56 protein-coding genes and 1 tRNA gene (2 of these 57 cut by a window edge) are annotated in these 55,184 nt (G+C 58.9%); 28 read left to right on the top strand and 29 right to left on the bottom strand.

From position 1 onward, the window contains the following. The 3 genes from ACXAIC_RS08990 to ACXAIC_RS08980 all read left to right on the top strand — a co-directional run. Positions 1-511, top strand: partial view of a DsbE family thiol:disulfide interchange protein gene (locus tag ACXAIC_RS08990; protein ID WP_475176412.1) — the 3' portion only. The gene continues 161 nt to the left of window position 1, outside the view; 511 of the gene's 672 nt are visible here — the last part of the coding sequence; the start codon falls outside the window, past its left edge; the stop codon is at positions 509-511. A 174-nt stretch (positions 512-685) separates the two neighbouring features. After that, positions 686-1,414, top strand: a complete 729-nt coding sequence (locus tag ACXAIC_RS08985; protein WP_475176155.1) for a DUF1223 domain-containing protein — start codon at positions 686-688, stop codon at positions 1,412-1,414. 158 nt (positions 1,415-1,572) lie between these two features. Continuing rightward, positions 1,573-2,466, top strand: coding sequence for a cation diffusion facilitator family transporter (locus ACXAIC_RS08980; protein WP_475176152.1), 894 nt, complete (start codon positions 1,573-1,575; stop codon positions 2,464-2,466). 39 nt (positions 2,467-2,505) lie between these two features. Here ACXAIC_RS08980 and ACXAIC_RS08975 read toward each other — a convergent pair whose 3' ends face one another. Further along, positions 2,506-3,426, bottom strand: coding sequence for a helix-turn-helix transcriptional regulator (locus tag ACXAIC_RS08975; protein ID WP_475176148.1), 921 nt, complete (start codon positions 3,424-3,426; stop codon positions 2,506-2,508). 174 nt (positions 3,427-3,600) lie between these two features. On the opposite strand from ACXAIC_RS08975, the gene ACXAIC_RS08970 reads away from it, so the two are divergent. The 4 genes from ACXAIC_RS08970 to ACXAIC_RS08955 all read left to right on the top strand — a co-directional run bounded on the left by ACXAIC_RS08970 (position 3,601) and on the right by ACXAIC_RS08955 (position 9,158). Further along, complete coding sequence (locus tag ACXAIC_RS08970) at positions 3,601-5,628, top strand: TonB-dependent receptor (RefSeq protein ID WP_475176144.1); 2,028 nt, start codon at positions 3,601-3,603, stop codon at positions 5,626-5,628. 16 nt (positions 5,629-5,644) lie between these two features. Beyond that, a complete protein-coding gene (locus ACXAIC_RS08965) occupies positions 5,645-6,886 on the top strand; it encodes an MFS transporter (protein WP_475176141.1) in 1,242 nt (413 codons plus the stop codon). Between the two features lie 99 nt (positions 6,887-6,985). After that, positions 6,986-8,140 carry an FAD-dependent monooxygenase gene (locus ACXAIC_RS08960; RefSeq protein ID WP_475176137.1) on the top strand — a complete coding sequence of 385 codons (1,155 nt, stop codon included), beginning with the start codon at positions 6,986-6,988 and terminating at the stop codon, positions 8,138-8,140. 220 nt (positions 8,141-8,360) lie between these two features. Beyond that, on the top strand, positions 8,361-9,158 hold the full coding sequence (locus ACXAIC_RS08955) for a carbohydrate ABC transporter permease (RefSeq protein ID WP_475176133.1): 798 nt from the start codon (positions 8,361-8,363) through the stop codon (positions 9,156-9,158). Here ACXAIC_RS08955 and ACXAIC_RS08950 read toward each other — a convergent pair. Continuing rightward, positions 9,155-9,915 (bottom strand): IS5 family transposase gene (locus tag ACXAIC_RS08950; RefSeq protein ID WP_475176129.1). Its coding sequence is split into 2 segments (ribosomal slippage): positions 9,155-9,717 and positions 9,717-9,915, totalling 762 coding nucleotides; the frame shifts between segments, so codons are not numbered across the junction. The genes ACXAIC_RS08955 and ACXAIC_RS08950 overlap by 4 nt on opposite strands. A 179-nt stretch (positions 9,916-10,094) precedes the next feature. Here ACXAIC_RS08950 and ACXAIC_RS08945 point away from each other — a divergent pair. Continuing rightward, a complete protein-coding gene (locus ACXAIC_RS08945; RefSeq protein ID WP_475176128.1) occupies positions 10,095-10,574 on the top strand; it encodes a GNAT family N-acetyltransferase in 480 nt (159 codons plus the stop codon). Positions 10,575-10,882: 308 nt separating this feature from the next. Then, entirely contained in the window at positions 10,883-11,566 is a 684-nt protein-coding gene (locus ACXAIC_RS08940; protein WP_475176124.1) for an HAD family hydrolase, read from the top strand. Positions 11,567-12,134: 568 nt separating this feature from the next. Here the strand turns inward: ACXAIC_RS08940 and ACXAIC_RS08935 are convergent. The 4 genes from ACXAIC_RS08935 to ACXAIC_RS08920 form a co-directional block, all read right to left on the bottom strand. Then, complete coding sequence (locus tag ACXAIC_RS08935; protein ID WP_475176122.1) at positions 12,135-13,460, bottom strand: ammonium transporter; 1,326 nt, start codon at positions 13,458-13,460, stop codon at positions 12,135-12,137. A gap of 20 nt (positions 13,461-13,480) precedes the next feature. Beyond that, entirely contained in the window at positions 13,481-13,831 is a 351-nt protein-coding gene (locus ACXAIC_RS08930) for a P-II family nitrogen regulator (protein ID WP_475176117.1), read from the bottom strand. A 425-nt stretch (positions 13,832-14,256) separates the two neighbouring features. Then, positions 14,257-14,811: a DUF924 family protein gene (locus tag ACXAIC_RS08925; RefSeq protein ID WP_475176112.1), complete on the bottom strand. Its 555-nt coding sequence runs from the start codon at positions 14,809-14,811 to the stop codon at positions 14,257-14,259. Positions 14,812-14,903: 92 nt separating this feature from the next. After that, a complete protein-coding gene (locus ACXAIC_RS08920) occupies positions 14,904-15,710 on the bottom strand; it encodes a substrate-binding periplasmic protein (protein WP_475176108.1) in 807 nt (268 codons plus the stop codon). Between the two features lie 273 nt (positions 15,711-15,983). On the opposite strand from ACXAIC_RS08920, the gene ACXAIC_RS08915 reads away from it, so the two are divergent. Further along, the gene (locus tag ACXAIC_RS08915) at positions 15,984-16,211 is read left to right on the top strand and encodes a sulfurtransferase TusA family protein (protein WP_475176104.1); all 228 of its coding nucleotides are present in this window, start codon (positions 15,984-15,986) and stop codon (positions 16,209-16,211) included. A 22-nt stretch (positions 16,212-16,233) separates the two neighbouring features. On the opposite strand, the gene ACXAIC_RS08910 is transcribed toward ACXAIC_RS08915, so the two are convergent. Then, on the bottom strand, positions 16,234-16,530 hold the full coding sequence (locus ACXAIC_RS08910; protein WP_475176102.1) for a 4a-hydroxytetrahydrobiopterin dehydratase: 297 nt from the start codon (positions 16,528-16,530) through the stop codon (positions 16,234-16,236). Between the two features lie 215 nt (positions 16,531-16,745). Here ACXAIC_RS08910 and ACXAIC_RS08905 point away from each other — a divergent pair, with 215 nt between their 5' ends. Beyond that, positions 16,746-17,201 (top strand): low molecular weight protein-tyrosine-phosphatase, encoded by a 456-nt coding sequence (locus ACXAIC_RS08905; RefSeq protein ID WP_475176096.1) that lies wholly within the window; start codon positions 16,746-16,748, stop codon positions 17,199-17,201. A 247-nt stretch (positions 17,202-17,448) separates the two neighbouring features. Continuing rightward, positions 17,449-17,739: a hypothetical protein gene (locus ACXAIC_RS08900; protein WP_475176091.1), complete on the top strand. Its 291-nt coding sequence runs from the start codon at positions 17,449-17,451 to the stop codon at positions 17,737-17,739. Between the two features lie 35 nt (positions 17,740-17,774). Here the strand turns inward: ACXAIC_RS08900 and ACXAIC_RS08895 are convergent, their stop codons facing one another. Continuing rightward, the gene (locus ACXAIC_RS08895) at positions 17,775-18,632 is read right to left on the bottom strand and encodes a phosphatase PAP2 family protein (protein ID WP_475176087.1); all 858 of its coding nucleotides are present in this window, start codon (positions 18,630-18,632) and stop codon (positions 17,775-17,777) included. 108 nt (positions 18,633-18,740) lie between these two features. On the opposite strand from ACXAIC_RS08895, the gene ACXAIC_RS08890 reads away from it, so the two are divergent. Then, positions 18,741-19,403: a DsbA family protein gene (locus ACXAIC_RS08890; RefSeq protein WP_475176082.1), complete on the top strand. Its 663-nt coding sequence runs from the start codon at positions 18,741-18,743 to the stop codon at positions 19,401-19,403. 31 nt (positions 19,404-19,434) lie between these two features. Here the strand turns inward: ACXAIC_RS08890 and ACXAIC_RS08885 are convergent, their stop codons facing one another. Beyond that, the gene (locus tag ACXAIC_RS08885; protein ID WP_475176078.1) at positions 19,435-20,601 is read right to left on the bottom strand and encodes an ATP-binding response regulator; all 1,167 of its coding nucleotides are present in this window, start codon (positions 20,599-20,601) and stop codon (positions 19,435-19,437) included. Positions 20,602-20,858: 257 nt separating this feature from the next. On the opposite strand from ACXAIC_RS08885, the gene ACXAIC_RS08880 reads away from it, so the two are divergent. Then, entirely contained in the window at positions 20,859-21,833 is a 975-nt protein-coding gene (locus ACXAIC_RS08880; protein WP_475176073.1) for an AEC family transporter, read from the top strand. 176 nt (positions 21,834-22,009) lie between these two features. Here ACXAIC_RS08880 and gluQRS read toward each other — a convergent pair whose 3' ends face one another. Further along, positions 22,010-22,894, bottom strand: coding sequence for a tRNA glutamyl-Q(34) synthetase GluQRS (gene gluQRS / locus ACXAIC_RS08875; protein ID WP_475176070.1), 885 nt, complete (start codon positions 22,892-22,894; stop codon positions 22,010-22,012). A 143-nt stretch (positions 22,895-23,037) separates the two neighbouring features. Between gluQRS and ACXAIC_RS08870 the strand changes: the two genes are divergently transcribed. Beyond that, a complete protein-coding gene (locus ACXAIC_RS08870; protein ID WP_475176066.1) occupies positions 23,038-23,676 on the top strand; it encodes a DNA-3-methyladenine glycosylase family protein in 639 nt (212 codons plus the stop codon). A gap of 23 nt (positions 23,677-23,699) precedes the next feature. On the opposite strand, the gene ACXAIC_RS08865 is transcribed toward ACXAIC_RS08870, so the two are convergent. Then, positions 23,700-24,473, bottom strand: a complete 774-nt coding sequence (locus ACXAIC_RS08865) for an alpha/beta hydrolase (RefSeq protein WP_475176063.1) — start codon at positions 24,471-24,473, stop codon at positions 23,700-23,702. Positions 24,474-24,558: 85 nt separating this feature from the next. On the opposite strand from ACXAIC_RS08865, the gene ACXAIC_RS08860 reads away from it, so the two are divergent. Further along, a complete protein-coding gene (locus tag ACXAIC_RS08860; protein WP_475176061.1) occupies positions 24,559-25,779 on the top strand; it encodes a glycosyltransferase family 4 protein in 1,221 nt (406 codons plus the stop codon). On the opposite strand, the gene thpR is transcribed toward ACXAIC_RS08860, so the two are convergent. The 3 genes from thpR to ACXAIC_RS08845 all read right to left on the bottom strand — a co-directional run bounded on the left by thpR (position 25,761) and on the right by ACXAIC_RS08845 (position 28,305). Next, a complete protein-coding gene (gene thpR / locus ACXAIC_RS08855) occupies positions 25,761-26,297 on the bottom strand; it encodes an RNA 2',3'-cyclic phosphodiesterase (protein WP_475176059.1) in 537 nt (178 codons plus the stop codon). The genes ACXAIC_RS08860 and thpR overlap by 19 nt on opposite strands. A gap of 256 nt (positions 26,298-26,553) precedes the next feature. Beyond that, complete coding sequence (locus ACXAIC_RS08850) at positions 26,554-27,606, bottom strand: aldo/keto reductase (RefSeq protein ID WP_475176055.1); 1,053 nt, start codon at positions 27,604-27,606, stop codon at positions 26,554-26,556. A 69-nt stretch (positions 27,607-27,675) separates the two neighbouring features. Then, the gene (locus tag ACXAIC_RS08845) at positions 27,676-28,305 is read right to left on the bottom strand and encodes an arylesterase (protein ID WP_475176050.1); all 630 of its coding nucleotides are present in this window, start codon (positions 28,303-28,305) and stop codon (positions 27,676-27,678) included. Positions 28,306-28,429: 124 nt separating this feature from the next. On the opposite strand from ACXAIC_RS08845, the gene ACXAIC_RS08840 reads away from it, so the two are divergent. The 4 genes from ACXAIC_RS08840 to ACXAIC_RS08825 all read left to right on the top strand — a co-directional run bounded on the left by ACXAIC_RS08840 (position 28,430) and on the right by ACXAIC_RS08825 (position 33,640). Next, the gene (locus tag ACXAIC_RS08840; RefSeq protein ID WP_475176047.1) at positions 28,430-29,146 is read left to right on the top strand and encodes an ABC transporter ATP-binding protein; all 717 of its coding nucleotides are present in this window, start codon (positions 28,430-28,432) and stop codon (positions 29,144-29,146) included. Then, the gene (locus ACXAIC_RS08835; protein ID WP_475176042.1) at positions 29,143-31,725 is read left to right on the top strand and encodes an ABC transporter permease; all 2,583 of its coding nucleotides are present in this window, start codon (positions 29,143-29,145) and stop codon (positions 31,723-31,725) included. The genes ACXAIC_RS08840 and ACXAIC_RS08835 overlap by 4 nt, the downstream gene beginning before the upstream one ends. Before the next feature lie 188 nt (positions 31,726-31,913). Further along, on the top strand, positions 31,914-32,687 hold the full coding sequence (locus ACXAIC_RS08830; RefSeq protein WP_475176038.1) for a hypothetical protein: 774 nt from the start codon (positions 31,914-31,916) through the stop codon (positions 32,685-32,687). A 170-nt stretch (positions 32,688-32,857) separates the two neighbouring features. Next, on the top strand, positions 32,858-33,640 hold the full coding sequence (locus ACXAIC_RS08825) for a Bax inhibitor-1/YccA family protein (RefSeq protein ID WP_475176034.1): 783 nt from the start codon (positions 32,858-32,860) through the stop codon (positions 33,638-33,640). A 619-nt stretch (positions 33,641-34,259) separates the two neighbouring features. On the opposite strand, the gene ACXAIC_RS08820 is transcribed toward ACXAIC_RS08825, so the two are convergent. Then, a complete protein-coding gene (locus ACXAIC_RS08820) occupies positions 34,260-34,649 on the bottom strand; it encodes a DUF2794 domain-containing protein (protein WP_475176030.1) in 390 nt (129 codons plus the stop codon). A 173-nt stretch (positions 34,650-34,822) separates the two neighbouring features. Beyond that, a complete protein-coding gene (locus ACXAIC_RS08815) occupies positions 34,823-35,014 on the bottom strand; it encodes a hypothetical protein (RefSeq protein WP_475176027.1) in 192 nt (63 codons plus the stop codon). Positions 35,015-35,359: 345 nt separating this feature from the next. On the opposite strand from ACXAIC_RS08815, the gene ACXAIC_RS08810 reads away from it, so the two are divergent. Then, a complete protein-coding gene (locus ACXAIC_RS08810; protein ID WP_475176023.1) occupies positions 35,360-35,884 on the top strand; it encodes an N-acetyltransferase family protein in 525 nt (174 codons plus the stop codon). A gap of 176 nt (positions 35,885-36,060) precedes the next feature. Further along, positions 36,061-36,600: an inorganic diphosphatase gene (ppa, locus tag ACXAIC_RS08805; protein ID WP_475176018.1), complete on the top strand. Its 540-nt coding sequence runs from the start codon at positions 36,061-36,063 to the stop codon at positions 36,598-36,600. Between the two features lie 157 nt (positions 36,601-36,757). Here the strand turns inward: ppa and ACXAIC_RS08800 are convergent, their stop codons facing one another. The 7 genes from ACXAIC_RS08800 to gcvT form a co-directional block, all read right to left on the bottom strand. Next, complete coding sequence (locus tag ACXAIC_RS08800) at positions 36,758-37,192, bottom strand: metallopeptidase family protein (RefSeq protein WP_475176015.1); 435 nt, start codon at positions 37,190-37,192, stop codon at positions 36,758-36,760. 141 nt (positions 37,193-37,333) lie between these two features. Beyond that, entirely contained in the window at positions 37,334-37,588 is a 255-nt protein-coding gene (locus tag ACXAIC_RS08795; protein ID WP_475176010.1) for a hypothetical protein, read from the bottom strand. After that, positions 37,585-38,109, bottom strand: a complete 525-nt coding sequence (locus tag ACXAIC_RS08790) for a disulfide bond formation protein B (protein ID WP_475176009.1) — start codon at positions 38,107-38,109, stop codon at positions 37,585-37,587. Before ACXAIC_RS08790 ends, ACXAIC_RS08795 begins: the two co-directional genes overlap by 4 nt. A gap of 13 nt (positions 38,110-38,122) precedes the next feature. After that, positions 38,123-38,701, bottom strand: a complete 579-nt coding sequence (locus ACXAIC_RS08785; protein ID WP_475176006.1) for a YqaA family protein — start codon at positions 38,699-38,701, stop codon at positions 38,123-38,125. Between the two features lie 165 nt (positions 38,702-38,866). Further along, positions 38,867-41,722 carry an aminomethyl-transferring glycine dehydrogenase gene (gcvP, locus tag ACXAIC_RS08780; RefSeq protein ID WP_475176002.1) on the bottom strand — a complete coding sequence of 952 codons (2,856 nt, stop codon included), beginning with the start codon at positions 41,720-41,722 and terminating at the stop codon, positions 38,867-38,869. Positions 41,723-41,737: 15 nt separating this feature from the next. Then, positions 41,738-42,103, bottom strand: a complete 366-nt coding sequence (gcvH, locus tag ACXAIC_RS08775; RefSeq protein WP_475175997.1) for a glycine cleavage system protein GcvH — start codon at positions 42,101-42,103, stop codon at positions 41,738-41,740. Positions 42,104-42,120: 17 nt separating this feature from the next. Further along, a complete protein-coding gene (gene gcvT / locus ACXAIC_RS08770) occupies positions 42,121-43,218 on the bottom strand; it encodes a glycine cleavage system aminomethyltransferase GcvT (RefSeq protein WP_475175994.1) in 1,098 nt (365 codons plus the stop codon). Between the two features lie 318 nt (positions 43,219-43,536). On the opposite strand from gcvT, the gene ACXAIC_RS08765 reads away from it, so the two are divergent. Then, a complete protein-coding gene (locus ACXAIC_RS08765; protein WP_475175991.1) occupies positions 43,537-44,157 on the top strand; it encodes a helix-turn-helix domain-containing protein in 621 nt (206 codons plus the stop codon). Positions 44,158-44,203: 46 nt separating this feature from the next. On the opposite strand, the gene speB is transcribed toward ACXAIC_RS08765, so the two are convergent. Together speB and ACXAIC_RS08755 are read right to left on the bottom strand one after the other, a co-directional pair. Then, on the bottom strand, positions 44,204-45,178 hold the full coding sequence (gene speB, locus ACXAIC_RS08760) for an agmatinase (protein WP_475175986.1): 975 nt from the start codon (positions 45,176-45,178) through the stop codon (positions 44,204-44,206). Positions 45,179-45,403: 225 nt separating this feature from the next. Continuing rightward, a complete protein-coding gene (locus ACXAIC_RS08755; RefSeq protein ID WP_475175981.1) occupies positions 45,404-45,976 on the bottom strand; it encodes a YceI family protein in 573 nt (190 codons plus the stop codon). Positions 45,977-46,885: 909 nt separating this feature from the next. On the opposite strand from ACXAIC_RS08755, the gene ACXAIC_RS08750 reads away from it, so the two are divergent. The 3 genes from ACXAIC_RS08750 to ACXAIC_RS08740 are packed head-to-tail and all read left to right on the top strand — an operon-like array spanning position 46,886 to position 50,066. After that, positions 46,886-47,938, top strand: a complete 1,053-nt coding sequence (locus ACXAIC_RS08750; RefSeq protein WP_475175974.1) for a PP2C family protein-serine/threonine phosphatase — start codon at positions 46,886-46,888, stop codon at positions 47,936-47,938. A gap of 2 nt (positions 47,939-47,940) precedes the next feature. After that, positions 47,941-49,002: a serine/threonine-protein kinase gene (locus ACXAIC_RS08745; protein WP_475175967.1), complete on the top strand. Its 1,062-nt coding sequence runs from the start codon at positions 47,941-47,943 to the stop codon at positions 49,000-49,002. Continuing rightward, positions 48,999-50,066, top strand: coding sequence for a serine/threonine-protein kinase (locus ACXAIC_RS08740; RefSeq protein ID WP_475175964.1), 1,068 nt, complete (start codon positions 48,999-49,001; stop codon positions 50,064-50,066). The genes ACXAIC_RS08745 and ACXAIC_RS08740 overlap by 4 nt, the downstream gene beginning before the upstream one ends. A 190-nt stretch (positions 50,067-50,256) precedes the next feature. On the opposite strand, the gene ACXAIC_RS08735 is transcribed toward ACXAIC_RS08740, so the two are convergent. Further along, a tRNA-Leu gene (locus ACXAIC_RS08735) sits at positions 50,257-50,341 on the bottom strand. 403 nt (positions 50,342-50,744) lie between these two features. Here ACXAIC_RS08735 and ACXAIC_RS08730 point away from each other — a divergent pair. Continuing rightward, entirely contained in the window at positions 50,745-52,310 is a 1,566-nt protein-coding gene (locus ACXAIC_RS08730; RefSeq protein WP_475175958.1) for a CYTH and CHAD domain-containing protein, read from the top strand. A 180-nt stretch (positions 52,311-52,490) separates the two neighbouring features. Here ACXAIC_RS08730 and ACXAIC_RS08725 read toward each other — a convergent pair whose 3' ends face one another. Together ACXAIC_RS08725 and ACXAIC_RS08720 are read right to left on the bottom strand one after the other, a co-directional pair. Continuing rightward, positions 52,491-53,852 carry an ArsB/NhaD family transporter gene (locus ACXAIC_RS08725; RefSeq protein ID WP_475175953.1) on the bottom strand — a complete coding sequence of 454 codons (1,362 nt, stop codon included), beginning with the start codon at positions 53,850-53,852 and terminating at the stop codon, positions 52,491-52,493. A 40-nt stretch (positions 53,853-53,892) separates the two neighbouring features. After that, positions 53,893-54,381 carry a CBS domain-containing protein gene (locus ACXAIC_RS08720; RefSeq protein WP_475175948.1) on the bottom strand — a complete coding sequence of 163 codons (489 nt, stop codon included), beginning with the start codon at positions 54,379-54,381 and terminating at the stop codon, positions 53,893-53,895. A 69-nt stretch (positions 54,382-54,450) separates the two neighbouring features. Here ACXAIC_RS08720 and ACXAIC_RS08715 point away from each other — a divergent pair, with 69 nt between their 5' ends. Then, positions 54,451-54,627, top strand: a complete 177-nt coding sequence (locus tag ACXAIC_RS08715) for a hypothetical protein (protein ID WP_475175945.1) — start codon at positions 54,451-54,453, stop codon at positions 54,625-54,627. A 76-nt stretch (positions 54,628-54,703) separates the two neighbouring features. Here ACXAIC_RS08715 and ACXAIC_RS08710 read toward each other — a convergent pair whose 3' ends face one another. Then, positions 54,704-55,184, bottom strand: the 3' end of a protein-coding gene (locus ACXAIC_RS08710) for an ABC transporter ATP-binding protein (RefSeq protein ID WP_475175941.1). It continues 626 nt past the right edge of the window; the window shows 481 of its 1,107 coding nt (coding positions 627-1,107); its start codon lies off the right edge, out of view — the gene reads right to left on this strand; it ends in the stop codon at positions 54,704-54,706.

Raw genomic sequence — 55,184 nt, 5'->3', positions numbered from 1 at the left:
TCTGTTTCTGTTTCAACTGACCCTGGGCAATGATCCCCAGACCATCCCCTCCGCCCTGATCAACAAACCCGCCCCGGATTTTGCCCTGACGGCCGTTCCGGGCCTCACCCGGAACGGGGCCGGGGTCCAGGGATTCGCCAAAAGCGATCTGCTTGGAAAAGTCTCTGTCGTGAATGTCTTTGCCTCCTGGTGCGTGCCCTGTCGGCAGGAACACCCCTTGCTGGAAGATCTGGCCAAGGTTGACGGCATTCAGCTTTTGGGCATCAACTACAAGGACAAGCCGGAAAATGCCCGGCGGTTTTTGGGCAGTCTGGGCAATCCCTACGATCTGATCGGTGCCGACCCGGCGGGCCGGACCGCCATCGACTGGGGTGTCTACGGGGTTCCCGAGACGTTCGTGATCGATGCTGAGGGCATCATCCGCTACAAATTCATCGGCCCGCTGACCCCGGTCGCCTACCGGGACCAATTCCTGCCCGAACTGGCCAGGATCATTGCACGGAACCGGTAACGGACCTGCGCCTTTCAAACACAATTCCGCGAATTCCTGATGATAGCCCTCAAAGTCACCCGCTCGTGACTCGCGATTGAAGGCCCGGTTGCATATTTTACGGGGAAACAAGAATAGGATTCGTTCCAAATGGTGTGTCTTGCTCCCCGGAAGCCTTTGCGGGCCTTACGGACAATGCTCTTCGCCGCCGCCAGTCTGGCCGGGGTTTTTGCCCTGGTGCCTCTTGCTGCGGCCCAGCCTCAAAAAGTGGTGGAACTGTTCACCAGCCAGGGCTGTTCGTCCTGTCCGCCAGCAGACCGCCTCGCCGAACGGCTCAGCACGGAGGAAAAGGATCTCCTGACCATCCTGCTGCCCGTTGACTACTGGGACTATCTCGGCTGGAAGGACACGCTTGCCAGCCCGGCCAATTCCCAGCGCCAGCGTGCCTATGCGGCCCAGCGCGGCGACCGCTCCGTCTATACGCCGCAAATGGTCATCAACGGCGAGGAACATGTGATCGGCAGCCGGGAGCAGGATCTGCGTGCTGCGCTCGCGCGCACCCAGCCTTTTACCGCACAGGTCGATTTGAAGATCACCGACCGGGTTGTCCAGGCAAAAGTGGACGGCATATTGCCAACGGGCACCAAGATGGCCACGGTCTATTTCATGCGCATCAAGGATGAGGCCACGGTCGATATCGGCCGGGGCGAGAATGCGGGCCGCAAGATCCACTATGTCAACGTGGTCCAGCGGCTTCAGCCCATTGGTGTGTGGGAGGGCGGCACGGAAACCTTCCGCATGCCCAAGTCCAAACTCATGCTAAAGGGCGACGCCCGCTGCGCGGTTCTCGTCCAGATCGAGGACCAGGACGGCCCCGGCCGGATCATCGGCGCCGCGGTGATGGACAGGCGCAACGGATCCTGAGCCCCACCAAGGTTCAGATCCATCAGATAAAAGCGCTTTGACGTTCCAGGCCATTTCGGCACTCCGAGAATCTTCAGGATTACCGTGTCCGACGGCTTGTAACCTTTTGAAAAACTGATACCCCTTGCCCGGCTCTTTCAACAGGTCAGGGGAAGGACATGGATGGCAGGATCAGGCTTCAGGTTGCCATCATCAGCATCTTTGTCGGCCTGGCTGTTCTCGGACTGAAAACCAGCGCCTATTTTCTGACCGATTCCGTTGCGCTTCTGTCAGACGCGCTGGAAACCACCGTCAACATCGCCTCCTCCCTGGCCGCCCTGGCCGCCATCTGGTTTGCCTCCAAACCGGCGGACAGCAACCACCCCTACGGACATGACAAGGCGGAATATTTCGCGGCCGTTCTGGTGGGAGTTATGATCGTTCTGGCAGCTGTCTCCATTTTCATAGCGGCCTGGGCGGGCTTTACCAAAGGCGACAGCCCGGTGCTGTCACCGCTTGGCATTGGCCTGAACCTGCTGGCGGCGCTGATCAACGGCGCCTGGGCGCGTCACCTGATGACAACCGGACGGCGCACCCGCTCCCCGGCTCTGGTAGCGGATGGCAAACACCTGCTGACGGATGTGTTCAGCTCCGCCGGGGTGCTGACCGGCGTGGTGCTGGCGCTTGCAACAGGATGGACGATCCTCGATCCCGCCCTGGCCGTTCTGGTCGGCCTGACGGTGCTGTGGTCCGGCTGGCAGCTGGTCAAGGAGTCCATCGGCGGCCTGATGGACGAGGCCGCTTCAGCCGAAGTCCTGGAAAAAATCCGGCTGCAGATTTCCGAACAGGGTGAAGGCGCGCTGGAAGCCCATGACCTCAGGACCCGGATCGCCGGAAAGTCCACCTTTATCGATTTCCACCTCGTGGTGCCCGGCTCCATGTCCGTCGATGCTGCCCATGCCATCTGCGACCGGATTGAAGAAGCCATCACAGAAGACGTTCCCGGCGCCCATATCACCATTCATGTCGAGCCGGAGCACAAGGCCAAACATTCCGGCATTGTCGTTTTGTGAAAAGGCGCTGCAGATCGAAGGCCCCTTGAAGGATGACGGTCAGCAGGTTTTGCAGACATGACTGGGCAGAAGCCCCTTATGCGCTTTGAAGAGCTTTGCAAAGTGGCTGAGATTGTTGAAACCGCAGGCAAATGCGGTTTCAGTGACGCTTTTGCCGTCCAGAAGCATCTTTTCGGCGCAGTCCAGGCGCACATCCCGCAAATGGCTGCCCACGGTCTTGCCAATCTTGGCCCGGAAACCTGACTTCAGTTTCTTTGCAGACAACCCGACGGTATCCGACAGTTTGGCAATTGTCCAAGCGTTCTGAAAGTCGGTTTCCAGAAGATGGATGGCCTGCATGATCCGCCGCTGGTCCCCGTGCGACAAGGCCGCCGTCTGGCCATAGGGCTGCGCCATGAATTCAAAGGTGAGCGCAAGACACTGCAGGGCGGCGCCATAGAGATAAAGGGTTCGGACCGCACCCGGCGGATACGGGCAGGCCGCGATCTTGCGCGCCTCCTGCAGCAGCAACGGCGGCGCCTGAAAGCCGAAAAAGACTGCGTTTTCTTGCGGGCCGCTATAGTCGGTCACCAGATCATGGGCCAGCCGGTTGAGCGGCATGCCGCCAATCCGTGACAAGAATGCAGTGCTATACCGGATGTCGACAATCTCGAACGGACCGTCCGGGAAAACCACATTCTTGCCAGAGGTCTGCGTGGAGCTGTGAAACAGCAAAGCCGCCCCGGTTTCCACACGCATGGGCGTTCCACCGGCCACAGCGAACTCCCCCCGGCCCGAAAAGCAAAGGGCAAGCGAAAAGGTTGGAGGGCCCTGCACGTCCAGGTACTGGGTCTCTGCCGGGTCAATCTTGAAACTCGACAGCAGCGTTCCGTCCTCCATGACGTCGAGCTGACAGCCCTCTTCCCAGCCCAGATGTTCCAGGTCACTGGAAAAGCTCTGCAGCCACTTTTTGGGCGTCACAGCCCCTGCGCCGCCCAACGGTGCCCCGGCCGGGTCAACAAATAGTTCCGATTCCGTCAATTCCGGCCCCGATCATGTTAGTACGCCCCCGCCACCTATTATACATGAGTAATATAGTCAAGTTTAAGCACGGGGACGGTCAACGTGGCCAGTAAACTAATATTTCGGGGTCTCATGTCATCAGTCGCGGGCTGTGGCCTGACCCTTGCCTGCGCCGGTCCAGCTGCGGCGGAAGAGAGCATTCTTCTTGAAACCATCACAGTGACCGCCAGCAAAATCGAGGAAGACATCCAGACGTTTGACGGCGCCATTGCAGTCAAGACAGGAGACGACTTGCGGGCCGCAAATGTCCAGACCGTTGGGGATCTGGAAAAGGTGTTTCCCGGACTGGTGATCCGCACTCGGGGTAACCGGGCCTTTGCGAATTTCACCGTCCGGGGCATCAGTTCACCGGACTATTACAGCCCCGCCGTACAGGTCTATATTGACGGCATTCCCCAGCAGCCATCTGCCATTGCGCAACCGCTTGCCGATATTGAGCGGGTCGAGTTCCTGAAAGGGCCGCAGGGAACACTTTACGGGCGCAACGCACTCGCCGGGGTCATCAATATTGTGACCAGGTCGCCAGACCGGCAGCGCCTCAGCACCGGCGTGACAATCACCAACAACAAGGTGCTTGGTCACAGTGCAGCAACCTTGCCTGTTGTGCCGGACACCCTGTTTCTTGACGCGTCTGTTGCAGGGGACCTCTATCAGGGCGAACTGGACAACATTTCGACCGGCGAAAGCAATATCAACGGGTCCAGTGATGTGCTGGTCCGCGGTCAGCTCCGCTACCGGCCCCTTGGCAGCGCTTTCGATGCAGACCTTTCCGGCTCGTTTGAACGCCTTTACACACGCGAGGAATTCTACCTGCCGGATGGCTCGTTCGATACGCGGACCTATGATCAGTCGCGCTATGGCCCCTATCCCCTGTTGAAACGGACAACAGCAACAGGCGCGGCGAAGTGGAACTGGCACCTGTCCGATATCACGGTCACCGGCATATCGACGGTGCAGGATGTAAAGTCGGAACGCGACCTTGTCAGCGGTGGCATTGTACTGCCCTTCACGGAAACGGATCTTGCCCTGTCTCAGGAGATCCGCGCCGCCTATGATGCCGGTGGGGCCGTCACCTGGCTGGCGGGGGCCTTCTATCAGCACGACCGTTTCAAGCGCGTTGATGAAGACGGCTATTCCGGCTTTTACGGCCCGTCTGCAAATGTTGTTGAAACCGACAGCCTGGCCGGGTTCGCCGAGGCAAGCTGGCAATTTGCACCCAAATTTGATGTCACGGCCGGTGGCCGGCTGTCCTATGACCGGTCCTCCATCGATTTTGACCGGGCCGATATCTACAGCAACGGCTATGGCTTCGCGTTCACAAACTCAGACAGTTTTGTCGGTTTCGAACCAAAGATTTCACTTGGCTATTCCGCAACAGAAAGCCTTCATTTCTATGGCCTTGCCTCGCGCGGATACAAGCCGGGCGGATTCAACCATGCGGTCTCGTCAAGCGCGGACAGCGCCTCCTATGATCCAGAAACCGCCTGGAACTTTGAAATTGGCGCCAGGGGAAGTCTCTTTCAGGACGCCGTAACCTTCTCGGCGGCTGCCTATCACATCATCTCCACCGACAAACAGATCTATGTGGGCCCGGTTGGCTCCCAGGTCATCCAGAATGCGGGGGAAGCCACCAGTACAGGCGTGGAACTGAGCGCCCTGTGGCGTCCGGTGACCAGCCTCCAGCTCAGCGGGACCTTGAATGCGGGACGGTCGATCTTCACCGATTTCACGGATCCGCTCACCGGCGAAACCTATGATGACAATCATCTGCCCTACGCACCGGACGTAACCGGACGCGCGGAGATCCGGTATTTTCTGGACCAGCAATGGTTTGACGGCGACATGTCTGTCTATGGCAGTGCCAATTTCACCGGCAAACAGTATTTCGACGAGGCAAACACCTTGTCGCAAGACGCTGTCACGACCTTTAACGCCGGACTTGATGTGGCCCTGGAAAACCAGATTTCCGCCAGCCTGTTTGTCGAAAACATCGCCGACGAGCTCTATAGAACCTCCAGCTTTGACTTTGGAAGCGGAGACATCCGCTCGACGGTTTCCCAGGGAAGAACCTTCGGTCTGTCTTTGAACATGACCTTCTGAAGCGAGGCCCCTGAACATGTCTCAGCTCACGCAACCGGCTGCCCCGCTCGCCAGAACCTTTCCGGCGATTGCCGGTATCTATACTGTCCAGAGCCTGATCGGCGGGTTCACCTTTGTGGGGCTGCCTTCGGTGCTCAGAGCAGAGGGTGTTTCGCTTGGCCTGATCGGCCTGGTGTCGCTGCTCATGCTGCCATGGGGTCTGAAGTTTCTTTGGGCGCCTGTGGTGGAACGCATCCGCCAGCCCTCTCAGCGGGCCAGAAGAACCCGGGTGGTTATCCTCTGGTGTCAGGCTGCGGCCATTGCCGCAATGGCGGTGGCGGCCCTGTCAGAGCTGAACGCCGTTTTTGTTCTGGCGGCAGCGCTGACGGTGATGGCGCTCGCCTCCACCTGCACGGACATCGCCTGTGACGCCTATACAATCGAGAATTTCCCAGGCCGCCTGCGCGCTCTGGGCAACATCGCACAGGTCGGAGGCGGCTATACCGGCTTCGTTCTGGGCAGCGGCCTGTTTCTCGTTCTCGTGGCCCAAACCGGCTGGACCGTGGCCACCCTGGCCTTATGTCTTGTCGTGACCCTCGGAACGCTGCTCTTTCTGTTGACCCCGCCAGAGAGGGCCGCAGCCCCCTCAAAAGAGACACCTTCAGAGCGGCCCAGCCTACGAACCGCGTTGCGCAATTCAAAGGTCCGCCTGGGCCTCCTGATCAGCATTCTGTTTGAGCTTGGCATCCGCCTCGTCATGCCCTTGATGAGCCTTTACCTGGTCGACAAGGGAGCCCCCCTGGCGTGGATTGGGGTGCTCAATGGCGCCGGAGGAGCCGCAGCAGGCCTCTTCGGGACCCTCCTGGGCGGGATAACCGTTGCAAGATTCGGTGCACCGGCCGCCGTGAAAACAGCAGTCACTTTGCAAACTGCGACCCTGCTGATTCTGGCTGCGGCGGCATTTGGGGACGCCCCGCTTCTGCTTGTGGCGGGGCTCATGCTCTTAAGCATGGTGATCAGCGCCTTTGGCTTTGTGTCCGTTTATTCAGTCACAATGGATCTGGCGTCGTTGAAACAAGCCGGGGTGGACTTTTCCCTCTTCCAGTCGGCCGGCGCCCTCACGGCAGCCGTCTTGGGCGTGACCGCAGCACAGATTGCCCAGGCGGCCGGTTACCCGGCCAGTTTCGCCCTGGCAGCCGCCGCAAGCCTCCTGGCCCTGGTCACCCTTCCTCTTCTTCTTAACCGCATCCGCTCAGACGAGTGCGTGCAGGAGACCTGAGGATCCAAACCGTATCGTCTTTCACCCTCGGTCTCTCTGACGTCAGGCAGCGAAAGATAAATCCTGTGAACCGCGATTTGCTCAAAAAGGCCTTTCAAGATGAAACGACGTAACGCAGTGATTGCCGGAGCCGGTGTAGCCGGACTGGCCGCGGCCTTCTGGCTGACACGCAACGGCTGGTCTGTCCGCCTTCTGGAAAAGGCACCGTCCCTGCGCTTTGGCGGCCATCTCATGGGCCTGTCGGGTCCCGGCTACAAAGCCCTCGAGGAGATGAACATTTTCGAGCAGTTACAGCCCTTCGCCCGGCAGGCGTGCGAGAATATCTGCCTGGATCGAAACGGCCAGGAAATCCTGCGGTTGAAACACACCGATCTCATCGGTGACATGCCTTTTGTCATGATACGGCGTTCCGATCTCGTCCAGGTTCTGGCCGGCCTGGTCGAAGACAACAGCCCCATCGAATTTGGAACGTCGGTCATGTCCTTTGAGGAGACAGAAGACAGGATCGCCGTGCATTTGTCGGACGGCAGCGCTGCCGAAGCGGATCTTCTGATCGGGGCCGATGGCATGCGCTCAAGGCTGCGCACCCTCATGTTCCCCGGCCAGACGATGGCAACCGAAAGCCTGGGATACCGATTCGCTCTTTTCGAAACGCAGCACGAGGACGCCAGCCAGACCATCTTGAAGTCCTATATTGCGCCCGGCCATATGGCTGAGGTCTATGGCATCACGCCGTCCCGCACACTCACGCTTCTGGTGTGGAACAGCCCGGACAGCGGCAAACTGGACCCAAGGCACGCCCCCGCGCACCTGAAGGAGGCGTTTTCCTGTGTGCATCCATTAATCAACAGACTGATTTCGAAGGCCGAAGCAGACGGTGAGACCTTTGTTGTCGATACCCTGTCCATGACCGTTCTGCCCACCTGGTCAGCCTCCCAGGCCGTGCTTCTGGGCGACGCGGCGCACGCGTTGAGCCTTGTGTCCGGACAAGGGGCGGGTATGGCGCTGACGGGCGCGAAGATCCTCGCCGACAAATTGCGCGACCATGCGCCCAAAGACGCGGTCCTTTTGTATGAACAGCAGATGCGCCCGGCCATCGACAGCCTGCAGGCGCGCAGCCGCAAACTCGCCAGATGGTACGTTCCGCAAAGCACCAGCGCCTTCAAACGGCGGAACCTAATGCTGAAAGTTCTTCCCAAATGGCTGCTGCGCTATCAGTATCAAAGAAGCATGAAGGCCGAATGGGTTCTGTAGCGCTCCGGACGCACCTGGGTTGGAAACAAATCGTCAGGGCTGGTTTCAGGCACCACCCCATTCACAAGACGATACTTTCCGGTATGGTCGGTCCTTGATTTGGGGCAACCGCGTCCGCCCCGCGCCCGACCAGCAAGCCTGATGAGCACATGCCCGTCCAGGCTGCCACACCCAACTGGACTTCGTTCTGATGCCGCCTTTCCCCAAATGGCCCGCGCAAGTGATTGATCATCTGATTCTGATGACCGGTGCTCTTGTGATGTGCCTGCCGGTCTACGCGATCTTTGCCGCCACCACCCAAGCGCCCGGCACCCCGCTGGAGCCGCGTTTCGATCTGGGGGCGGCCGCTTTCGGCAATTACGGTCAGTTTCTGGCGTCCAGCGCCGGGTTTTCCGGGGATGTGACAGTTGCGGGCATGATCTGGAATTCCTTTGTGCTCGGTGCCGGATTTGCAGCACTGAAAACCGCGCTGTCGCTGCTGACCGCCTATGCGCTGCTCTATTTCCGGGTGAAAGGCGCCAGCGTGATCTTCGCCCTGTTGCTGCTGACCTTGATGCTGCCGCTGGAATCCCGTTTCCTGCCGACCTATGACGTTGTGGCGGCGCTTGGCCTGGTCAACACCCGGGCCGGGCTGATCCTTCCTCTGGTGGCCTCCGGCCTGGGCACCTTGTTTTTCCGGCAGTTTTTAAGAACTGTGCCGGATGTGCTGCTGGAATCCGCCCGCCTGGACGGCGCCGGTCCTTTCAAATTCTTCAAGGATATTCTCCTGCCCCTGTCAGCACCGACCGCAGCGGCCCTGTTCCTGGTCCTCTTCGTGAATGGCTGGAACCAGTATCTGTGGCCGGTCATGGTCACCTCCCGGGAAGAGACCTACACGCTGGTGCGTGGCATGCAGTATTTCGGCCAGGCCAGCCTCCCCGGCATGATGCTTGCCATCCTCGCTCTTGTCCCGCCGTCCCTTCTTGTCATCTTCTTTCAAAGACAGGTCGTTAAAGGGTTATTTGACGGCTCACACTAGGTTGTGGACTCATAAACTCGTAGCCAGAGCCGAATGGCAGCAAGCTTTACGAACGCTAGGAAGTTGTCAGCGCGCTTCTCGTATCGCGTAGCAATGCGCCTGAAATGCTTAATCCGATTAAAGAACCTCTCAACATGATTTCTTTGGCGGTATAGATACGGGCTGAAGCAGATTGGGTCCCGTCGGTTCCGACGTGGTGGGATGTTCGCCCAGCCACCACGTGAATTGACAAAAGCTCTTATCTCAGCTGCATCGTAAGCCTTGTCTGCAAGAACCAAACCGCCGCTGGGTAGGCCTTCGAGCATAGCACAGGCCGCGACACTGTCATGCTGCTGTCCGCCAGTAATTGCGACATTTATTGGTAATCCATGCGCGTCGACAACGGCGTGGATCTTGGTAGTTAAACCTCCGCGCGAACGACCAAAGCCCTCCCCTTTATGGTTCGCGACGCAACTCGCGTGTTGGTGAGCATGGACAATTGTGCTGTCTATCATTTGAACCTCAGCAACGCTCCGCTGAGAGATAGCGGTGAGGACACAATCCCAAACTCCCGCACGAGCCATCGTACGAAGCGATTGTAACAAGTGGTGTAAGGGCCGTAGCGTTCGGGTAGGTCGCGCCAAGGCGCTCCTGACCTTAAAACCCAGAATATGCCGTTAAGGACTCGCCGGTCATTCACCCGAGGGATACCTCGCGATTTGTGGGGAAGGACTGGCGCGATCGACTGCCATTCTAAATCGGAAAGGGCGTATCTCATTTACAAGACTCCTTTTGGAGCTTGAATCACGCCAACATGCTGAATTTCAATGGTTGCTTTGCCTCAAGATCAACAAAGGCAGCAACGCGAGGTAACTAATTCTAGCCAACTTGACACTTTTGACTTGTGCGGTAGAGCTATTGGCCAAGCCGTTTTGATTTTTTGATGTTGGAGCCAAAATGGAAGACTTATTGCCCGTCAGAGTAACTGCTGATTGCCCCTCAATTCCGAGCATTCTGGAATTGATACAGCGCACCTTTGCCTTTATGGAGCCGCGCATCAACCCGCCATCTTCAATGCATCGTTTGACAGTTGAAAAAATCCAGGATCAATGCAGCGAGGGGGAAATTTGGGCGATTGGCGAACGACCAAGCGCCTGTGTGTTTCTTAGCGTAAAGAGTGAATACCTCTACATTGGCAAACTTGCCGTGCAAGAAGATATGAGGGGGCGGGGCCTTGCGAGGAGCTTGGTTGATTTGGCTGAACAGCGCGCAAGATCACGTGGTTTATCAGGATTGGAGTTGGAAACTAGAATTGAGCTGATTGAAAATCACGAGACCTTTCGGCGTCTTGGTTTTGTTAAGACTGGAGAAAGCATACACGACGGTTTTGATCGACCGACATCTATCACCATGCGCAAACCGATCAAAGTCAAGTAGAACGGTCCTGTCCGCGTTGCTGATCTGGACGTTTGACGCCTGTCGTCGCTACCCTTCAGTTTATGAGTACACGCCCTAGTCACCCGAATCTGAAGTGCGTCTCATTTTCCAGCGCGTTCAGAACGAACTTCAGAGTCATGAGGGGAACTAGAAAGCTTATGTTTCTAGTGTGGTTTTCGGAAATGAAATACGCCACGGCGCGCGCTGCGCAAATCAGGCGTATTTAAATTCCACCACATTAGGATTCGGTTTTGGACGGAAACAGCGGCCCTGGATTTCGCCAAAGACGTGAAGGAGGCACTATCTGCATGGTATTTGAGACGATCCTGTTCGATTGCGACGGCGTTCTGGTGGATTCAGAAAAGATCTATGTGGAAGTGGAACGGGAGCATCTGGCCAGGATCGGCCTGGCCTATGCCCTGGACGATTATATGGACCGGTTCCAGGGGCTCGGCAGTACCGATTTCTGGGCAGCCATCGAAGCCGATTACACCGCCCTTGGCAAAGGGCCTCTGCCGGACAGTTTCGGCCCTGATCTCGATCGGGCGACCCTTGAGCGGATCAACACCGAGCTGTCCGAAATCGCCGGCATCAAGCAGTTTCTGGACGTCCACCGGGGACCGAGGGCCGTTGCCTCGTCCTCCCGCCTGCACCGGCTGATTCACAAGCTTCAGCACACCGGGTTGCACGACTATTTCGCGCCCCATATCTATTCCGGCGAGCAGGTCGAAAACGGCAAGCCCGCCCCGGACCTGTTCCTGTTTGCCGCCGCCAAACTCGGCGCGGATCCGGCCACCACGCTGGTGATCGAGGACAGCGCCAACGGGGTCAAGGCCGGACTGGCGGCCGGCATGACGGTGTGGGGGTTTGTCGGCGGCGCCCACAGCCATGCCACCCACAAACAGCAGCTTCTGGACGCGGGCGCCCACAAGGTCGTTGACAGCCACGGCAATCTGGCCGGACTGCTTCTTGGGAACACGGAAACCGCGTAGCCCTAGAGACGGCGCTTGCGCGCGTTTTTGAAAATAAAGACCCTCATGTTCAGAGCTAGGGCATCGTGCGACAAGTCTGCACCATCTAACCGGATCTGCTTTGTCTGCTGAGGAGGCGGATCGCGCTGCGCAAGGTGCCTTGCCGAATGATCTGCTTTTCAGCATCAAATGGTGCAAACTGATCGCACGATGCTCTAGCGGTTTGATCCGGCTTGGCCCGCTAGGGTGGCGTCCCCATGTCCTGATACGCCGTAAGGCCGGACATGCCGCTCACACGAGCTTTTGACACAAAATGGAGAATGCTCTTTGGACAGGCGCGTGGGTCCCCGCTCGAACCGGGGAAGACACCCTGAGGCGCGGTGATAGACCGGTCTCACAAACCTGCCCCTCTCCCTCACCTTTCGGAACTGCCTCAGCCCTCTCTTGAGAGAGCGGCAGCTGGGGTGGCGCTGCTCTTCTTTCGGGGCAAGCCTGCGGCAAGCAAAAAAAACCCGGGGTTGCCCCCGGGTTTCCAGTTTGCGGTCTGAGCCAAAAGACCGCCTGGGAGATTTTCTCCGCGTCTCTTTGATCAGAGGCGCTGGGAGCCCGTGCCGAATTCCGGATAGGCTTCGACACCGACTTCGGCCTTGTCCAGACCGAGGGCTTCTTCTTCCTCGGTAACCCGGATTCCGATGGTGACCTTCAGGACGAACCAGACAATGGCGCTGGCCACGAAGGTGAAGGCACCGTAGGAGACAATCCCGATGATCTGCGTGCCGTAGGACGCACCATCGTTGGACAGCGGCACAATGAGCGTGCCCCAGATACCGGCCAGAAGGTGAACCGGGATGGCGCCGACAACGTCGTCGATCTTCAGCTTGTCGAGCATCGGCACAGCGAAGACGACAATTGCACCACCAACGCCACCGATCAGGAGGGTCTGCCACATGCTCGGAGCAAGCGGCTCGGCCGTGATGGAGACCAGACCGGCCAGCGCGCCGTTCAGAGCCATCGTGACGTCAACCTTCTTGTAAAGGACCTGGGTCAGGATGACAGCAACCACAACACCGGCAGCAGCGGCCATGTTGGTGTTGGCGAAGATGCGGGAGACGTCGGTCACGTCACCGATGGAGCCCATGGCAAGCTGGGACGCCCCGTTGAAGCCGAACCAGCCGAGCCACAGGATGAACGTGCCGAGGGTTGCCAGCGGCATGGAAGATCCCGGGAAAGGATGCACGGAGCCGTCAGCGGCGTATTTGCCTTTGCGGGCGCCAAGAATGATGGCACCGGCCAAAGCCGCCCAGCCACCAACGGAGTGAACGATCGTGGAACCGGCAAAGTCGGAGAAGCCCATTTCGGAGAGCCAGCCTGCACCCCACTGCCAGGAGCCGGTAATCGGGTAAAGGATACCGGTCAGGATCGCGGTGAAGATCAGGAACGGCCACAGCTTGATACGCTCGGCCACGGTGCCGGACACGATGGAAGCGGTTGCCGCCACAAAGACCATCTGGAAGAACCAGTCGGAGGCGGTCGAGTAGCCGGTATCGAGGGCGTCGCCACCAACCGGATCGAACGAATACGGGCCGAAGGAGCCGATAAAGCCGCCGTCAACGCCGGTGTACATCAGATTGTAACCGGTGATCCAGAACATGATGCCTGCCACAGAGTAGAGCACAATGTTCTTCAGGCACTGCATGGAGACGTTCTTGGACCGGACAAGGCCTGCTTCCAGCATGGCAAATCCGGCGGCCATGAACATGACCAGAAAGCCGCCCATGAGGAACAGCAGCGTGTTGAAGATATAAGCAACTTCCGGAGCAACAGCCGGAGTTTCCGTGTCCTGAGCGAAGGCCGGAAGAGCCGACAGGCTCAACAGGGCAAGTGTCGCCGCGCTCTTTGCGACTAGTTTTTTCATGATACGTTTCCTTACCTAAATCACAGAGCTTCGGCGTCTGTTTCGCCCGTGCGGATGCGCACAGCCTGATCGATCGAGTGAACGAAAATCTTGCCGTCTCCGATCTGACCCGTCTTGGCCGCACCGGAGATGACTTCGATAACCTGTTCGACAGCAGAACTGTCGACAGCGACTTCGATTTTCAGCTTTGGCAGGAAGCTCACCGCATATTCCGTCCCGCGGTAGATTTCGGTGTGCCCCTTCTGGCGGCCATAGCCTTTCACTTCGGTCACCGTCAGACCCTGGATGCCGATGCCGGTCAGGGCATCACGCACTTCGTCGAGCTTGAACGGCTTTATGATGGCCATCACTATCTTCATTGCTCGTACCATTCCCCTTTTTTGCGCCCCTTCCCTTCGAAGAAGCCAGCCGTCCGCGCCAGCATTGCGCCTGTTGTTATGGAGTCCCCTCTGGAAGGGATTTTTCAGGTCGCAAGACCGCCTGGGCCTGGAAAACCGGCGCGGCGTCGCCCTTTGTTAATCAAGGACCGTGCCAAATGGCAGGAGCCATGAGAAAAATGTAATAATTTCAAACTATTATTCAAAAGCAGCCAAAAAAAGCGGCGTTAAGCCTGAGAGACGGCCTGTGCCCAAAACTTGAAAACGCATAAAAAATAGACAAAAAACAAGCAGAAGCCCAAAAATAGGGCATATCGTTTGCCTGGCAACCGCTCAGAAAAAAGGCAGCGCCCCATTTCGGCCATCTGAACGGCCGCAATTTTCTGAAAAAGCCACAGAATGGACTGGCTCACTCACCGTCAGGCAGAAAACCCGCCCGTCTGGAGGTAAGCGGTTTCCTCCGGCGTCGACACGCGCCCGAGAACGGTGTTGCGGTGGGGAAAGCGGCCGAACCGCCGGATCACATCCATGTGGATCAGGGCGTAGTGGTAAAACTCCGTATTGCCCAGCTGCCGGCACAAATCCACCGCGCGCTCCTGATGGGCCATGTTTTCCGAATGCTCGAACGGCAGATAGAAAAAAACGCGCACATCCAGGGGAAAGGCCCGGTCATAGCCGCGCTCCAGAGCCGCTTCAGCAAGGGCGAGCGCCTTGGCATCCGCCGAAAAGGCATCCGGCGTGCCACGGTCAATATTGCGGGTCATCTGATCAAGCAGAAGGATCAGCGCCAGGGCTCCATCCGCCGTCTCTGCCCAGCCATCCAGCGCCCCGGCCCGGGCCTCCTGCACAGCACTGCGGAAACCGTTGCTGCATTCGGCATCGAAGGTCTCGTCCCCTGCAAACCATTTGGCCGCTCCGGCCCGCCACCAGAAATCGAGCACATCCTGCGGGGAGATCGGGAGAGCATCAGTCATGGGGGCTCCGGGGGTCTGTGAGTTGCCTGAACAGAAGAGGCTTAACAGTTACTCCCAAATGCATGGCAGGAAAAGTCACCTTAGCGGGTTGGCTATTGGCAGGCCTGGGCCAGCCAGGCACTGCGATGACGCTGTGTCAGCTCGCCCTTCAGACCATTTTCCGTCAACCGGGCCATCTCGGAGCGGAAAGCCTCCACCAGCACCGGATCGGTCCCTTTGCTGAACACCGCCCAAAGCGGCTTGGCCAGGGCCTCGATAAACACAACCGGCTGCAGACGGCGGCCATCATACCCCTGTCTGCAGGCAGACGCCTGGGCCAGAAATCCGGTGAGGGGCAGGAGATCGATCCGGCCATGATAGAGCATCTCGATGCCCTGCTGATAATTGATGACCGGGATCAGCCGTCCCTTTGCGTCCAGGCCGAGGGTGGCAAAATAGGTCTGAACGTTGCTGCCGTCCTGAACACCGATCTTGACGTCGAGATCCAATAAATCAGTCAGGGTTTCGACCGGAATTCCGGGACGGGAGGACAGCTGAAACAGATATTGCCCGTAAGGGGACACCTCTCCCAGCCACTGGAACCGGTCCTCCCGGTCGGGCGTTCTGGAGATGGAAAAGAACATCACATCCGGCTCGGTTTCTGCCAGCAGCATGGCCCGTTTCCAGGGCAGAAACTCAAAAGACCTGACCCTCACCGGGTAGTGCTCATTCACTCCCGCGACCGCAGCTTCGATGAAATGGGTGACATAGCCGTCCGGCACACCGTTATTGTTCCATTGGAGCGGAGCAAAATTCTGGGCGATGATACGTATTTCCTTGGGGGCAGCAGAAGCTGGTATCAGCCAGGCCAGTCCAACAAGGACACCTGCAACCAGAACTTTCAACATCCCAGATGTCATCACCTCCTCCAAAACAGAACTTTGCAAGAACGCGCAACACGCTCTACGGAAGCGGCTTTTGATTTTCGTTTGAAGTTTGACCCTTTTATCAAGTTTAAACAATTGGAATCCGTCACATTCTGGAATATTTTTCAGCACTTGAAGCGTGCCGCGGTCATCCGGTGTCAAATCGTTTCGCCCCGCGCGCTGAAACCTCTGGTTTCAAGCCGCGAAAGGCAAATCCGATGAAACGCGGTTTTCAATAAGCCAATAGGAATGCAGAAGGCCAACCCCGTGAGCGAAACAGTGCTGGACCTGAAGGGCCTGAAATGCCCGCTTCCCGTTCTCAAGACCCGCAAAGCCCTTTCCAGCCTGTCCGGTGGGGACCGGCTGGTTGTGCTGACAACAGATCCGATGGCAGAAATCGACATCCCCCATTTCTGCCAGGAGAACGGCCACATATTGGTCTCTGGAGAACGCACGGATTTTGGCCACCGGTTCGAACTGGCCAAGGGCAGCTGACGCCGCCCGCCCTGCGAAAGCCTCAGCCCTGACCGGCGATCCGGTTCATCTCCCGGGCCAGTTCCAGATCCAGGCAGCTCAGGCCACCGGCATCATGGGTTGCGAGCGTCACGTCAACGGTCCGGTAGACATTGGACCATTCCGGATGATGGTCCATCTTTTCCGCCACCAGCGCCACCTGGGTCATGAAGGCGAAGGCTTCGCGGAAGTCGCGGAACCTGAAGGACTTGAAAATTGCTTCCCGCCCGTCGCACAGTTTCCAGTCAGGCAAGGCTGAGAGCCCCGCTGCCCGTTCTTCCGGTTTCAGCCGTTCGGCCATGGGTGTCCTCCTCAAAATGGGGGCTGCGTTTTGTAATCTGTTGCCGACCGCAGCCGCATATCAATCACAATTGATAGAGACCTATCCTATCGCGATGACAGAGCGAAGGCGACGGGCGAAGGCGACGGGCGAAGGCGCGCCTGCCGCCCTGCCATTGCCTTTCCCGCGAAAACACAACACCTTTGCCGCAACGTAGCCAGGACCAGGAGAAAACAATGCCCCAGAGAATTCTGTTTGTCTGCCTTGGCAATATCTGCCGCTCCCCCCTGGCAGAAGGCATTTTTCGGGCTCAGGCCGGTTCCGCCGGGCTTGCCGGTGCGCTCAGCATAGACTCCGCCGGCACAGGCCCCTGGCACGTGGGCAAGCCACCGGATCCCCGTTCCATCCAGGTGGCGGCTCAGCACGGGATCGACATTTCCACCCAGCGGGCCCGGCAGATCGCTGCCACCGATTTCGGCGATTTCGACACAATCCTGGCCATGGACCGCAACAATCTGGCAACGCTGAAGGCCCTGGACACCGGCACCGGGGCGGATCTCCGCCTGCTGCTCGACACTCCGGCACAAGATGTGCCGGACCCCTATTATGGCGGCCCAGGCGGATTTGAAGATGTCTACCAGCTGCTCTGGTCCGGCTGTGAAAACTTTCTCAACACCTTGCGCAGAGACTAAAGCAAGTGGCCTTCAATCGGCTTTGCCTCGCGCTGCCTGAAATCGGGAATTTCAGCACAAAAGACAAAACGATTCGGTTCCATAGGACGATGGCACGCTCCAGGATCGGTCCGGCAGGTTCATAAATCCGTCTTGGAGCCTGCTTATGGGTGGAAAGACCGGGGTCTTGAAGCCCAGTTTAAAAACTCTTTGCAGGCGATCAACCGGACTGAGATGCGACCGGTTGATCCAGAGGCTTGGCAACGCAATGAAACTCCTCTGGTGGTCGCTGGCCACCATGCTCATTCTGCTTGGATTGGCGACGGTTTGGCTGCCCATTCCCACCGGCGTTCCCCTGCTGGCGCTCGGACTGATCGTGATCATCGGCACCAGCCGAAGCGCTGCCCGGCTTTTGCGGAAGCGCCGGCGCTCCACCCCGCCGTTGAACGAGGTCATCACCTGGGTGGAAAACCGGTCGCCCTTGCGCTTTGCCCGGATCCTGAAACGCACACGCCCCAGAAAGAAGCTCCCGCCGGGTGATCCGGAAGGGCTGGCCTGATCAGACACCTGCCCCTTCACGCGTGTTTGGCTTGGTCAGTGGTCGGAAAGCGCCTTCAACGCTTTGCCATGGGCCTTGCGGGCGCGATGAGCCATTCGGCGCAAGAACCGCTGCAGCCGGCGCCCCCGGACCGTGAACCATTCATCCAGTTGCCGGTCGCTCACCAGCGGTGGCACCTTTTGGTAAAACAGATGGTAGACGGCCAGGATCAAGAGCAGGGTCACACCCCAGGAAATCAGGGTGTCGGAGAAGAAATGCCCGCCAAATGCAACGCGGTTCGCCGACAGGATCAGGCACAGCGGCACCAGAAACCACAACGCCGCCTTGCGCCACGTTGCCGGAACCAGCAGCGCCAGAGACGTCAGCCAAATGGCCGCCGATGCTTCTCCGGACACGAAGGAACAGTTGCTTTGGCAATAATCCGTAATCTTCCAGACCGGCTGGTAGGGCAGATCTCCGCCGAAAGTATCCACATAGCGCGGCCGCGGCCGACCCCAATTGTCCTTCAAAACGGCATTGACAAGAACGCCCGGCCCCAGAATGAGCGTGGTCAGCAGAAACAAAGGCTGGCGGAGCGGCATCAGCGGCGGCCGTCCCGGCACAAGAAGCTTGAACACCAGAACCGCGACACATGTCACCGCGATCACCCTGACGAGAAACGGCCCCAGATGCCGGACCTCCCGCAGGAACGGCTCATTCTGCGCCCAGAACCCGGAATTCTCAGAATAAAACAGCCCGCTCGCCCAAAAATCAGCGCCCGGGAAAATCAGGAAAAACAGGGACACGATGCAGATATAGCCCGTAACCGCAAGCATCGGATGGGCCAGACACCAGTCAACCGCCTTGCGGCCCCGGGACTTCGGTCTATTCTGGAGGGGATCGGAATGTGTCATCACTTCATTTCAGACCAGTTCAGGAATGCATGATCTACCCCATCCCCCGTCATCATCCAATCCCCTGACAGACAAGGCCGGCGCGCTGCGCAGGATAACAAGGTGCCCATGAGCCACCAGCCCCCTTCCTCCGACGACACCAAAATCGTGCCGATCCGGCCCGGGCGACGCCCGGTGCTGCACTTCTGGTACGAATTCGCTTCCACCTACAGCTATCTCTCGGCCATGCGTCTTGAAGTCCTGTCCCGGGAGGCGGAGATCGACATTCTCTGGCGCCCGTTCCTGCTTGGGCCCCTGTTCAAGAAACAGGGTTGGGACACGTCCCCCTTCAACCTTCAGCCTGCCAAGGGCCGCTACATGTGGCAAGACCTGGAACGCCAGTGCCAGCGCTACGGCCTGCCCTTTTCCATGCCGGACCCCTTCCCTCAGAACAGCCTGATGGCCGCCCGGATTGCCCATAGTGGCCGCCAGCGACCCTGGGTCGGTGCCTTTTCCCGGGCGGTCTATGTGGCTCAATTTGGCCAAGGCCTTGATATTTCGAACGAAAGCCTGATGGCAGATCTACTTTTGGAAACCGGCGCCCCGGCCCGGGAGGCGCTGGAAACGGCCCAAACCTCCGAAGCAAAAATCGGTCTGAGAGCCGCCGTCGCCGAAGCCGAACAGCTCGGCATCTTTGGCGCCCCAAGTTTCGTGCTGGAAGACGGCACCCTGTTCTGGGGGGACGACCGGCTGGAGCAGGCAATCGAAATGGCCGTGAGCCTATCGCCATAAACAGCATCAGGGAAAGGCGGTCATGTGTCTTTCACGGCCGCACTGCACAGATCCGTTCCAGCGCCTGATAGAGCACAGCCGGTGACAGGGGCTTGGTGACCACGTCCAGAAACCCGGCATCCGTCAGCCGCTGTTCCCCGACCGCTTCCAGCGAAGCGGTGACGGCCACAAGCGGCAGACGGCGGCCGGGTACGCGCCGAAGCAACTCCTCCGCCGTTTCCAGCCCGCTCAAACCGGGCATATTGAGATCCAGCAGAATGACATCAAAGCCGTCGATCTGCGCATGCGCCAGCGCCTCTTCTCCGGAGCGCACAATCTCACAGGACATGCCAAAGGATTCCAGCAGCGCGGCCAGGAGCCGGCAATTGATGTCATTGTCATCGACAATCAGCACATGGGCCTGAAGCCCCTTGCCTGGCTCAAATCCGGAACCGCCCTCCCCCCCAAAGGTTTGAGCCTCCGCGCCCTTTGGGATACCTGCGCCGTCTCCAGATATCGGCACCAGAACATCGAACCGGCTACCGCCGGTCTCGGGCTGGACCAGTTTCAGCTCCCCGCCCAGCGCCCGCGCCTGCCGCTCAGCGCCCCAGAGCCCCAGCCCGGTGCCCGGCCCGGTGGACAGGCCCTGCCGTCCGCGCGCGAAAGGCTGGAACAGCGCCGCTTCTTCCTCCGCATCGATCCCCGGTCCGGTATCGGTCACGGAAATCCGCACCAGTTCCGGGTCGGCAGCCCCCGCCCCCTTGCCGTCCTCTGGCGGCACGTCAGACACTTCAACAAGAATGTGCCCCGACGCAGTGTATTTGACGGAATTGTCGAGAAGCGTGGTGATGATCCGGCGCAGCTCGGCCCCTGAGACCGTGACAAGGGGCCGTGCCGCCTTCGCAATCTCAACCACCAACGTCAGTTGTTTCGCTTCAGCCGCTACCCGGAACAGGCCGGTACAGTCATTGACGATGTCGCAAATCTGCTCCGGTGCCGCCTCCGGCGTCCCGCCCGGATCGGCCACCTGCACCAGCTTGCCGGTCATGCCGGTCAGGGCGTCGATGGAGCGGACCAGAATGGCCAGATGATCGGCCTGCGCCTCACTCAAGGCTTCGCTGCCAATCAGTTCCGCCGTCAGGCGCATGGCCGTCAACGGCGTTCTGAGATCGTGGGCCAGCAGCGCAAGCCTGACGCTTTCGTCCTCTCGTTCTGCCATGTCGCCCTCTTCCTTTCTGGACCCGACGCAGGAGAAGGGCCGAAAAGCTCTGCCCGGTAAACGGCAAAAACAGCTTGACCCTTCTGCCTTCTATCTTGAAGCTTGACCGCGCGCCATCCAATCCCCAAAAGCAGTTGCCAACTGCAAATTGTCTTCCGCCAGCAAGGTGCGCCTGCCCAAGGCCCACCCAGCCGCCACCACAGGTGCCCTTCGGCCCTTGTCTTTCCCCGTCTCACATCAGGACCCGGTCCGCCCGCATGCTTTTCCAAACCCTCACGATCGTTGCTCCGGTATTTCTTTTGATCGGGGTCGGCTATGCCCTCGCCCGGTTCAAGGTCCTGGGCGACGGGATCGGCGATGCGCTCGGCCAATTCGTCTTTATCGTCGCCCTGCCCATTCTGGTCTTCCGCTCCCTGATCACTGCGGACCTGTCCGCCGGACTGCCCTTTGCCCTGTGGGGCAGCTATTTTCTGGGGGTGGCCTGCGCCTGGGTGCTGGGCACCGTGATCATCCGCAAGGCCTTCGGACGGGAGGCCCGGGCCGGGGCCATCGGGGGCATTTCATCGTCCTATTCCAACCTGCTGCTTGTGGGGGTTCCGGTGATTTCCGCCGTTTACGGCGACCGCGGCGTGACCCCCGTACTGCTGATCATTTCCATTCATCTGGCAACCATGACGCTGGTCACAGCCTTTGCAATGGAACGCTCTGCGGCCCAGGATAGCGGCGGCGCCCAGCCGCCGCTTGGACGGCTGGCACGGGATGCGGGACGCAGCATTGTCTCCAACCCGCTGGTGATCACGATCTTTCTCGCCTTTGTCTGGCGGCAGACCGGGCTGAGCCTTCCCAGCCTCGGCGATGACGTTCTGGGCCGGATCGGGTCAACTGCCCTGCCGCTTGCACTGTTGTCCTTGGGTATGAGCCTTGTCAAATATGGCATGCGCGGCAATGTGCTGCCGGGCCTGCTGCTCAGCGTCATCAAAGTCCTGATCATGCCGCTGACCGTGTTTCTGGCGGCCGCTTTCCTGTTCCATCTGCCACCCTTCTGGACCGCAGCCGCGACCCTTGCCGCAGGATGCCCGACCGGGGTGAATGCCTATGTCTTTGCCAACCGTTACGGCACGGGCCACGCGATGTCAGCCAATGCAATCACCCTGACCACCTTGAGCGCGGTCGTGACCATGAGCCTGTGGATCGGACTTTTGAACATCTGGTTTGGCCCCGCCCTTCACTAGTGCGGTGACTGTCACGTTCGTCCGAAGCCCGCCCTCAAATAAGGCCGGACTTCAAAGTGAGGGCACTGGAGCAGACCTTGCCCAATGCCCGTATCACGCTGCGATCTGCGCCTCACCGAAAGACCTCCGAAACCAGCCAGAGGGGGCGCTATCAGGTGAGATTGGCAGAAGGTCCCTCACAGACCAAGACGACGGCGCAGGTCTTTATGGGTCAGGCCGATCTCCCTCTGCGTCCTCAGGCTTGTGTCCTGGTTCGACTTGGAGAGTTTGCACCCGTCCGGCCCTGTGATCAGCCGGTGATGCCGGTATTTTGGCACTGGTAGGCCGAGCAGATCCTGCAAAACCCGGTGCACGCTGGTGGCGTGAAAAAGGTCCTGCCCACGCAACACATCGGTGATACCCTGAAAGGCATCATCAAGCACAACAGAAAGGTGATAGCTGGTTGGCGTGTCCTTGCGCGCAAGCACCACATCGCCCCAGGCAGCAGCCTGCACCGGCACCTTGCGGGGGGCATCGAACAGGGCCGGGCCTTCAGCGCCGAATTCCTCCCACACAAGATCCTTGCCGATATGGGCCAGCGCCTTTTTCATGTCGAGCCGAAGGGTGAAGGGTGCTTCGCTGTCCGCCCGTGCCTTCTGCTCCTGATGGGGCAAAACCGCCGCATCGCCGGGATAAAGCGGCGCGCCATCCGGATCCCGCGGCCAGGGCGTTCCGCTGGCCTCCTGCTCCGCCACGAACCGCTTGATTTCGGCCCGTGTGAGAAAGCCTGCATAAACAAGCCCCATGTCCTGCAGCCGTTCCAGCGCATCCCGGTAGCGGGGAAAGGCCTCCGACTGCCGCAGCACCGGCTCTTTTATCGGCACCCCAAGCCAGGCCAGATCCTCAAACATGTCCGCTTCCAGCTCCGGCGTGCAGCGGGTCTGGTCGATATCTTCCACCCGCACCAGAAAACGGCCTTTGAGAGCGACCGCTGCCCGCGCATTCAACAGCGCCGACAGCCCGTGGCCAAGATGCAGATGTCCATTGGGAGACGGGGCAAAACGAAAAACAGGCGTGGTCATCAAAAGGGCCGGACCCGGTGCAGACTGAAACTCCAATTTTACCTAGCATTCCCGCCTCAACACGCCTAGACGCAAGCAGGAAGCTGGCACGAAGTCGGAAATCAAACAGCGCGAAGCGACATTTTTGAGACCAAGCAGACATGATGCCGATTCAATCCACTGCCGATATTGCCCGAGGCCTTGAAAAGCTCATCGCCCAGGACCTGCGCCTGAAAGAAATCGCGCGGATCGCAGGCCCCCTGCCCCTGCGCCGCCGGCCGGCCGACTTTGAAGGGCTTGCGCAGATCGTCACCGCCCAACAAGTCTCGGTCGCAAGCGCCTCAGCGATTTTCCAGCGGGTCAAGGCTCTGGCAGAGCCCCTGGATGCCAAGGCCCTGAACGGGCTCACCGATGAAGACCTTGCCGGAGCCGGCCTGTCGCGCCCCAAAATCAAAACGCTGCGCGCCGTGGCACAGGCCTGCCATCAGGGACTGGATCTTGAAGGACTTGCGACCTGCCCGGCCGAAGACGCCCATGCGCGCCTGTGTACCATCAAGGGAATCGGGCGCTGGAGCGCCGATATTTTCCTGCTGTTCTGCGCCGGGCATCCGGATATTTTTCCAAGTGGGGATCTTGCCCTGCAGATTGCCGTCGGCGCAGCGCTTAACCTTCCCGGGCGCCCCGCAGCAAAAGAGGTTGATACCATCGCCGAAGCCTGGGCCCCCCACCGCGCCATTGCCGCACGGCTGTTCTGGGCCTGGTACAAGGTGCAAAAAGAGGGGCGGGAGACACTGCCGGTTTGAGACGGGCGCCCCTCAAAAAGACCTCATCCGGCCGTGTGTGCCGCAACGGCCCGCAGCAGCAGCTCCAGGTCCTGTGGCCGGGACAACCGGTGATCGCCATCGGGAACAAGACTGAACGTGACATCGTCCTGCGGCAGGGCTTCGATCAGCCGCTGAGCATGGGTGGCGGGAACATCCGGATCACAGCCCCCTTGCAAGATGGTCACCGGCACACCCAGATGCAGTGCCTGACCAAACAGCAGATGGGTCCGGCCGTCTTCGATCAGCTTGCGCGTAATCACATAGGGCTCATCGTCATAGGCAGACGGCTGCGCCCAAACGCCTTTCGACAGGATTTCCTCACGGAGGCCATCGGTAAAGCGCTGTTTCCACATCAACTCTTCGGTGAAATCAACCGCAGGCGCAATCAGCACAAGCCCCTTGATCCGCTGAGTTTCCTTGCGGCTGAGTGCCAGAAGCAGCGCAATCCAGCCGCCCATGGACGATCCGACCAGGATTGTCTCCTGCGCGCAGAACCGGTCGAACACGGCTTGCGCGTCTTCCAGCCAGTCAGAAACACAGGCCTCTTCGAACACACCACCCGACTTCCCGTGGCCGGAATAGTCAAAGCGGACAACGGCCCGGTTTTGCCTGCACCCATATTCGGCAAGCGCTTCCGCCTTGGTGCCGCTCATGTCCGATTTAAACCCGGAAAGCCAGAAAAGACCCGGCGCTTGCCCCTTTCTGACATCAACAGCAATCCGGCGTTCAGCCCCGTCTTTTCCCACCTGAATGAATTGCGGTTCCGGCCCACCCATATTATGGCTCTCATTCCAATGTTTTTTGGTCCACCCTGCCTTTGGCACAGTCACCCCCGCTTGAAAAGCCCGCCGGAGAAGTGAAGTGAGTCAACTGCCGCCTTCAACAACCGTCTTGCAGGTGATCCCGGACCTGAGCTCCGGTGGGGCGGAACGCACAACGCTCGATGTGGCCAGAGCCATCGTGGAGGCTGGCGGAAAGGCGCTGGTCGCAAGCCAGGGCGGCCAGCTTGTTCCGGAGCTGGAGGCAAGCGGCGCGGAACATCTCAGCCTGCCGGTGAAGTCCAAGAACCCGCTGACTCTCTGGAAAAACGCGGCCGCCCTGTCGGAGATCATCGGGCGTAGAAAGGTCAGCCTTGTCCACGCCCGCAGCAGGGCTCCGGCCTGGTCTTCGCTCTGGGCCGCCCGGCGCACCAAAATCCCGTTCGTGACCACCTATCACGGCACCTATAACCAGTCGAACGCCTTGAAAGCCTTCTACAACTCCGTGATGGCCCGGGGCGATGCCGTGATCGCCAATTCCCATTTCATTGCAAGCCTGATTGAGGACCGGCACCCGGTGGCAAAAGGCCGGGTCACCGTGATCCAGCGCGGCTCTGACCTGAAAAGCCTTGCGCCGGAAACCGTCAGCGCCCTGCGCCAGCAGGCCTTGAAAGACAGCTGGGGCGCACCGGCGGGACGGCCTATCATCTTGAATATGGCGCGCCTGACTGGCTGGAAAGGCCAGAAGGTTCTGATTGAGGCCATGGCGCTGTTAAAGGAGAGCGGGCGCAAGGAGCCGCTCGCCATTCTCGCGGGCGATGCCCAGGGCCGGGAAGCCTATGTGGCCGACCTGAAGGAGCTGATTGCGGACAAAGGCCTGCAGGACCAGGTGCGCCTTGTGGGCCATTGCGCCGATGTGCCGGCCGCCCTGGCCCTGGCGGATCTATCCGTTGTGGCCTCAATTGAACCGGAAGCCTTCGGGCGCGCCGCTGTTGAGGCGCAGGCTGCCAGTGTGCCGGTGATTGTGTCCAACCACGGCGCCGTGCCGGAAACCGTGCTCGCCCCGCCGGAAACGTCAGAGGCCGAGCGTACCGGCTGGCGGGTGCCGCCCGCAGATGCCGCCGCCCTGGCACAGGCCATCGAATACGCGCTGGACCAGGCCCCGGAGGAAAGGGAGGCTATGACCGGCCGGGCGCTGGACCATGTGCGCCGGAATTTTTCCGTTGAGACAATGTGCTCCCGCACCCTGGCCGTCTACGAAGGTCTGCTGGGCGCGCCGGTCACCGCTGCCAGGAGCCAGCCCGCTCACGCCGCAAGCGGATAGGCCTCTTCCACCAGATAGGGCCCGCCGCCAACACTCGACTTTGCCGAAAACAGCACGAACCGGCCGGCAATAAAGGGCGGTGCCTGGAAATTACCGCGCTCACTCAGCCACTTGGCCACATCCTCATTGGTGGAGGTCTTACAGCGGGCCACCGTGACATGGGGAATGTATTTCCGGCGCTCGGCGGGCAGATGCAGCCGTTGCAGGATGCGCTCCTGCTCGGCCTGCAGCTCGGCAAGCTGAGATGTTGGCTCCACCCGCGCCCAGACTGCGTGGGGCTTGCCGTTGCCGAAAGAGCCCAGTCCGTTCAGGTGGATCTCAACAGGCTCCCGGCGCACCCGGTCCAGGGCGGCAACCACTTCGTCCGCTGTCCGGTCATCGATATCGCCGATGAACCGCAAGGTGAGATGATAGTTTTCCGGATCGATCCAGCGGGCGCCCCGAAGGCCTCCCCTGAGCATCGAAAGCATGAGGCCGGTCTGAGACGGGATCTCGAGGCCTGTAAAAAGGCGCGGCATGGGGTCTCCCTCCGCAATCGCTGACAAAAGCCATGAGGAATCAACTTCATGAAAATCGCAAGACAAAATTCTAAGTTGTTGCCTCTGTAACCGATTTTGCACTGCAGAGACGGGCCATGCGGGTGGGATTTGCCCCAGGTCCACCTGAAAAGCGGCAATTGATTCTCTTAAAAGGCCTTACAGGACAGATTGTTAGCAGGCCCGGTCTCGTCAATTTCCCCAATAGCCGGGGCGCAGACCACCCCGGCGGGAGAGGTTACGGCGCCGTATTGCCGAATTCCTGGTGCAGCGCGTCGATCTTTTCCAGAACATCGGCGCTCAAGGTCAGATCAGCGGCAGCAATATCCGTTTCCAACTGGTCCATCCGCGTGGCGCCCAGGATCACGGAGGTCATGAAGCTGCGCGACATGGCAAATGCAATGGCCATCTGCGCCGGATCAAGACCCGCATCTTTCGCAAGCGCAAAATAGGCCTCCACCGCCTCACTTGAGCCGGCCTGCTCATAGCGCTGCAGCCGGTTGTAGAGGGTTTTGCGGGCCCCTGCCGGAAGGGCACCGTTCCGGTATTTCCCAGTCAGATAGCCTTGCGCCAGCGCAGAATAGGCAAGAAGGCCGACCCCCTCACGATGGGCCACCTCCGCAAGCGCCGTTTCAAAGGTCCGGTTGATCAGGGAATAGGCGTTCTGGATGGAGACAACCCGGGGCACATTGGACTGCTCTGACGCGGTGACAAAACGCATGGTTCCCCAGGCGCTTTCGTTGGACAGGCCCACATGGCGGATCTTGCCTGCCTTCACCAAATCTCCCAGGACTTCCAGCGTCGACTGGATGCTGTTTTCATTCTCCACCGGCTCCACGTCCTGCCAGCGCGACGGATTGGACCCAAAGCCCGAAACAGTCCGGTCCGGCCAATGGATCTGGTAGAGGTCGATATAGTCGGTCTGGAGATTGCGCAGGCTCCGATCGACCGCAAATTCAATCTGCTTGCGACTCAGCTCACCGGTTTCACCATTTTCCCGGAACCAGTCCATGACGGTGCGGCCAACCACCTTGGTCGCCATGACGACCTTGTCCCGATGGCCGGTTTTTTGAAACCAGCTGCCGATGATGCGCTCCGTCCGCCCCTGGGTCTCCCTGTTCGGCGGGATCGGGTAAAGTTCTGCCGCATCGAAGAAATTGATACCCTTCTCAAGGGCATAGTCCATCTGGGCATGGCCTTCGGCTTCCGTGTTCTGTTCGCCGAATGTCATGGTTCCAAGGCAAAGGGCACTCACCTTTATATCGGTGCGGCCAAGAGGACGCTGTTCCATCGGATTTCCCTTCAAAAATCTGAGTGGCGGCGCGGCGCAAGCCGGGGAGAGAGGGCTGCGCGCTGCGCCTCAAGAAGACTGGGCTTTTGCCAAAAGCTCTTCCACTTTCGGCAGGATGTTCTCAACGATGACCGCAACGCCATCGGCATTGGGATGCATTCCGTCGGATAGATTAAGATCGGGATTGAGCGCAACCCCTTCCAGAAAGAAAGGATAGAGCAGTGCCCCATGGGCCTTGGCCAGATCCGCATAGATCGGATCGAACTCTTTCGCATACTTCTCGCCCAGATTGCGGGGGGCCAGCATCCCGGCCAGCAGCACTTCTATGCCGCGCGCCCTGAGGCGGCTGGTGATTTCCTCCAGATTCCGCCGTGTGAGCGCCGGGGCAATGCCGCGCAGAGCGTCATTGGCTCCCAGCTCCACAATCACCGCATCAACCCCCTCCCCCACCGACCAGTCAAGCCGGGACAGCCCGCCGGACGTCGTATCGCCGGAGACACCTGCATTGATTACTTCCACCGGCTGGCCCCGGGCCTCCAGCGCTTTTTGCAGCTGTTCGGGAAACCCGTCACCGGGTGCCAGTTGATACCCGGCCGACAAGCTGTCGCCCAGCACCACAAGGGTCAGATCCGCAGCCCGGACCGGTGCGGTGCTCACGAAAATAAAAAGGAAACAACAGATGGCATATAGTCGTGTCACGTAAAGACTCTTTCAGGACTGGAAGATCAATCGCCTGAAGCCCATATGGTCGCAGAGCGTCCGGATGTCGAGGGTGGTTCTTTCAAGGAAAAACGCCAGCACCGCCCCTTGTAAAGGCCATAGTATGACAAACTCTCCAGCGATTTCCCTGAAAAATGTGCATTTGACCCTCGGTGAAGGCGCCGGCCGGGTCCATATTCTCAAAGGGATTGATCTGGACATCGAAAAAGGAGCCTCCGCCGGACTGGTCGGCCCGTCCGGGTCCGGCAAGTCAACGCTTCTCATGGTCATGGCCGGTCTTGAACGAGCCGACAGGGGCAGCGTGAAGGTGGCCGGGTCGGATCTCGGCCCGCTCTCGGAAGATCAGCTGGCCCAGTTCCGAGGCCGCAATGTGGGCATCATCTTCCAGTCGTTCCATCTGGTTCCCAACATGACCGCTCTGGAAAATGTCGCCGTCCCCCTGGAGCTGGCAGGCGATGCATCGGCCTTCAAGAAGGCGGAAGCGGAGCTGGACGCAGTCGGCCTCGGCCACCGGCTGCATCACTATCCGGCCCAGATGTCCGGTGGCGAACAGCAGCGGGTTGCCGTTGCGCGCGCGCTCGTGGTGGAGCCGGAAATCCTGATTGCGGATGAGCCGACGGGAAATCTGGACGAGAGCACCGGCAACCAGATTGTCGACCTGATGTTCAAGGCCCGCCAGGAGCGGGGCACGACCCTGGTTCTCGTGACCCATGACCCGAACCTTGCGGAAAAATGCGACCGGACGATCCGGGTTCGCTCCGGCCAGATCGAAGAAGCGGGTAGCCCCCGGCAAAGCGCACCACAAGAGGTGTCAGCATGAGCAGCTTCGTGCCGGGGATCCTTCAAGAGGGCAGGCAGAGCTTTCCACTTGCTGCCCGCTTTGCCTTGCGCGAACTGCGCGGCGGCCTGAAAGGCTTTTACATCTTCATCGCCTGCATTGCCCTTGGCGTTGCCGCCATTGCCGGGGTGACCTCCTTGTCCCGCGCCCTGACCAATGGCATCGCCAATGAGGGACAGGCCATCCTCGGCGGGGATCTTGCCTTTTCGCTGAGCCTGCGGGAAGCCAGTGCCACAGAAACCGCCTTTCTGGACACGCTTGGCAGCGTGTCCCGCGTGGCAACGCTTCGGGCCATGGCACGGCGACAGGACGGGAGCGATCAGGCACTGGTGGAATTGAAGGCCGTCGACAATGCCTATCCGCTTTATGGCACGCTGGATCTTGTATCCGGACAAAAGCTGGATCAGGCGCTGGCAAAGCGGGAGGGCATGTGGGGGGCTGTGGCCGATCAGGCCCTTCTGGCCCGTCTGGATCTGTCGGTGGGCGACACCCTGTCCCTTGGGCGCACCACCGTGCGCATCACCGATGTGATTGGCAAGGAACCGGACAAACTGGCCAGCGGCATGGAATTCGGCCCGCGCCTGATGATTTCCGACAGCGCGATTGGCGATACGGGTCTGGTTCAGCCCGGCAGCCTGGTGCGCTGGCACTACCGGATCCGCATGTCCCCTGCCCCGGACCTTCAGGATCTGGATGCTCTGATTGCCAGCGCCAAGGCTGCAGAACCGGATGCGGGCTGGCGCATCCGCTCCCGGGCCAATGCCTCGCCCGGGCTGCAGCGCAGCATCGGCCGCTTTGCCCAGTTTCTCACGCTTGTGGGGCTGACCGCCCTGGTGGTCGGCGGCGTTGGCGTTGCCAATGCAATCCGGGCCTATCTGGACACAAAACGCGAGGTGATCGCCAGTTTCAAATGCCTCGGGGCCACCGGCGGGTTCGTCTTCCAGATCTATCTCGTGCAGATGCTGGTGATTGCCCTGATCGGCATTGTCATCGGCCTTGCAGTGGGCGCTGTTCTGCCCTTTGTCGCAGGCGCTGCGCTTGCCAGTGTGCTGCCGGTGCAGCTTGCCACCGGCATCTATCCCGCGGAGCTGGGGCTCGGGCTTGTCTACGGCCTCCTGACCGCGCTCGCCTTTGCGCTCTGGCCGCTGGGCCGGGCCCATGACGTTCCACCCACAGCCCTCTTCCGGGACATCGTGACCGGCGGAGCGAAATGGCCGCGCAAGCGCTATCTGGCCGCCACCGCCGTCACCGTTCTGCTTCTGGCAGGCATTGCCGTTCTGCTGTCCCATGACCGCTTCATTGCCACGGTCTATATCGCCGCCTCCGCAGGCGCCTTTGTCCTGCTGGTCACCGTGGCCCGGGTCATCATGGTGGCCGCACGGCGCCTGCCCTCCGTACGCTCGACCGAATTACGGCTGGCCATTGCCAACATTCACCGCCCCGGTGCGCTGACCCCCTCCGTGGTGCTGTCGCTTGGCCTTGGCCTGTCGCTGCTGGTGGCGCTTGCCCTGATTGACGGCAATCTGCGGCGGGAATTGACCGCCACCATGGCCGAGCGGGCGCCCAGCTTTTTCTTCGTCGACATCCAGAGCCATGAACGGGACGCATTTGAAGCACTCCTGAAACAGGAGGCCCCCGGCGCGCAGATCCAGAGCGTGCCCATGCTGCGCGGGCGGATCGTCAGCCTGAACGGCATTCCCTCCAGCGACTTCAAGCCCGCCCGGGAAGGATCCGACTGGGTGCTGCGCGGCGACCGGGGCATCACCTACGAGGCCACACTGCCGAAAAACTCCAAACTGGCCGCAGGCAATTGGTGGCCGCAGGACTATTCCGGGGAGCCTCTGCTCTCCTTTGACGCGGAAGCGGCCACCGATCTTGGCCTGAAGATCGGCGACATGGTGACCGTGAACGTGCTCGGCCGCAAGATCACAGCCAAAATCGCCAACTTGCGGGACGTGGAATGGCAGTCCCTGTCCATCAATTTTGTGATGGTGTTCTCCCCCAACACCTTTGCCGGAGCGCCCCACGCCCATCTGATGACCCTCGGCTGGGACCAGGATGTGCCGGAGGCCCAGGAGCTGGCGCTCTTGAAAACCGTCTCGAATGCCTTTCCAACCGTGACGGCTGTGCGGGTGAAAGACGCCCTTGCCCAGGTCAACGATCTGGTCGCCCAGCTGGCCTGGGCCATTCGCGGAGCCAGCTCGATCACGCTGATTGCCAGCATTCTGGTGCTGGCCGGAGCGCTGGCGGCAGGTCACCGCAGCCGGATCTATGATGCGGTCATCCTGAAAACCCTTGGCGCCACACGGCCCCGCCTGATCCTGGCCTATGGCCTGGAATATGCGATCCTAGGCCTGACCACCGCCCTCTTCGCGCTGGTTGCCGGTGCTGCCGCCGCCTGGTTCGTGATCACCCGGATCATGGACGGGGAGTTCGTGCTTCTGCCGGTCACCGCCGCTGGCGCCGCCCTGGTGGCCTTGGTACTGACCGTTGGCTTCGGCCTGATCGGCACCTGGCGCATTCTGGGGGAGAAGCCGGCGCCGGTCCTGCGGAATCTCTAGATCACGGCCCGAAGCCCGCTTCCTCCGGCTCGCCGCCCAGAAAAGCCCCAAGACACGCCCCAAGGCACGCCCGCCAACAAGGGACATGCTTAAAGGCACAGGAGAACTTCCGGCAATATTACCTTGCGTCAACTTCTATTCTTGGCTATCCGAAGAAGGTCGGGGATGAAAGAAGAAGGGCACTTTCGATGTTTGAAGTTACGGGCAAATCCATTTTGAAATTCGCTACGGCAGGCGTGCTGACAGCTGCGGCCGCTCTGTTTTCAACAACAGCACCCGCTCTTGCGGAAAGCCCCTTTCACACCGGCGTATGGCAGCTGAACACCCCGGAAGGGCCGCGCGGCCTTGTGGTCAGCGACTGGCTGGTGTTTGAAGACGGCCTGCCGAAGCGCTGGCTGTACCGGCGCGCGGGCACCAATGATGCCAACCAGTTTGACTTTTTCAGCCGGACCATCGGCGACTCCGGCTATACGCCCGTCGGCATCCGCGTGTACCGGACCGGCGACAACGCCATGAAATACACGCTTGCGCCAAAGGGCAAGGATCCGGTGGAAGTCTCTGCGGTGCGCCTGTCGATTCCCAATTTCATCAATTCGTGCCTGTCGGTGGAGAAAAAGGGCAAGCGTTTTTTTGGCAACTGGGTCGGCACCAGCGGCTCCACACTCAAGAAACTGAATGTCGGCAAAAGCAAGATCACGATTGACGGCAAGGCCCGCGACGTAGCCATAGAGGAAGTGCGGGTCGGCCGTATGGGCATTACCGAAGGCGGCAAACCACTGGCCTTCCTGACCGATGCGGGGGGAGACTATGCGGTACTGCAGTGGTTCAAGCCAGGTGTGACCGTGGAGCAGATGCGTGACAAGGAACGGGAAATCCTCGATTTTGCCTCCGAAGAGATCGTCCGCAACCCGGGCGGCGACTGTGACCGGCAGATCGCCTCGCGCCTGAAAGCGATGAAATAGTCGCGATATCTTAAGTATAGGGACCTGAAATGCGGCCGGGAGCAGAAAGATATCGATTTTTTCGGAAATCTGATCTTGTGATTCCAGCCATATTTTCCCATATGTTGAGAGAGTTGTGTTGCATGTAATGGTGCGTGCACTAATCGTTCTAGAAGGGGATTCACACAACCATGTCGACCTTTGACCGTCAATCTCAAGGCGCCTACACCGTTGCCGGCTCGCGCGCCGAGGCCGGCATCGATCAGGGCCTGCGCGCCTATATGCTGGGCGTTTACAACTATATGACCTTTGGCCTGGCGCTGACCGGTTTCTTTGCTCTTGCCACCATGATGCTGGCAACAACAAACGATCAGAACGCCGCAGCCGCCGCTCTTGGCAATGGCCAGATGCTGACACAGCTCGGCGTTGCCCTTTATGGCAGCCCGCTGAAATGGGTCGTGATGCTCGCCCCGCTCGGAATGGTGATGTGGCTCTCGTTCCGCATTCAGTCCATGAGCGCGTCTTCCGCCCGTACGATGTTCCTCATCTATTCGGCTTTGATGGGCGTGTCCCTGTCCTCGATCTTTCTGGTCTATACCGGCGGATCGATTGCACGCGTCTTCTTCATCACCGCGGCCGCGTTCGGCGCCCTTAGCCTCTTCGGTTACACCACGAAGAAGGACCTGTCAGGCTGGGGCTCGTTCCTGTTCATGGGCCTGATCGGCATTGTAATCGCCTCGATCGTGAACATCTTCCTGGCGTCTTCCGCCCTGCAATTCGCCGTGTCCGTGATAGGCGTGCTCGTGTTTGCCGGCCTGACCGCCTATGACACTCAGCAGATCAAGGAGATGTATTACGAAGGTGACAGCGGCGAAGTCGCCACCAAGAAGTCGGTCATGGGCGCCCTGCGCCTCTATCTGGACTTCATCAACATGTTCCTGATGCTACTGCAGCTGTTCGGAAACCGCGACTGATCAGCGCAAATATCATCCAGACGCGAAAAGCCCGGCTCCCCGCCGGGCTTTTTTGTTGTCCAGCAGCGCTGTAGTTCAACCGCTTGTACCAATGACGGCAATGTGGACTGCAAGCCACAGCCTCATCCAGGAAGAGTGCGTGGGTCCCCGATCAAGCCGGTGCCGAATGAAACGGAATGAGGTCCTTTCCAACGCCTGCCATACACCGATCCCCATCCAGAGGACGGCCGCAAGCCTGCCTCAAAGGCCGGGCTCCTTGTTCCGTTTCTGCGGCCCATCTTTCGAGACGGTCCATAGGCCCTCTTCAAGATGAGGGAGCGCGGAACGCCGGTGCAAGGGAAATGAAGAGCCAAAAGCTCCTTCCATGCTTTATACCACAAGTTCGATCCAACGATGTCAGCAGGCAAAGCAGACCGCCCCTCGGGTGCTGGAAAGCAGCCCATCGGCAGCGCTGCGCGAAGCGCCTTGCCGAAAGATCTGCTTTACAGCATCAAATGGTGCAGACTTTTCGCACTAAGCGCGTCGCGTTTCATCGGGATTGTTTTGCGCCGCCTGAAACCACAGACTTCAACCCAAACGCAAAAACAGAGTGGCCTCGGCTCGGCCCGGCACACTCTGGTCAGGCATCGACGACGCGAAGGTGCTTCTTTTTCTCCAGCACCCGCAGCACCTGGCTCAGATCATGGCCGCGCTTCAGGATCATGCCCCCGGCGGCGACCACACAATAGGCACCCTGGCGCCGGGCCAGTTTCGGGTCTTTCTCGATGCGGTAGAGCGGCATTTCCGAAGAGCGCCGGAACACGGAGAACACCGCCCGATCCTTCAGAAGGTCAATGGCGTAGTCCCGCCACTCCCCATCAGCAACCATGCGGCCATAAAGCCGCAGGATCGTATCAAGTTCTCGCCGGTTGAAGGAAACGACGGGTCTGGAAGGCAAGGCCGTTTGGCTGTGCGGCTGCGGCGTATGGACCGCACCGCGCTGGGACGCGCTGTCATCGGCTTCGCTCATTCCACCTCCAATCTGTTGTCGCGCCTGCCACGCCATGGGACGGATGCCCGGGCAGCGCACGCAGCACGCTCAAAATCCTGTCAGACCGCCATTGAGCAGCACCGCGCTGTCTGCATGATGCGTCTCCTTTGAAGGAAATGGCAAGTCCGGGACAGGAGAAACATTTTTCCGGCTTAGAAAATCCGCAGTTCTGACAAGGCAAGTGTTGCACGTTTTCCGGTTGACGCAACGCTTTCAAGCTTGCCCAGAAAGAATGAACAAAATTTCATGATTTCGCCGCAATCCAGCCCTTGGCCAGCCATTTTGAACTCCCATATTCCAATCATACCCTGATGGGTGAGACCGATAAGGATCGCGGAATGCATTAGCCCCCCAGCCCCCCGGGGTCCTTAAAGGTCTACCAGATTTAATGAGTCAAACATCAGGGCAACTGAAGGGCCGGCCAAAAAGCCGGCCCTTTTCCTATTTTTCCGATGTTTCAGCCTTCTGTTGCTTGCACACGCAACCGTCCGTCAGCAGCCGCTCCAAAGCCCTGCCCAGGCCGCGCCCCGCGCCCCTTCCAGAACCTTCACGCCTTACCGCCACCCCGTCCGAGACCACCTTGCCTGCCCTAACGGCAATTTATTGAACCTGACGCTGGACGTTTTTTTCCGCGCGCGCCCCGATTCCCTCTTTCCAGATGACAGACATGTTGTATCCTTTTTTGTGTCATGACCACGGACCTGATCGATCTTCGGGCGGCCAGAGCCGCCGATTGCGAAGCGCTTGCCGGCATTCACAACGAAGCCTGGCTCGGAGCCTATCGGGGCGTGCTGAATGGCGTCGACCTGCAAAAGATGGTGTCCCGCAGGGGAACAGGCTGGTGGCGCGGCGCCCTGACCCGGGGCGTCGACATCATGATGCTCAGCGTGGCCGACACGCCAGCCGGATATGCCACATTCGGCCCCTGCCGCCTCAGCGGCACGTCCATGGAAGGCGAGATCTACGAATTGTACCTGAAGCCGGAATATCAGGGGCTCGGCTTCGGCCGCACCCTGTTTGGCCGGGTCCGCACCACGCTCAAGGCCCGCAACATGCCGGGCCTTGCCGTACAGGTTCTGAGCGACAATGAACCTGCGCGCAACTTCTACCGCGCCCTTGGCGGCAAGCGCATGGCCAAGTCCTGGCACCGGCTTGGCGGCCGCCGGCTGGAACTTTCCATCTATTGCTGGCCCGCCGGAACCGGCCTGACGTGAGCCTGCCCGGCACGCCTCCCCCGATCAGCCCAACCCGGCAACCTGCGTTCCGCGCCCGCATCCCATCAAATCCGCAGCGTCCACCTCTCCGCCATTAGGTGCAATGCAAAATTTGGGGCTTGAACTTCTCCGGCGGGATTGCGATAGACGCAGCAACATTCAACAGGAGCTATGCGATGCGTATCGACGCGGTGCCGATTGGCAAGAATCCCCCGGAAGACATCAACGTCATCATAGAAGTGTCTGTCGGCGGCGAGCCGATCAAATACGAGATGGATAAGGAGGCAGGCGCAATGTATGTCGACCGCTTCCTCTATACGCCGATGCGCTACCCCGGAAATTACGGCTTCGTGCCCCATACGCTGTGCGGCGATGGCGACCCGATCGACGTTGTGGTCGTGAACCAGAGGCCCATCGTTCCGGGCGCGATCATGTCCTGCCGCCCGATTGGCGTTCTGATGATGGAAGACGAGTCAGGCCAGGACGAGAAAATCATCGCCGTGCCCGGCAACAAGCTGACCAAACGCTACGAGCATGTCCAGGACATCACCGACCTGCCGCAGATCACAGTTGATCAGGTTAAGCACTTCTTCGAGCATTACAAGGATCTGGAGCCCGGCAAATGGGTAAAAGTGACCGGTGTGGAAGGCGTGGAAGCAGCCAAGAAGCTGATCGTTGAGTCCATCGAGCGCGCCCGGACGGAAGCTGCCGAATAAAGCTGGGGGGACAGCCCCTCAGCCTTGATCCAGGATCCGGGGCCGGTGCGGATCTTCAAAGCACATCGCGTTCAATCGGATTTTCTATCGCGCCCTGAATTCAGAGATTTCAACGCAAACGGAAAAAGAGATTGATCTTGAAAAAACGCGGTGCGCCTTAAAGATCCGCAGCGGCCTCAATGCGCTCCATGTCCTGATCGGACAGTCCGAAGTGATGGCCGATCTCATGGATCAGCACATGGGCAACCACATCCCCCAGGGATTCGTCCATGGCCGCCCAATAATCCAGAATGGGCCTGCGGAACAGCCAGATGCGGTTGGGCATCTGGCCGGTAAACTGCGCATCACCGCCCTGGGCCAATCCCTGGCCTTCAAACAGACCCAACAGATCGTGCGGATCTTCGATGGACAGGGCATCCAGAACATCATCCGGCGCATAGTCGGCCAGGCTAACCTGGATATGGCCACAGCGCAGAAGCACATCATCCGGCAGGCCGGACAGCACTTCGCTTGCCATCTCCTCGAAATCGGACAGCTCTGGAGCCTTGCGGTCCGACCAGCCACTGCGGCTGATCGGTCGGACGGATGCCATGGGTCTCTGCCTTGGTCTTGAAGCGGGCGCGTTTGGTTCAAGCTCAATCAGGTTTGCTTTGGCGTTGAAATCTCCGGTTTCAAACGGCGGAAGGCAAATCCGACGGCCTGTAGCCTGCTCTTAAAATGAACGTCACAATGCCTAAAGATACGTGGCGGCCAGATAGATCAGCAGCCCCAGGGCAAAGATCACACCGGCGGTCCGGCCGATCCGGGTTCCCCATACCTCTATCTGATCGTCCTGATCCTTGTCGGCGCCCCTCAAATGCGAGCTAGCCCTGTCGGCCATACGCCGAAAGCTCGAACTGCCGAGCGATTCACTTTCCGCCTGCACCCTGTGAATCGCCCTCAGCGCTTCTGCGCGCCGCTGATCATCCAGCTGTTTCTTTCTGCTCATCCGGCTAAAGTGGACCTGTTCCACCTCTGTTTCAACAGGAGAGCGGCAAACAGGCTCAAAACGGCCAGTCCTGCGGACGCAACAGCATTCCATCCGGCAAAGGAAAGACCAGCCAGGCGCCAGCTGGCTTCCGTGCAACTGACAACCCGCGTATTCTGCAGTGCCTGCAGCATATTGGCCGCAGAGGCCGGGGCTGCCGTGCCCCCGCCGCAGTCACTTGGGCCCGCCCAGAACTGCCACTCGGCTCCGGCCTGATAGACCCCAAGCCCCGCGCCATACGCAAAGACGGCTGCCACCGCCAGAAGGATGAGCAGGGCCAGCCGCGCACGCCCCTGCGCCATCAGCATCAGGGCAATTGCCGTCAACGGCAATCCGGCATAATACGGCACACGCTGTTCCAGGCACAATTTGCAAGGCACATAGCCGCCAAACAGCTGGAACCCCCAGGCTGTTGCAATCACCGCAAGCCCGCCAAACAGGACAAGACCGGAAAGGCTGCTCGCCAGACGCTCTTGGGTCATCGGGTTTCCTTCATCACAGATAGCGCAGCAGAACAAATCCGCCGACCAGCAACACGACGAAAAGGGTGAACATGAGACCGAGCCGCTTTTCGATAAAGTCCTTGATCGGCGGTCCGAAAAAATACAGCAACCCGGCGACCACAAAGAAGCGCAGCCCCCGGGACACGATGCTGGCCAGAATGAAGACCGGCAGGCTGAGCCCGGCCACTCCGGAGGCGATGGTGATCACCTTATAGGGAAAGGGGGTCAGACCGGCGATAAAGACAAACCACCAGCCCCAATGGTTGAAGACGGCGCTGAACTCGTCAAACTTGTCCATCTTGCCGTAGAAGGTGAGGATCGGTTCCGCCATCTGTTCGAACAGGAACATGCCGATGAGATAGCCGAGCACGCCTCCCAGCACGGACGTGACCGTGCACAGCAGAGCATACCACCAGGCCCGCTCGCGCCGTGCGATCACCATGGGGATCAGCAGAATGTCCGGCGGGATCGGAAAGAACGAACTTTCAACGAAAGAAACGGAGCCTAGCGCGGCAGGTGCACGGGGTCCGGCGGCAAGGGACAAGGCCCAGTCATAGAGGCGTCTGATCATGGCAAATCCGTTAGAGCATCTCGCCCGCCAGGGCAAGGAAAACTCTGCCGTCAAACGCCTGTCGCACCCCTTTGCCGAAAGTTCGTGCAGCCCACAGTCCGGCATTTATAGCCCTGAACCTGGCCGGGCGGGAAAGGTGGCGCCACAGGCGCCACCCGGACCTTTCTATTCTGCCGCCTCGGCATAGTCCGACATGGGCGGACAGGTGCAGATCAGATTGCGGTCGCCATACGCATTGTCGATGCGGTTGACCGGCACCCAGTATTTGTCGACATCCAGCGACCCTGCCGGATAACACGCCTTTTCCCTGCTGTAGGGCCGGTCCCAGTCCCCAACCAGATCAGCGACAGTATGCGGCGCATTCTTCAGTGGGTTGTTCTCAGGATCAATCTTGCCGTCGATGATTTCCTGGGCTTCGGCCCGGATGGACAGCATGGCGTCGCAGAACCGGTCCAGCTCCGCCTTCGGCTCGGATTCCGTCGGCTCCACCATCAGCGTGCCGGCCACAGGCCAGGACATGGTGGGTGCATGAAAACCGCTATCCATGAGACGCTTAGCAATGTCTTCGACAGTCACCCCGGCGCTGTCGGCCAGCGGACGGGTGTCAAGAATGCACTCATGGGCCACCCGCCCGGTTTCGGACGTATAGAGAATGCCATAAGCGTCCTTGAGGCGGGCGGCGATGTAATTGGCATTCAGGATCGCGACCTTGGTGGCCTGGGTGAGCCCCGGCCCGCCCATCAGCAGGACATAGGCCCAGCTGACCGGCAGGATTGACGGTGACCCGAACGGCGCTGCCGAGACCGGACCAACCGCCGAACCATATTCCGGATGGCCGGGAAGAAAAGGTTCCAAATGGGCCTTGACGCCAATCGGCCCCATGCCCGGCCCGCCGCCCCCGTGGGGAATGCAGAAAGTCTTGTGCAGGTTGAGATGGCTGACATCACCGCCGATCTCGCCGGGCTGCGACAGACCGACCATGGCGTTCATATTGGCCCCGTCGATATAGACCTGGCCGCCATGGTCGTGGGTGATCCGGCACACCTCCTGCACGGTTTCCTCAAACACCCCGTGGGTGGAGGGATAGGTGATCATGCAAGCTGCAAGATTTTCGGAATAGGTTTCCGCCTTTGCCCGGAAATCCTCCAGATCGATATCGCCCTTGTCGTCCGATTTGACCGGAATGACCTTATAGCCAACCATCTGGGCCGAAGCCGGATTGGTGCCGTGGGCCGAGGTCGGAATGAGGCAGATGTCCCGGTGCCCGTCGCCGCGCGCCTGGTGGTAGTTGCGGATCGTCAGCAGCCCCGCATATTCCCCTTGCGCGCCGGAATTGGGCTGCTGGCTGATCGCATCATAGCCGGTGATGCGGCACAGCTTGTCATTGAGATCGGCAATCATCTCGTGATAGCCACCGGCTTGATCCTCCGGAACGAAGGGATGCAGGCTGGCAAATTCCGGCCAGGTGACCGGGATCATCTCAATCGTCGCATTCAGCTTCATGGTGCAGGAACCGAGCGGGATCATCGCCCGGTCAAGCGCCAGGTCCCGGTCCGCCAGACGGCGCATGTAGCGTGTCATTTCCGCTTCGGCCCGGTTCATGTGGAAGATCGGATGGGTCAGGTAGGCGCTTTCACGCAAAGCATGCTGCGGCAAGCGGTAGTCGCTCTTCATCTTGCGTTCATCCAGCATGTCGCCGCCAAAGGCGCGCCAGACCGCTTCGATGGTTTCCCGGCGGGTCTGCTCATCCAGCGAAATGCCGATTTTCGTCTCGCCGACCTTGCGCAGGTTGATGCCATTGGCAACCGCCGCATTCAGGACAACGCCCTGAAGCGCACCCACCTCAACCGTAATCGTGTCGAAAAACACCTCCGGCTCCACCTTGAAGCCAAGGGATTCCAGACCCGTGGCCAGGCGGGACGTCTTGCGGTGCACCGACTGGGCAATTGCCTTGATGCCGTCCGGGCCATGATAGACCGCATACATGGAGGCAATCACCGCAAGCAGGGCCTGGGCCGTGCAGACGTTGGAATTCGCCTTTTCACGGCGGATATGCTGCTCACGGGTCTGAAGCGCCAGCCGGTAGGCCTTCTTGCCCCGGCTGTCCACGGACACGCCGATGATCCGGCCTGGCATGCTGCGCTTCAGGGCATCCCGGCAGGCCATATAGGCCGCATGCGGGCCGCCATAGCCCATCGGCACCCCAAAGCGTTGTGTGGAGCCGACGGCAATATCCGCCCCCATTTCCCCCGGGGACTTCAGCAGCGCCAGAGCCAGCGGATCAGCCGCCACAATGGCCAGCGCCTTATGGGCATGAAGCGCTGCGATCACATCGGTGAAGTCACGCACATGGCCATAGGTGCCCGGATACTGGAAAATCGCGCCGAAGACAGTCTCCGGGTCCAGCATGTCCGGATCGCCGACAATCACCTCAATCCCCAATGGCTCGGCCCGGGTTTCGATGACGGCGATGGTCTGCGGATGGCAATTGGTGTCCACAAAGAACGCCGCCGCCTTGGACTTGGCAGAGCGCTTGGCCATGGTCATGGCCTCGGCCGCCGCCGTGCTTTCATCCAGCAGAGACGCATTGGCAATGTCGAGACCAGTCAGGTCGGACACCATGGTCTGGAAGTTCAGCAGCGCTTCCAGCCGCCCCTGGGAGATTTCCGGTTGATAGGGCGTATAGGCCGTATACCAGGCCGGGTTTTCCAGAATGTTGCGCAGGATCGGCGCCGGAGTGGTCGTGCCGTAATAGCCCTGGCCGATCAGGGAGGTCAGCACCTTGTTCTTGCCAGCGACCTCTTTCATATGGAACAGCGCATCACGTTCCGACAGGCCCGGTCCACCCCAGTCGAGCGGCTCCTGCTGGCGGATCGCCGCAGGAACAGTTGCATCAATCAGCGCATCGAGACTGTCAAAGCCGATCAGCTTCAGCATCTCGTCCATCTCGGAAGGAGACGGGCCGATATGGCGTCGGTTGGCAAAGTCATAGGCCTGGTAGGTGGTAAGTTCGAAAGCCATCTGCAGCCCTTTCCGTTAGCCGATAAACGCCTTGTAGCCATCCAGATCCATGAGACCGGAGACCTGGTCCGGGGCCGACAGCCTGATCTTGTAGAGCCAGCCCTCCCCTTCCGGGCTTTCGTTCAACAGCGCCGGATTGTCGGCCAATGCCGTATTCACCTCGGTGATCTCGCCATCCACCGGGGCATAGATTTCCGAAGCGGCTTTGACCGATTCCACGACGCCGATTTCATCCGCCTTGGCAAACGTGTCGCCTGCGTCTTTCTGTTCCACATAAACGATGTCACCCAGCTGTTCAGCCGCATGGGCCGTGATGCCGACCGTCGCCGTGTCGCCGGCAACGGTGATCCATTCGTGCTCTTCGGAAAAATAGGTGGTCATGGTGGTCTCTCTCGGGTTTAGCGCTTGTAATTCTGCTGCACGAAGGGCAGCGGGACAATTTCGGCCGGCTGGGTCTTGCCCCGGATGATCAGGTCGACTTTGGTTCCCGCATCCGCAAAGGCCGCCTCCACATAGCCCATGGCCACCGGGCCACCGGCCGTCGGGCCGAAGCCGCCGGAGGTGATTACACCGATATCAGCCCCGCCCGCGCCCGCAACGCGCACGCCCTGGCGTGCCGGTGCACGGCCGTCCGGCCGGATGCCGACAAGTTTGCGCGACGGTCCGCTGGCAATCTCACGCTGAATGCGGCTTGCCCCCGGAAAACCGCCCTCTTCGCGCCGCCGCTTCTGGATCGCCCAGGTAAGAGAGGCTTCCACCGGTGATGTCCCGGGGCCGATATCATTGCCGTAAAGGCACAGACCCGCTTCCAGGCGCAAACTGTCGCGCGCGCCCAGCCCTGCCGCTTCACAGGCTTCATGGGCCAGAAACGCGCGGGAAATCTTCAGAGCCTGGTCTTGCGGAATCGAGATTTCAAACCCGTCTTCCCCGGTATAGCCAAGCCGCGAGATCCGGCAGTCCGCGCCCAGAATGTCGCCGGTCATGGTTTCCATGAAAGTGAGGTCCCGCACGGCCGGACACAGGCTACCAACCACCTCTTCTGCCATCGGGCCCTGAACGGCCACCAGCGCCCGGTCGAATATCTCCGTCACCTCAACCCCGTCCAGATGGGCCGCCATATGGGGAATGTCCTGATGGCGCATGGAGGCGTTGACGACCACAAAGAAATGATCGCCCCCATTGGAGACGATCAGGTCATCCATGATGCCACCTGCCTCATTGGTGAAGAAGCCGTAGCGGGCCTTGCCCTCTTTCAGCGTGGCAAACGCCTGCGGGCACAGGGCTTCAAGCTTCTGGCCAACATCCTGCCCGCGCAGGATCACCTGGCCCATATGGCTGACATCGAACAGCGCGGCCTTTTCGCGGCACTGCTTGTGCTCGCCCATGATGCCGAGCGGATACTGCACCGGCATTTCCCAACCGGCAAAATCGACCATCTTGCCGCCAAGGTCCAGGTGAAGATCGTAAAGCGGTGTGCGTTTGGGGGCATCAGCCATGAGACCGGTCCTCTTGTGGTTCCAGCGGGGGCAGCGTGCTCAGACAGTCCGGATACGCCTCTCAGGGGCTCCTCCCCAAGTCTATCCTTTGGCGCCTCCTGCTGCCCATCCTGCGGATGGACAGTGCCTGTGGCCTCCACGGTCCGGCGCAGGGTATCACCCCGGCCTGCGTTCGCAAACGCCACAACGCTCCCTTAATCTGCAATTTGTTTCCTATAAGAAACTTTTCCATCATACGCAACGAAAGAATGCGTTTGAGAAATTTGACGCTGTTTGGCGGGTATGCGAAACAGCAGGCACGCAAAAGAAAGGCCGGACATGGACCCCGCTTCCCACAGCAGCCCCGTTTCCCAGACCGGCGAGGACGACCGCCCAGGCGCCAATGACGCAGGGCATCTGGGCAAGATGATCCGCGAAGCGCGCTTGCAGAAAGGCTGGACACTGGAAGAAGCGGGCAAGGCGGCCGGGATCGGCCGTTCAACCCTGTCCAAGATCGAAAACAGCCAGACCCGGCCGAGTTTCGACATTGTGCGCCGTCTGACCAAAGCCCTTGAGCTGAAGACACCACAGCTTTTTGTGCAATCGGGCCCCAGCGATATTTCCGGCCGCCGGGACGTAACCCTGTCCGGCGCGGGCGAGCTGCAGGAAACTCCGACCTACAGCCACGAGCTTTTGTGCACGGAGCTGACCAGCAAGCGCATGTTCCCCTATATCAGCACGATCAAGGCCCGGGACGTGTCTGAATTTGACGGCTGGATCCGGCACCGGGGCGAAGAATTCATGTATGTGATCAGCGGCGAGCTGACCTTCTTCACCGAGCATTACAAGCCCCTGCCCATGAAGGCTGGGGACAGCGTCTATTATGACAGCGGCATGGGTCATGGTTGCGTGTCCACCAGCACGGAGGATGCCAAGGTTCTCTGGGTGTCTTTGGATTAGAGCCAAGGCCCCGAACAGGCCGCCAGACGCCCCCGCCCTGCGTCTCTCAAGAAACCGTGCGCCGGTGATGAAAGATGAAGCCAAGGAAATTCAGCAGGATCTGCGCCGCCAGGATCTGGGTGCTCTGGCCCGGATCGTAATCCGGGGCCACTTCCACCAGATCAATCCCGGCGACCTGCCCTCTCTTGGCAAGGCCCTGCAACAATTCCAGAACGTCATAATAGAGAAACCCGCCATGGCTTGGCGTGCCGGTGCCCGGCGCAATGGACGGGCAGAAGGCGTCGATATCTATCGTTACATAATAGCGGGCGCCTTCAGGAATGCGGGCCAGCACAGCCTCAGGCCCCAGCTTGCGCACCTGGCGTACGGACAGGATATCCGAGCCCCGGGCGCGGGCGTCCTCATAGCCTTCTTTCGCCGTGGACGAGACATTGCGGATGCCAAGCTGGGTCATGCCGGACACATAATCCTTTTCAATCGCCCGGCGCATCGGGTTGCCATGACCGTCCGTCACCCCATGGCGCTCGTCAACAAAATCCAGATGCGCATCGATCTGCACCACATGAAGCGGGCCCTTCTTTGCACAATCGTCTGAAAAGGCATTGATGCAGGGAATGTTGACAGAATGATCACCGCCAATCACCACCGGCAGCGCGCCGGCGGTCAGGATCTTGCGCACCCCGTATTCGATATTGGCGTGGCTTTCTTCCGTTTTGGTGTGCACGATATCCGCATCGCCAATGTCAACGATCCGTACGTCTTTCCCGAGATAGGTGGCATCGTCCTCGTGGTCATAGGCGCCCGCATGTCCGAAGCTGAACAGGGTTGAGGCTTCGCGCACGGAGCGTGGCCCGAAACGGGCCCCCGAGCGGAACTGGCAACCGAAATCAAACGGCGCCCCAAGCACGGCCACGTCCGCGTCAATCGCATCCCAGTCGGCCACATAGTCCCGCTTGCCAAAGGTAGAAATACCGACAAAGGGCAGGTTCAACCGGCCCGTTTCATACCCATGCCCCGACATCTCCACACTCCTTTAAGCTGTTGGAGGATCGCCTTCCGGCCAGATCTGGAGAGTGGAATATTTTTGGGACTTTGGGAATGCGGAGACGCAGTGTATTGACGGGAAATCACGGTCTACCAGATTTGCCTCCCGCTGTCTGACAGCAGGATCAGCCCTCTTTGACGAGCGGACTGGGCAGACACAGGCGCCCCACCCGGCCAAAACCGGGAGAGGCTTTTGAAAAGATCAGCGCTTCAAAACCAGGGTAAACGTTACCGGAACGACCGGTGAGATGGAGTCCAGTCCTGCCAGTTTCTGCAGCTCATCCAGACCGGCCGTCAGTTCAAAATCCTCCGCAGACACCAGAACAGGCGCGGTGGTGGAGACCAAAACCTCATCGTCGCTCAAGCGCGCAATTTCCGCGTCGACGTCATACTCGACCTCCTGGCCGTGCAAGGTCACGGTGACCGGAAACTCCGCCTTTGCAACATCCCCAGCCTTCAGGCCTTCGAAGTCAGCCATGTTCAGCTTCGCCGCGATCCCGGCCGTCGGCATCTCAGCCACATTGAACAGAATTGTCTTCACGCGCTCGTTGCGGATGTCGATGCCCGTATCCACGGTCGCCAAATCCAGCACCAGCGCCGCAGTCCCGTCGTCTTCAACATTGCCGCTCAAGCCAGCAATCTTGTTCACCTCACCAGTGTCTCCATTCTTGATAGACACATAGGACAGGCTGGAACCTTCAGGTTGCACTGTCCAGGCCAGGGCCGGGCCCGCCATCGCGGACAGGAGGACAGACACCATCAAAAACCGTTTCATCGGGATACCCCTTCGCAGACCGAAAAAATCTTTCGCAAAATCAACTATGAAGCCGCAGTAGGACGGTATCGTGACGTAAATATGTCGGATCCCTCATCGGGCAAGGGGCCGCTCGAAAGGGTGTTGACAGCAAGTTGTCTGACAGGTTCTGGCCGTGGTCTCAAACCGGCCGCACACAAACGGGCAATCGCTGGGAAAGTTCACCGGCCGGCCGGATCTTGAAGCGGCCATGCGGGACAAGAGAGGGAAGCGAAAGGATTCGCTTGGACCATCCAAGCGCTCAAGCAGCCCACAGGCGATAGCGCAAAGGAAATGGTGCCCCCCGCCGGGGCGAAGAGAGAAAATCGAACTGGCCTTTCAGCGCAAAAAAGCCAATAATTTCAATTTACTGTTCGATGGAGCCTGAAAACCCGATCCGGGCTTTGTGTACCCATTTGAAGCTACCTGAGCAGTGTGGAGAAGGCAAGGAACGTCATCGCGTCCGACAAGCCGGGGCGCAACTCGGCACTGCAGATTCATTGCTCAGGGTTTTGGCGAAAAAGGTCGATGCCGGAGAGATTTGAACTCGGCGGTTTCGCTTGTTAGATATTGATCTTATTGAATTATTTTTGCCTTTTGTCCAGTTCTGTGTACCACCTTTGTGGTCCAGCGGAGCCGTCGAGTTTCATGGTCATTCTATGCAACAATTTCGACGATCACGTCACCCTTTGCACAGAGCTAGGTGAGGCGAGTGTGTCTTTTTGTGACTGTTGGATCTGTGAATTAAACAAACTCAGGAGATTTCTATTTTAGCTTGTATGGCGTGTCGCGATAAATTTTTGATTGCCATCTTGTGCATTGAAGGGAGCCCCAGTTGCAGCTAGGCTCCGCCGAACATGCTGAAATGTTTCCGGAACTGCTGGGGCTCGTGTGAATATCGCGCTTTTGGATCGTATTGAATATTTCTTGTCTCGTCTCGGGCACGGGAGGAGTCTGCAATCGGCGACAGGATTAGGAATCGGGTCATACATCGGGCCACGAGAGGATAATCAGGATCGTGTGGTCGTGTCGCATCTGAATCTTCCGTCTGGCGAGGTCATTGTTGTCGCAATGGTCTGCGATGGTATGGGAGGGATGAATTCAGGAGGCGAGGCGGCCGCAAGTGCAGCCAGCTGCTTTATTAGCAGCTTGATCGAGAACTATAGGCTTCCAAACAAAGAATTGGTGTCCCAAGCCGTCGCTTACGCCAACAATGAAGTCTTTAACCGCTTTCATGGAAGTGGTGGGACTACGCTCACCGCATTGGTTTCAAAGGGAAATAACGACATTTGGGTAGCTCATATCGGCGACAGCCGACTTTATGGCATCTCAAGTAGTAGAGAACTCGATCAACTCACTCGTGACGATACCCTTGGCGAGCACGTGCGAACTCCCTCAAATAAAGACGAAGATGTATTAGATAACCGGTTGCTTCAATTCGTTGGTATTGGAAGCTCAATTGAGCCCCATATTTTTAAGGTCAAGAACGATCAATTCTCAGGTTTTCTTCTGACTTCAGACGGGGCTCATAGCATTGGAAAGAAAGTACTGGAGGGAGTGACTAGGAATAGTGGCTCACCTGCAGAGTGCGTGCGTAAATTAATATTTGTAGCAGAGGCGGCTGGGGTTGAGGACAATTCCTCTGCAGTTTCTATCTCGCTCAAAGATTTTAACCCGGTACCCAAGTTCACAGATGGCCTTGAGGTTGTGATCTGGAGTGCGGGTGAAAAGGTCGAGATTTGGTTGGACCAGAACCAACAAGCAAACGATAGCAGTGAGGAGGATAGTCGTCCCCAAACTGAAAATACTTGGAAACCTGCCAAAGCGGAGCGACCGAAAAATAAAGTCCAGAGGAAAAAACCTAAAAACAAAGCTCCCGAAAAAGTCGAACCAGAAGTCAAACCTCAGCTCAATATTGAATTTGGTGGAGGTGACAAAGAATAATAATGGTGAATCTTCCCGATAGATATAGTAAAATTATTAAAAAACTTCCCGGCGGTGGGATGTCGGAAACATTGCAGTGTTTTGATAAAAACTTGGAAAGAAATGTTGTTGTCAAAGCGCTTAAAAACGGGATTGAAAAGCATCGTTTGATGGATGAATTGTCGGCGTTAGCTGATATTAGATCAAAACATGTCGTTCAAGTGTTCGATGTTATTCGCAATGGGGGAGAAATTGTCGGATTTGTAGAGGAGTATATTGACGGTGATGAGTTGTCGGCATTGCCTAATTCTGCCGACCCAGATGATGCGCTTAAAACTCTTTACTCAGTTATTTCGGGTATCGCAGATATTCACAGCCATGGTCGTGTTCATAGAGACATTAAACCGGGCAATATGAAGTTTGATGCTGGTGGGTCATTGAAAATTTTCGATTTTGGGCTGGCAAAGATTTCTGCAGAAGCCAAAACCGCCCAGCTATTCTTTACCCCGTTCTTTACTGCGCCTGAGGTTTTTGTCCCGGATAGCGATGGAAATTATAATTTCACCCAAGCGGTCGATGTTTTCGCTTTCGGTGTCACGGCATTGTGGTTGTTAAATGATGGTGATTTGCCTCCCAGCATGAAGCAAATACCGCCTATACTCCCCGTGCTGCCTTTCAATTCCGCCGCGATACAGCTGTCTGCGCAAATCGTAGAGTTATTAAATCGGTGTTTGAGTGCAAATCCAGCTGATCGCCCGACTGCGGGCGAGGTGAGGGATACGATAGCTAAGTATTTACTACGCGAGAAACATAGAATGCTTTTGACCCATAGTGGGCAAGGGTATGTAGTTGATGCTTCCAATAGGCAAGTAAGATTGAATTCTGGAGCTGACACCGTAAGTATTGCCTATAATGGTATGGAATTCGTCGTTACTCATGTAACTGGTCATGTCAGGCACAATAATGTGGCAATCAAGGTGGGTTACGTCCTGGAGGGGGCAGCGGTAATCGTGCTCGGCGATCCGGCGTCTAGAGGTCGCGTTTCAATTACGGCAGATATTTCGCATCCGGAGGTAATGAGTTGAGAGGACCGCTTTCCACTACTACACCCCCGCTCTCCGGCCGTTATTCAGCAAAAGAGTGGATAGGTGCGGGAGGTATGCAGAATGTCTACCTCGCTTTTGATGCTTTGTTTGAACGTAATGTCGCTCTAAAAACGCCAAAAGATGAGAGCGGTGCAGGGCGCTTTCAGAAGTCGGCGATTGTAAGCGCTAGGATAAATCATCAAAATGTCGCTAAGACGCTTGACTATTTTGAGGAAAGTGGACGGCCCTATCTAATAGAAGAGTTAGTCGGGGGGCAGGACCTTCAGTCTATACGAGATAAAGATCTTCCTTATCTTCCACCGTCAACCTGCGCAAGGATTCTACATCAACTAGCAATGGGATTAGCTGCGTCTCATGCCGCGGGTGTTGTTCATCGAGATCTGAAGCCTAGCAACATCATGGTTGTTGGCGGAGGGTTGTTCGAGGATGTGAAAATTACTGATTTTGGCATCGCAAAGATGGCTGAGGAGGAAATTGGCCAATGGGCTGGTGAGGGTGGGGGGGCGACATCCTCAAAGACCGTTCTTGGAGCCATTCCATATATGTCTCCCGAGGCTATCAATGACTTTAGCGTCGCCAAAAAAGCTTCCGATGTTTGGGCGATCGCTGCGATTGTCTATGAGCTTTTGGCTGGTGAGTTGCCGTTTGGGACGGGATTGAAATCAATTCCCAAAATCATCGATGCTGCACCACCAAAGAAACCGGGCAAACTAGACAAATCGCAGTTCAAAAATCTAGGTTCGCAGCTGTACGAAATTATTATCAAGTGCTTGGATAAAGACGAGAATAAGCGCCCAACGGCGACTGAGCTGGTCGCCCTTTGTGAGGGGCTTTGTTATAGCGTTAGTGGCTATAGTTTTGGGGTCATATCTCAACTGCACGGACACACAGGGCGCATCAGGGCGGATAGCGGTGAGACGCTCATGTACCATCCAACAAGCTTCTACGGACCTTCAAGTGTGCAACTGGGGAGTAGAGTTTGGTTCGGTCGGGGAAAAGGACAGCCGTGGGACCGCGCCTTTCCGATTGTGCAGGCGAGATAACGGGAACGAGAGATAGAGTTCTCTTTATCAATCATTCGCTCTGCAAAATCTGCAGATAGCTCTTCTGAATATTCTTTGCGCGTTTGTCTTGCGTATCTCAATACCAGCCCGATTTGTGTACCGGATTGTGTACCTCAGGGATCGCGCAAACGTTGAAATCGTTGATGTTTTTGGCTTTTAGGCTGATTTTTGGTGCCCCCCGCCGGAATCGAACCGGCACTCCCGAAGGAACGGGATTTTGAATCCCGCGCGTCTACCAGTTCCGCCAGAGGGGCAACTGACACCGGAGAGGGTGGGTATCATGGGTGTTTCGCCGATGCAAGCGATTGCTGCCTGACCGGCGGCGGAATCCACTGGCGGCGCAGACCCCTTGGGTGGGCGGAGTGCGCTAGTGTGGTGGAATTGAACAAGCCTGGTTTGCGCAGCGCGCGCCGGAACGTATTTCAATTCCGAAATCCACACTTGAAACATAGGCTGGCTAGTCACCCTCATGACTCTGAAGGTCGTTCTGAACCCGCTGGAAAATGAGACGAACTCCAGATCAGGTGACTGGGGTTCTGCCGCCTCCCCCGCCAGTCCCGCAACGGGTTTTCACCTCAACTGCTTAGCCTGCGAACGAAAGCGCAAATTGTGCGCTTTTTCTGGACAAGCTTTTGTGCCTTGGCTAGAAACGGATTCATGAGCAAATCAGCACGTGAAATCGAGCTCAAGCTCGAACTGGACCCAACGGTGCAGGACGCCATGAAGCAGTCCGGCACAATTGACGGCTTCACCGCCAGCCGGGCAGTGACCAGGACCTTGCAGTCGATCTATTTCGACACGCCAGACCAGGCTTTGCGCAAGGCGAAAGTCTCGTTGCGAGTGCGCAAGTCCGGCAAGAGCTGGGTGCAAACCGTCAAGATCGGCACCGGGGTTGTGGCCGGGCTGTCTTCTGCCGTGGAGGCGGAACATCCCGTGAAAGGCCGGGCGCTGGACTTCTCGGTGATTGAGGATCCGGAGGTGAGCAAGACCCTGGCCGGGATCATCGGCGACGCGCCCTTGTCCGAGTGTTTCGAGACGGTGATGAAACGCACCACCCGCCAGCTGACACGGAACAGCGACGGCGCGCATATCGAATTGGCGTTCGACACCGGTAACATTCTGGCAGGCACCGGCAGCCAGCCCCTTGTGGAGCTGGAAATGGAGCTGAAATCGGGACCAAGCCAGGCAATTTTCGAGGCTGCAAAAGCGCTTTTGAAGGATGTGCCCTTTCGCTTTTCGCCCTTTAGCAAGGCCGAACGCGGCTACCGGTTTGCCGAGGGCCAGCAGGCGGAAACACCCGCTCCGGTTTTTGCCGAGGCGGTCACCTTCACGCCGGGCACCAGCGTTGAACTGGCCCTGCGCGATGTCATGCGCTCCTGCCTGAAACAGATCTCGGAAAACCGAATAGCGGTTCTGGCGTGCGAGGACCCGGAAGGCCCGCACCAGCTGCGCGTCGGCCTCCGGCGCCTGCGCAGCGCCTTCCGCCTGTTCAAGCCCGTGCTGAACCCGGCAACCGCAGCGCCCCTGGACCAGATGGCCCGCACCATTGCCAATGAAGCCGGATCCATGCGGGATCTGGACGTTCTCGTAGACGAGATCGTGGCCCCGCTGATTGGCAAGGCCCCGGACAGCGTGCCCCTTGACGCGCTTGTGGATGCGCTGCGCGCCTCGCGCGGTGAAGACACCCGCAGCGCGGTTACCACGCACTTGCGCTCTGCCGAGGTCAACGGTTTCCTTCTGGACTTGGCCGCCTATACGGAAGGGCGCGGCTGGCTGGACCCGGAAAATTTCGGCCAGACCGGGCTGCTGGCCCAGCCAATCGAGGCCTTCTCCTCAAGCGCGCTTGCCAAACAGTGGAAGAAGGTTCTGGGCTACGGCAAACGCCTGGAAGAATTAACCATTCCCGAGCGCCATGACATGCGCAAGGCCATGAAGAAGATGCGCTACGGCATTGAGTTTTTCGGCAGCCTCTACCCCCCAGAGACGGTGAAGCCGTTTTTGAAACGGATGAAGAAGCTGCAGGATATTTTTGGCTATCTCAACGATGTGGCCATGGCCGAAAGCCTGCCGGAAAAATGCAAACTCCCCGCAGAGACCGCTCTGGCGGCCAGCCAGGCCATCGGCTTTGTCATCGGCTGGCACGAGGCCCAATGCCAGACCAAATGGCAGCACGCGAAAGGCTATTGGGACGCCACGCGCGAGACCCCGCGCTTCTGGGGGTAAGACCAACCTCATCTGAGCGAAGTTCTCTTCTGGCGTTCGACGGGAACACCAGACAATGCCATGATCGGTGCCGCCAGCGCGGCAGGAAAACGCAAAGAGGGCGCTGGAAGAACTCTCCAGCGCCCCCTTTTTAAGACTTTGAAACGGGTCGCGTTCCTATGGCTTAAAACCTGGTCTGCCTTAGAAATACCGCAGCCAGATATAGATGTTTCCGATCACCAGCGTCAGCAGCATGATCGGGAAAGCGTATTTCATGAAGGTGAGGAAGCCGATCGGCTGCTTTGCCTTTTCGGCAAAGGCGGCAACTGTGAGGTTGGCGCTTGCCCCCAGAAGGGTGCCGTTGCCCCCAAGGCAGGCGCCCAGGGCCAGCGACCACCACAACGGCTCGATGGCATGCGCGCCGAATGTGTCGGACGTTGCTTCGATCAGCGGGATCATGGTGGCCACAAAGGGAATGTTGTCGAGGATGGCCGACAGCAAACCGGAGGCCCAGAAGATCAGGAACGCCGTCCATTTCATATCGCCTGCGGTCACATGCAGAACGTATTCGGCGAACATTTCCAGAAGACCGACATTTTCCACGCCGGCCACGATGACGAACAGGCCGCCAAAGAACAGGATGGTCACCCACTCGACTTCGCCGAAAATGTGGTGCACGGATTCCGACTGGGCTTCTGCATCCTGGCCCCAATAGGCCAGCAGCATCAACAGCGCAGCTCCGGACAGCGCGGACGTGCCCGGCTGAATGCCATAGCTGTGGCCAAGCGTGAAGCCGAGAATGACGAGGGCCAATACGAACAGGGCTTTGACCATCAACCTTGCATCTGTGATGGCGCCGCTTTCATCGAATTCCATGATCCGCGCCCGGGCTTCCTGGGGAATTCCGGCCAGTTCCTTGCGGTTGAGGAAATAGACAATCACGGTCAGCACAACCAGACAGACAGCTGAGACCGGGGCGAGGTTCACCAGGAACTGGTTGAAGGAGAGCCCGGCGGCCGAGCCGATCAGGATGTTGGGCGGATCACCGATCAAGGTGGCGGTGCCACCGATATTGGAGGCCAGGATTTCCGCCAGGAAGAACGGGAAGACCCGGGTTTCCAGCGCTTCCGTGATCAACAGCGTGATCGGGGCGATCAGAAGAACCGTGGTCACGTTGTCCAGCAAGGCCGAGAAAACCGCCGTGATCAGCGTCAGCATGATCAGGATGCCGGTCGGATTGGCTTTCACCGACTTCGCCGCCTTGATGGCCACGAACTGGAACAGGCCGGACTTGGAGGTGATCGCAACGATCACCATCATACCGATCAGAAGCGCCAGGGTGTTGGCATCAACACCGGCCAGTGCCTGTTCCTGATTGAGAATGCCGAATATGACCATCAGCGATGCGCCAAGCATCGCAAGAATGGCACGGTTGAGTTTTTCCGTGATCAGCAGTGCGTAAACGATGACGAGGATGCCGGTCGCGAGCCAGAGGGGGGAAATGCCGATCAAATCTGCAACAGAGAACGCGTGCTCTCCGTGAGGCATGGAGTGTGTTGTCATAGGAGGGTCCGAGGGAGGAGAGTGTCCGCAGGAGGAAGGTTCAGTCGAGGACGTTGTCGAGGACGGAATTGGCGCTGACCGTGCCGACAAACCGCCAGCTTTCCGGTTCGACAAGCACAAGGTGCCGCTTGTAGTTATGGATCAGGAAAATCCCTTCCATCACCGGGGTGTCCGGCGCGGCCACGGGAATGTTGTCCGGGTTTGACAGGTTGTTGCCAACCCTGTCTTCCTTCAGCTGCGCAATGCGGGTATTGAAGTCTTCCTTGGTCAGGTTGAAGAAGCTGAGATTGCTCATCTGAAGACGGCCGGGCCCGGAGGAAAAGCCAAGAGCCGCCGCTTTCGGCAAGATCAGCTTCAACAAGGTCGGTGCGGAAAAGAGCCCGACATAGAGGCCATTTTCATCCACTGCCGGCAGAAACCGGGCCTTGCTGGCCTTGATGATCTCCAGCGCACTGGACACGCTTTCATCCGGATGAATCGTCTTCTGAATATGCGACGGTACCATCACATCGCGACAGGTCAGTCCCATCTCGTCCTTTCTCTATTTTCTTCGCCGGGCTGGTCGGCTCGTCCAAACAGAACCTGGCCAGGAGATGTCTTGCAAACCGGCCCGGACGCACCGGACCGCGGCGCCAAAGGTGCCCTCTCTATGATCCTTTCCCCGCGAAATTCAAGCAAAATCAGCCTTGAAACGGCCAATTCAAACCCCACATGGCAAGAAAAAGCACTCAAGATGCTGCACTGCCACAAAAAGCACGGCGAAACCACAACCTGAAGAATGGGCAGGCGGCGTCCGCACCTGGGCTGTGAGCGGCTCCCGGCGCAAAAACCGGCGGCAGCCCGGCGCAAGATCAGTCCCGTAAAACCGCCATGGCTTCCTGAGACCAGCTCGCCCAGACCTCCGCCTCCCCCAAGTCCCGCGCCTTTGATGTGTCTGTATAGGCGCGCAACAGGACATCGGGTGCCTCCGCCACACGCAAATCCAGCTCCATCCGGCTACCCTTGAAGGTTCGCCCGGTAATGTGAACCGGCACGGCGTTCTGTGCCGCTTCCGGCTTGTCCGCGGTCAGCATGAGCCCTTCCAGGCGGATTGAGGCGGCCACGTTCTGTCCCTCCTGAAGCCCGCCGGAGATCGGCGGGCGCCCGGCCAGCTTCAGCCCACGCCACGTCAACGTGACATCAGCCCCATTGACGGCATTTACCTGCCCTTCGATCAGATTGGTCTCGCCGACAAATTCGGCAACAAAGCGTGAGGACGGATGAAAATAAAGGTCTTCCGGAGTGCCGTCCTGCTCGACCACGCCCTTGTTCATCACCACGATCCGGTCGGAC

Source organism: Roseibium sp. AWQ4_254 (assembly GCF_056161025.1).
The sequence above is the reverse complement of the archived record's forward strand: the minus strand, read 5'-3'. Positions and strand labels throughout refer to the sequence as shown.

Coding starts and splice junctions, on each gene's coding strand:
- ACXAIC_RS08985 (WP_475176155.1), top strand. CDS start 686: ATGCTCTTCGCCGCCGCCAGTCTGGCCGGGGTTTTTGCCCTGGTGCCT.
- ACXAIC_RS08980 (WP_475176152.1), top strand. CDS start 1,573: ATGGATGGCAGGATCAGGCTTCAGGTTGCCATCATCAGCATCTTTGTC.
- ACXAIC_RS08970 (WP_475176144.1), top strand. CDS start 3,601: ATGTCATCAGTCGCGGGCTGTGGCCTGACCCTTGCCTGCGCCGGTCCA.
- ACXAIC_RS08965 (WP_475176141.1), top strand. CDS start 5,645: ATGTCTCAGCTCACGCAACCGGCTGCCCCGCTCGCCAGAACCTTTCCG.
- ACXAIC_RS08960 (WP_475176137.1), top strand. CDS start 6,986: ATGAAACGACGTAACGCAGTGATTGCCGGAGCCGGTGTAGCCGGACTG.
- ACXAIC_RS08945 (WP_475176128.1), top strand. CDS start 10,095: ATGGAAGACTTATTGCCCGTCAGAGTAACTGCTGATTGCCCCTCAATT.
- ACXAIC_RS08940 (WP_475176124.1), top strand. CDS start 10,883: ATGGTATTTGAGACGATCCTGTTCGATTGCGACGGCGTTCTGGTGGAT.
- ACXAIC_RS08935 (WP_475176122.1), bottom strand. CDS start 13,460: ATGAAAAAACTAGTCGCAAAGAGCGCGGCGACACTTGCCCTGTTGAGC.
- ACXAIC_RS08930 (WP_475176117.1), bottom strand. CDS start 13,831: ATGGTACGAGCAATGAAGATAGTGATGGCCATCATAAAGCCGTTCAAG.
- ACXAIC_RS08925 (WP_475176112.1), bottom strand. CDS start 14,811: ATGACTGATGCTCTCCCGATCTCCCCGCAGGATGTGCTCGATTTCTGG.
- ACXAIC_RS08920 (WP_475176108.1), bottom strand. CDS start 15,710: ATGACATCTGGGATGTTGAAAGTTCTGGTTGCAGGTGTCCTTGTTGGA.
- ACXAIC_RS08910 (WP_475176102.1), bottom strand. CDS start 16,530: ATGGCCGAACGGCTGAAACCGGAAGAACGGGCAGCGGGGCTCTCAGCC.
- ACXAIC_RS08905 (WP_475176096.1), top strand. CDS start 16,746: ATGCCCCAGAGAATTCTGTTTGTCTGCCTTGGCAATATCTGCCGCTCC.
- ACXAIC_RS08900 (WP_475176091.1), top strand. CDS start 17,449: ATGAAACTCCTCTGGTGGTCGCTGGCCACCATGCTCATTCTGCTTGGA.
- ACXAIC_RS08895 (WP_475176087.1), bottom strand. CDS start 18,632: ATGACACATTCCGATCCCCTCCAGAATAGACCGAAGTCCCGGGGCCGC.
- ACXAIC_RS08890 (WP_475176082.1), top strand. CDS start 18,741: ATGAGCCACCAGCCCCCTTCCTCCGACGACACCAAAATCGTGCCGATC.
- ACXAIC_RS08885 (WP_475176078.1), bottom strand. CDS start 20,601: ATGGCAGAACGAGAGGACGAAAGCGTCAGGCTTGCGCTGCTGGCCCAC.
- ACXAIC_RS08880 (WP_475176073.1), top strand. CDS start 20,859: ATGCTTTTCCAAACCCTCACGATCGTTGCTCCGGTATTTCTTTTGATC.
- gluQRS (WP_475176070.1), bottom strand. CDS start 22,894: ATGACCACGCCTGTTTTTCGTTTTGCCCCGTCTCCCAATGGACATCTG.
- ACXAIC_RS08870 (WP_475176066.1), top strand. CDS start 23,038: ATGCCGATTCAATCCACTGCCGATATTGCCCGAGGCCTTGAAAAGCTC.
- ACXAIC_RS08865 (WP_475176063.1), bottom strand. CDS start 24,473: ATGGGTGGGCCGGAACCGCAATTCATTCAGGTGGGAAAAGACGGGGCT.
- thpR (WP_475176059.1), bottom strand. CDS start 26,297: ATGCCGCGCCTTTTTACAGGCCTCGAGATCCCGTCTCAGACCGGCCTC.
- ACXAIC_RS08850 (WP_475176055.1), bottom strand. CDS start 27,606: ATGGAACAGCGTCCTCTTGGCCGCACCGATATAAAGGTGAGTGCCCTT.
- ACXAIC_RS08840 (WP_475176047.1), top strand. CDS start 28,430: ATGACAAACTCTCCAGCGATTTCCCTGAAAAATGTGCATTTGACCCTC.
- ACXAIC_RS08835 (WP_475176042.1), top strand. CDS start 29,143: ATGAGCAGCTTCGTGCCGGGGATCCTTCAAGAGGGCAGGCAGAGCTTT.
- ACXAIC_RS08830 (WP_475176038.1), top strand. CDS start 31,914: ATGTTTGAAGTTACGGGCAAATCCATTTTGAAATTCGCTACGGCAGGC.
- ACXAIC_RS08825 (WP_475176034.1), top strand. CDS start 32,858: ATGTCGACCTTTGACCGTCAATCTCAAGGCGCCTACACCGTTGCCGGC.
- ACXAIC_RS08820 (WP_475176030.1), bottom strand. CDS start 34,649: ATGAGCGAAGCCGATGACAGCGCGTCCCAGCGCGGTGCGGTCCATACG.
- ACXAIC_RS08815 (WP_475176027.1), bottom strand. CDS start 35,014: ATGCATTCCGCGATCCTTATCGGTCTCACCCATCAGGGTATGATTGGA.
- ACXAIC_RS08810 (WP_475176023.1), top strand. CDS start 35,360: ATGACCACGGACCTGATCGATCTTCGGGCGGCCAGAGCCGCCGATTGC.
- ppa (WP_475176018.1), top strand. CDS start 36,061: ATGCGTATCGACGCGGTGCCGATTGGCAAGAATCCCCCGGAAGACATC.
- ACXAIC_RS08800 (WP_475176015.1), bottom strand. CDS start 37,192: ATGGCATCCGTCCGACCGATCAGCCGCAGTGGCTGGTCGGACCGCAAG.
- ACXAIC_RS08795 (WP_475176010.1), bottom strand. CDS start 37,588: ATGAGCAGAAAGAAACAGCTGGATGATCAGCGGCGCGCAGAAGCGCTG.
- ACXAIC_RS08790 (WP_475176009.1), bottom strand. CDS start 38,109: ATGACCCAAGAGCGTCTGGCGAGCAGCCTTTCCGGTCTTGTCCTGTTT.
- ACXAIC_RS08785 (WP_475176006.1), bottom strand. CDS start 38,701: ATGATCAGACGCCTCTATGACTGGGCCTTGTCCCTTGCCGCCGGACCC.
- gcvP (WP_475176002.1), bottom strand. CDS start 41,722: ATGGCTTTCGAACTTACCACCTACCAGGCCTATGACTTTGCCAACCGA.
- gcvH (WP_475175997.1), bottom strand. CDS start 42,103: ATGACCACCTATTTTTCCGAAGAGCACGAATGGATCACCGTTGCCGGC.
- gcvT (WP_475175994.1), bottom strand. CDS start 43,218: ATGGCTGATGCCCCCAAACGCACACCGCTTTACGATCTTCACCTGGAC.
- ACXAIC_RS08765 (WP_475175991.1), top strand. CDS start 43,537: ATGGACCCCGCTTCCCACAGCAGCCCCGTTTCCCAGACCGGCGAGGAC.
- speB (WP_475175986.1), bottom strand. CDS start 45,178: ATGTCGGGGCATGGGTATGAAACGGGCCGGTTGAACCTGCCCTTTGTC.
- ACXAIC_RS08755 (WP_475175981.1), bottom strand. CDS start 45,976: ATGAAACGGTTTTTGATGGTGTCTGTCCTCCTGTCCGCGATGGCGGGC.
- ACXAIC_RS08745 (WP_475175967.1), top strand. CDS start 47,941: ATGGTGAATCTTCCCGATAGATATAGTAAAATTATTAAAAAACTTCCC.
- ACXAIC_RS08730 (WP_475175958.1), top strand. CDS start 50,745: ATGAGCAAATCAGCACGTGAAATCGAGCTCAAGCTCGAACTGGACCCA.
- ACXAIC_RS08725 (WP_475175953.1), bottom strand. CDS start 53,852: ATGACAACACACTCCATGCCTCACGGAGAGCACGCGTTCTCTGTTGCA.
- ACXAIC_RS08720 (WP_475175948.1), bottom strand. CDS start 54,381: ATGGGACTGACCTGTCGCGATGTGATGGTACCGTCGCATATTCAGAAG.